Consider the following 57,244-nt stretch of genomic DNA (forward strand, 5'->3'; position numbering starts at 1 on the left):
TGGATCTGCTCCGTACACAATTGGTCACTCCTAATTTTCACAATGCATGACATCTGCATCTTATCCAGAAACTCAAGTTGCTGCTCTAACCTGCAATCAAAGCAGTCGAACGTCCCCAATCAGCGGCAGCAATTAGCCTTGAACTCATCACAATTGCTTTCAACTGTCCGCTGCATTGGGATTGTTAGCTTGTGTTGTGTGCTGCCGTAGCCACTCCACAAATGCTTCACGCCCTAGCTCACCTGATACGATCGCCAAGACTATATGTTCTTGTTCATCCACAGAGGCATTAATTTCCAACCCATTCAGAACAAGAAAAGTTTCTGTTGCAGCATGACCTGTACGCTTATTTCCGTCTACAAATGGATGATTCATGATGATCGAAAAGCCTAATGCTGCTGCTTTCTTTAGCAAACTTGGGTACAGGTCTTCTCCACCAAACGTCATTCGAGGCTGGGCAATCGCTGATTCCAACAAACCCACAAACCTATATCTCGAATACCCAATGCTCCACCAGATTGTTCAAGAATTCTGCGATGTAGCTCTAATACCTCAATTAGCGTCAAATAGCGGATCATGCCAAACGCCGATATAGTTCAGCGTTTTTTGCGAGCACATAATCGGCTGCATCAACAAAATCACCTTTCTGTAGATTTAGCCAATCCTCAAGGCTTGCCTTCAAAAGCATTTCAGTTGCAATGCCATACACCCTTGCTAGATTCTGTAGCTTTTGGAATTGGCTGTCCGAAAGATCAATTGTGATAGAAGCCACAGCAATTCTTCTCCTAGTATTTCTAAGCCAAGTTTAAAATTCACTCCTAATGATACCCTTGCTGTACCATCTCAGCGCAAGAAACAAAGCCAGTTAACAATTTATTGTACAAAGTTTAGCTGTAGATCCACCCTTTCTATAGTGAATAAACAAACTCTTTGCTGTAGATTTACCCCAGATGGCTGGATCTACAGCAGGGCTGCTGTGTATCTGCCTTAATTAAGGTGGATCTACATTACAGTTCCGTATATTCGCTCAGGTCGTATCAGTAAAATGACTAGAATAAAAGATATATTTTATACAAAAAGGCAAAAGTGTCTGATGTTAGAATCTCGTCCTCGGAAACTGCTCGACCAAGTACGTGATGCAATTCGAGTCAAGCATTACTCAGCACACAGAAAACCTATGATTACTGGATTCGCCGTATTCTATTTCACAACAAACACCATCCCAACGAGATGAGTACAGCCGAGGTAACGCAATTCTTAAGGCATTTAGCAGTAAATGAACAAGTCACGACAACCTCTCAGAACCAAGCACTCAATACCAATCGTTTTCCTTCACTGAGTTGTCTTGCAATAATTAGTAAGTATTGACGCAGTTCGAGCGGGCGCGATCGCGCTACTTGCCTACTATATTAACTCCTAATGGAAACGTGTCATTTCTCACGTATACGGTGTATGTAAGCTTGTGGTTCAACTAATGCTCTACCCTCAAAACGAGACGATTGATTTAAATATTATTTGGCAGGCAGTCACGGACGACTTAATACCTCTTGGTGAGGAAATGTAATAGGTATTTCTCTAAAAATAATAAGTAGCACAAGGATGATTTTATTTAAAGATGTAAATTAATAAATATTATCATATTTCTCTATAGTGAACTATACAAATTAAAGAAGTACACAGACATTTTCATTAAATGTTTTAGAGTTGTTATAAATGTAAAATAAAAATGAGTTAGATCAAAATAATAGTTAAAAATGAAACTCATCGATTATCTTCTAGGAAGTCGTTTTTGGGCATTATGTGTTAAAGAAGTCAATCAGATATTAAGAAATAAACAACTACTTTTTTTACTCTTGTTTCCACCAACAATCCAACTTTTAATCTTTGGCTTCGCACTTAATGCCGATGTGCATAACCTGAAACTAGGAGTTGTAGACTATGCTAATACTTATGAAAGCCGCGAGTTAGTTGCTGCTTTAACAGAAAATCAAATCTTTGTTGCGCAAAATTATAGTTTTAGCGAAGAAGAAATTGCTCAGCAAGTACGCCTAGGACAAGTTACCGCTGGACTAGTGATTCCTCCAGAATTTAATCGCGATTTGGCACAAAATAAAACTGCGGAAGTACAAGTAATCATTGATGGCGTTGATGCAAATACTGCTGGAATTGCTAGCGGTTATGCTACTCAGATCGTCAATCAGTATAGTCGCAGTTTAAATGAAAACCCCACACCACCTTTAGTACAACCACAAAGCGTTTTCTTCTACAATCCTGGTTTATTAAGTAGTTGGTTTTTAGTACCTGGAGTATTAGGAACTGTCATTACACTCACGAGTACGCTTGTTTCCTCTACAACATTAGTACGTGAAAAAGATTCTGGAACGTTAGAACAATTGTTGATGACTCCCGCAGATGCTTGGGAAATTCTTTTAGCAAAAATTGCCCCACTATTTGTACTTTTGATGGGAGATATATTACTAGCATTAAGCGTAGCTCGGATAGTGTTTAGAGTACCACTACAAGGAAGTTTGTTGTTATTTTTGACGCTTGGGGGACTTTACTTATTTGTGGGAATTGGTTTTGGCTTGATGTTGGCGACTTTAGCAAAAAACCAGCAACAAGTCGTTTTGACTTCATTTTTTATCAATTTACCATTGATTCAACTTTCAGGTGCGATCGCACCGATTGAAAGTATGCCAGTTTTCTTCCAATACCTTTCACTACTCAATCCCCTACGCCACTTCGTCGCTATCTCTCGTGGAATTCTCCTCAAAGGCGTTGGTATCGATATTTTATTCCCGCACGTTTTAGCACTTTTCACTTTTGTTGTTGTTTTGTTGACAGTGAGTATTAATCGCTTTCGGAGTCAGTTGAGTTAAGGATAAGTGATGAGTGGCTAGTCGTTAGTGGCTAGAAACGATTCTACTTCGGCTGCGGTGGGTTGCGAGGCGATCGCACCTGGTTTTGTTGTCGTCAAAGCCCCTGCGGCGTTTGCATACTTCACAACCGATCGAGCAACGTCGGGATCTTGCAAGCTACTGATACCTTGTTGATTTAATTGGTGAACAAATGCAGCGAGGAAGCTATCTCCTGCACCTGTGGTATCGACAACTTTGACAGGGAAACTAGGAACTTTGCCTTCATTTTCTCCCAAACAGTAAGCGCAGCCATGTTCGCCGTCGGTGATTAGTACGCCTTCAATCGATTCCAATCGATAGTTGATTGCGCCTGGATCGGTCGTATCAAATAACCATTCGGCTTCTTCTTGAGAAAGTTTGAGAAAATCGATGCGGTTGTAGAGTTTGGGAATAATTTCTCTTGCAGTCGCTTCGCTATCCCAAAATACCGGACGCCAGTTGACATCTAAGACAACTTTCACATCATACTGCTCGGCTAAATCTAAAGCGCGAAATACCGCAGCGCGGCTATCAGGATAAGCAAGTTCTAAAGTTCCTAGCACGAGAAAGTCAGCGCTTTCAAATAATTGCACGGGTAACTTGTCAGCTTGCAAGTACCTATCTGCAAATTCCTCGGTTTTAAACTCGCCAAACCCTGCAAACGTGCGATCGCCGGTTTCTGAACGTACCACATAAACTTGTCGCGTCGGCGCGGTGGGATGGCGTTGTACTCCGGTTATATCAACACCGACATCTTGCAATAGCTGTACGAGGGCGTTTCCTGGTTCATCTTCACCAACACATCCTACAAATCCAGAGGGTGTTCCTAGCTTGACTAAAGCACATGCAACGTTCGCTGGCGCGCCTCCTGGGTATGGCGTCCAAGATTCGACTTGTTCAAGCGATCGCCCGATTTGATCGGCAAGGCAATCAAATAAAATTTCTCCTAGGCACAACACGCGCGGATTCGTCATCGGTCACGGCTATCAATCGACTATACCAGCATAGGAGAAATCGGACATTTGCGCGCGATCGCAACTGAAATTTACCGCATATGAATAGTAGCTAGCTGTTTCTCTGCTTCAGATACCGGTATTTTATTTGAATTATAAACGTTGGACTGGAGTTATTAATTGTTCGTTGCTTTAGCCATTATTGATTAGTCCTGTTGATATAAATTATCCGTTGCTCTTATAAAATAATTTGAGTTAATTTAAATTATTACTTAGACTTTTTTAGCAATCTGTCTTAAAACGATAGAGATTTCTCTATTAACAAGATTTAATATTCCTTTAATAATTAGTGACTTAGACTGAACTAAATCTGCATTAAAAGCTGTATTCTATATGTTTGATGTACTGCTTGAGTATATTCCTCTATTCCTTAAGGAGCATATCACTATTTTTTTAATAGCGCATTTTTGAAAACTGGTGAAAGCATTATGTTGCTTCTCATTTCTTCTTCGAGCCCAGGCAACTATTTATACATATCAATATGCGTAAATAGTGCATGAGATCTTATACATTTCTTGTCTGGTTTTGTTTGCATAGAGAGACTTTGATTCATTCATAACGATAGCCTAAGAATGCAATTAACTAATCGTATCCATTTTCGTAACCTGCGCGGTGATTTATTTGGTGGAATCACTGCTGCAATTGTGTCGTTACCTCTCGCACTAGCCTTCGGTGTTGCCTCTGGTGCAGGTGCGGTAGCAGGTCTTTACGGTGCTGTTTGCGTCGGTTTTTTCGCAGCACTCTTCGGGGGTACGCCCACACTCATTTCTGAGCCAACCGGACCAATGACCGTAGTCTTTACTGGGATTATCGCCAGTTTGACTGCAAGCAACCCAGAAAATGGCTTAGCAATGGCGTTTACAGTCGTCATGCTCGCGGGGCTATTTCAAATCATCTTTGGCGTATTCAAGCTCGGAAAATACATCACGTTGATGCCCTACAGCGTGATTTCAGGCTTTATGTCTGGGATTGGAGTCATCCTCATTATTTTGCAGATTGCTCCTTTTTTAGGACAACCAACTCCCAAGGGCGGCGTTCTCGGTACGGTGCAAAACCTACCGCAGTTGTTGGCAAATATTAATCCGGCTGAGGCTATTTTAGGCGCGCTGAGTTTGGTAATTTTGTTTTTCATGCCACGCAAATTCAAGCGCATCGTTCCACCGCAACTTGTTGCCTTAATTGTTGGCACAATAGTATCTCTTATCTTCTTTCAAGGTGTCGAGATTCGCCGCATCGGCGAGATTCCTACCGGATTGCCACAGATGCAGATGCCCGTCTTCAGTGCTGGAGAAATAACCAGGATGGTCATCGATGGTATCGTGTTAGGAATGCTGGGATGTATTGATACCCTACTCACTGCCGTTATTGCCGATAGCATCACGCGGACGCAGCACAATTCTGACAAAGAACTGGTTGGTCAAGGTATTGCTAATATCGTTTCGGGATTATTTGGGGGATTACCTGGCGCAGGCGCAACAATGGGTACGGTGGTTAACATCCAAACCGGTGCGCGAACAGCACTATCAGGACTAACTCGCGCCATTATTTTACTCGTTGTCTTGTTAGGGGCAGCAAGTTTAACGCAACCAATTCCGATGGCAGTACTCGCGGGGATTGCGCTGAAGGTGGGGATTGATATTCTTGACTGGAGTTTCCTCAAGCGCGCGCATCGAGTTTCGCTCAAGGGAACGCTGATCATGTACGGCGTGCTATTGCTTACTGTCTTTGTTGACTTGATTGTGGCAGTGGGAGTTGGCGTATTTATCGCAAATATCCTGACAATCGAACGGTTATCGCAGCATCAAGCGCAAGACGTTAAAGTTATCAGTGATACCGATGATGACATTATCCTTACTCAAGAAGAAAAGCAGCTTCTGGAGCAAGCAAACAATCGCGTGTTGCTATTCTACCTCAGCGGACCAATGATTTTTGGATTGTCGAAGGCGATCGCCCGCGAACATACCGCGATGGAAGACCACGACGTTCTCATTTTAGATTTAAGCGACGTGCCCATCCTTGGTGTCACAGCTTCGCTAGCAATTGAGAATGCCATCAAAGATGCCGTTGACCAAGGACGTCAAGTCTTTATCGTTGGTGCAACAGAAAAAATCAAGCGTCGATTAGAACGTTTGGGAATTTTCAATCTTCTCCCGCCGCAGAATATCACGATGGATCGTGTTGAAGCTTTGAGACAAGCCGTTGACTACGTTTATCGTTCAGGAAAAATTACTTCAACTAGCGATATTTTAGTCGTGGGTCCAAGCACTGCGGAAGCATATTCCAGTGATGCGCCTGATATGCCGTTACCACAGTAGTACGTCATTTATACTACCAGCCAGCAATTGCTTTCATTAGGCTGTCTTGTGAAAAAAGCTCTTGGGAGTCTTGCCGTGTTTCGACCCCAAGAGCCTTTTTGTTCGTATTACTCCTCACACAACTTGAAGTGTACATCGGTTCTCGCTAAATTCTGAGGAGGATGAATGACACTTTGCAAATTGTCATAACAATTTTGAGCAAAAATCTGAGCCAGTGGCTCGATTTCAGCGAGATTGTTTATAAATGAGCTTATATCGCGTTGCTGTGTGGAGTTATACCGTTTCACTAAAGTTTTTACAAATAGGTAGCTTCGGGTGCTTATGGTGCTAAGAAATCTATGAGTTCTCGATGTTGTGGAGTGAAAAAACCTTTCTTTAATTCAAACCGCAAAACTTTTCCCTATTCCCCTAGCTTCTAGCTGCTGAGGAATGTCACAATGCATAGCGTAACTTTTTTGTAGCTGTGTCGGATAAATCATGACAATGCATCCTGAAATGCAGCGCGCTTTTGAACAAAGACGCGTCCTCAAAATCATCAGTGGTTTGAATAACTTTGATGCAGATCGAGTCGCTGCTACGGTCATTGCAGCCGATCGCGGTGGTGCTACTTTCGTTGATATTGCGGCTGAGCCTGAACTCGTAAAACTGGCTAAAAGCTTGACAAATCTACCAATTTGTGTATCAGCAGTAGAGCCGGAAAAATTTGTTGCGGCGCAAGCAGCTGGGGCTGATTTAATTGAAATTGGTAACTTTGATAGTTTCTACGCGCAAGGGCGGCGATTTGAAGCGGCAGAAGTGCTGGAGTTAACACAAGCTACGCGATCGCTTTTACCCAACATTACGCTATCAGTCACTGTTCCGCATATTCTGGAACTCGACCAGCAAGTGCAGCTAGCAGAAGAACTCGTCAAAGCTGGCGCTGACATTATCCAAACCGAAGGCGGAACGAGCAGTCAACCCGCGCATTCAGGAACGCTAGGACTGATTGAAAAAGCCGCACCTACTTTAGCCGCTGCTTACGAAATCTCTCGCGCTGTATCGGTTCCGGTACTGTGTGCTTCGGGAATTTCTAACGTCACGGCACCACTGGCGATCGCCGCTGGGGCTGCAGGTGTTGGCGTTGGTTCGGCAATTAATCAGCTAAACAGCGAAGTCGCGATGATTGCTGCAGTGCGTAGTCTAGTTGATGCTTTAGCAACTCGAAAGCACACTTGGGTGTAATTATTGGTGATAGGTAATAGGTAATTGGAATTGTATAGTCCTGAGCGATTACCGATTACCTATTACCGCTTTAGCTTAGACAATCTTTGAGCGTATAGATTACGTGGTCTTGCTGCTCGATTGTCATCTCTGGAAACATTGGTAGAGAGAGAACTTCGCGGCTAGCTTGTTCTGAAACTGGTAAGCTACCTGGTTGATAACCAAGATTTTCATAAACTGGTTGTAAATGCAGAGCAAGCGGATAGTACACCATTGAACTTACACCGCGTTCTTGCAGCATTTGACGGATGCGATCGCGATAGTTGCTGTCATTTTTTGTCAGCCGAATTGTATACTGATTCCAAACACCAATACCACCTGTCAGTTCTTGCGGAATCGCAACGTTGGGAATGTGCGCCAAAAATTCGTGATAGCGTTGGGCGATCGCCCGTCGCTGTTCGTTCCATTGGTCAAGATAGCGAAGTTTAATTTGTAAAATCGCGGCTTGAATCGCATCTAATCGGCTATTTACGCCGATTTCTTCATGTATATAGCGCGTTTTACTACCGTGTTCGCGGAGCATGCGGATTTTCGCCGCGATCGCTGCATCATTTGTTGTCATCGCCCCGCCATCGCCACACGCCCCTAAATTTTTTGTCGGGTAAAAACTAAAACAGCCAATGTGTCCGATACTACCGACTTTCTGCCCTGCCCACGTTGCCCCTGTAGATTGGGCGCAGTCTTCAATAACATATAAATTGCGTGCTTGCGCAATTTCCATCACCGCCGTCATATCGACAGGTTGCCCAAACAAGTGAACGGGCATAATTGCTTTAGTTTTGGGCGTAATTGCACTTGCTAACTTCTTTGCATCGAGATTAAACGTCGCTGCGTCAATATCCACAAAAACAGGCGTTGCACCGACCGCCGTAATCACCTCAGTCGTCGCAAAGAAGGTAAACGGCGAGGTAATTACTTCATCACCTGCACCAATTCCTACGGCTTTGAGTGCCAAAAATAACGCATCCGTACCTGAATTACACGCAACGCATTCGGCAACATCTGTATAAGCAGCAAACTGCTGTTCAAAGTCTTTGACAACAGGACCGCCAATATAACCACCAGAAGCCAAAACTTTTAAAACAGCATGGCTGACTTCTGCTTCAATCGTTGTATACTGCCGCACTAAATCTAAAGGAGGGATATTCACGCTGAGACCCATGAGTATTTATTCTTGAAAATATCAAATCAAATGTCGTGCTACAAGAAAATCCGGTTTCGGCTTCTTTTAAGCATTTAGAATGAGAAATTCAGCAAGTTGTTTCGCCAATGAGAGGTCAGAGGTTGCAGGTCAGAAATTAAGGTTTCTCTGGTCACCCACCTCTCACTTCTATTCAAGAAAACTATGGAATCAACAGGTTTAATTAGCTTAGATTTCCTCGATTTAGTGCTTGCGGTGGGATTAATTGCGATCGCCATCGGGTTATCAGCGTGGGAACGGTTAGGACTTGAAATCAATTTAGCGATCGCCGCAGGCAGAACAATTCTACAACTTTTGGTAGTTGGATATGTTTTAGCGTTTGTCTTTGCGCTAGATAATCCTTGGGCAGTTTTGGCGATTTTAGCAGTGATGCTCACGATCGCGGCAGTTGTAGCGCGCAATCGCATTAGTAAAAAAATTCCTTTTGTTTTACCGTTAGTGTGGGGAGCAATCTTTCTGAGCACGGCGGTGACGCTTGCCTACACAAACTTGCTGATTATTCAACCGGTGCGGTGGTACGACCCACAATACCTCATTCCACTTGCAGGAATTGTTTTTGGCAGTGCAATTAACGGCGCAGCGATCGCCGGAGAACGCCTTGTCAGTACAATTAATGCAAGTCAGCTAGAAATCGAAACGCATTTAAGTTTAGGGGCAACTCCCCGACAAGCCGTCGCGCAGTATCGCAGAGATGCCATCAAAGCAGGACTTATTCCGATTCTCAACCAAATGACTGTTGTAGGGATTGTAACGCTTCCAGGAATTATCACAGGTCAACTTTTAAGTGGTGTCGATCCACTTGATGCAGCATCGTACCAAATATTAATTTTGTTTATTCTGGCGTTTGCCAACTTAATTACGGCAATTTTAGTGACGCAAGGGTTGTGTCGCCAGTTTTTTAATGCTGCTGCACAGTTAATCAGGTAGAGCAAAAATCTCTCCTGAGTTGATATTGTTGCATCTTAAATTAGAAGACAATTATGAAATAAATAAGCAACATCAATATGTCTTCTTTATCGGAACAAGTAATACTCATTACTGGAGCTTCCACAGGCATTGGTGCGGCGCTGGCAAAAACTTTATCCGAGCGCTACATGGGTATTCGCTTAGCAATCGCTGCCCGCAATGTCGAAAAACTTGAAGCTGTGGCTGATTTTTGCCGCAAAGCTGGAGCCGAAGTTTTAACAGTACCTACAGATTTAGAAAACCTTGAGCAAGTCGAGGCACTTGCCCAAAGCGCGATCGCGCATTTTGGTCGCATTGATGCTTTAGTCAATAACGCAGGTTACGGACAAATGGGACCTGTGGAGTTGATTCCCATACAAGCCATTCAAAAGCAATTTCAAGTCAACTTAATTGCGCCGCTAGTGCTGATCCGCGCGGTTGTACCGCAAATGCGCAGTCAAGGTGGTGGCAGAATTATTAACATTAGTTCCTTAGGAGGAAGATTAGCGTTCCCCTTCGGAGGTTTATATAGTTCGTCAAAATTTGCTTTAGAAGGGTTGAGCGATGCTTTGCGGATGGAACTTGCTCCATTCAATATTAAAGTTAGTGTTATAGAACCAGGACCTGTCAGCACTAACTTCTTTGCCGCATCAGCCCAAGCAGTCGAGGAAAATGTGACTGCACCTGAAACAAGTCCTTATCGTGCGGCGTTTGCCAAGCTGAAAAACTTAGAAAAACAAACGAGTAACCAAGCTTGGACATCTGAACGCGTTGCTGAAGTGATTATTAAAGCCTTAGTGGCACGTAACCCCCGTCCGCGCTATGTAGCGGCAACAGGTGGCAGAATTTTACTATTTATGATGACTAAAGTTTTACCAACCAAAATAGTAGACGCTTTTTGGCAGAAATTTTATGGTATAGATCTGGTAGCAAAAGACTGGCAAAATAGTCAAGCAGCGAGGAAGTAGAAAGTTGTGTAGCTTATCTCGGTAGAAATTGCTTTGCGTAATTGGTTATCAGCTACTACTACAAAGAGGCTACAGGCGATACATTAAAGGATGAATCAGTTCAAAAAGGGGTTAGCATCTGTGCAGAGCCTTGATTCAAATTCCCCGAACCCCAAACTCTGACCTCTCTCAAAGCTAAACATGGATTTATTAGAGTACCAAGCAAAGGAATGGTTTCGGGAGATGGGCATACCCGTCTTACCGTCGCAACGCATCGATCGCCCAAGCGATATCAAACGACTCAAAATTCCTTATCCTGTGGTACTCAAGTCGCAAGTACGCGTTGGTGGTAGAGGAAGAGCAGGCGGAGTGCGATTTGTGACGAATACAATTGATGCGATCGCCGCTGCGCAAACAATTTTTCACTTATCAATTTTGGGTGAATTACCTGAAGTCTTGCTAGCAGAAGCAAAATACGACGCGGACCGAGAATTTTATTTAGCAATCGTTTTAGATGCAGCGGCGCATCGTCCACTGCTTTTAGGTTCTCCCCAGGGGGGGATTGACGTTGAATCCGCACCTGAACTCTTACAGCAAGTCGTCGTCGATCAAGAATTTTCGCCATTTTATGCGCGACGCTTGACGATCAAAATGGGTTTGCAAGGAGCGCTGATTCAATCAGTTAGCGGGATCGTCGAGAAAATGTATCAGTTGTTCGTGCAGAAAGACTTGGACTTAATAGAAATTAATCCTCTGGGTGTAAGTTCAACAGGAGAACTGATGGCACTCGATGGCAAAGTCAGCGTCAACGATTGCGCGATCGCTCGCCATCCTGATGTTGCTGCGATGGCGGAAAAAATGCTACAGCGCGAGCCAGGACGCAAGTATTCGCTAGAATTAGGAACTTGGGATGAAGTCGATCCCACAAGCCATATCGCGGTTTTGGGAAATGGCGCGGGATTAGTGATGGCAACGATGGATTTACTCGCCGATGCCGGATGTAAGCCTGCAATTTGTCTCAATATAGGACATGGCAGAAGTTGGAATGCAACAACACCCAGCTTTAGCGATCGCCTACAGCAAGGACTCGAATTCTTGAGCGAACAAAAAAATATTCAAATCGTGCTAGTTAATATCCTCGGTACAGTACCCACCCCCGCTGAGTTAGCACAAGTGATTGTGAATTTTGTGCAACGTCGAGAACGAATGACGACGAGCAGATCGCGCGCGCAAACATACTCGCCACGCGTGATTGTGCGGTTTGCAGGTGCAGAGATAGACGCCGCAAAAGAACAACTTGCCGCCGTACAAGTTTCCCTCTTTGAAAGTCTAGATGAAGCAGCAGCACAAGTATCGCGTTTTGCCAAGTCCTCTGGAAGAAGAAAATGAACCTCACCCCAGAAAGTAAAGTTGTCATCCAAGGCATTTGCGAACCACTCATGGCAACGCACGCCGCCCGCATGAAAGCCTATGGCACAAATGTGATTGCGGCAATTAGTCCAGGACAAAGTGGGCAAACGCTTGACGATATACCTGTGTTTGATTTAGTCGAACAAGTAGTCGCCGAGTATGGGGCGATCGACACTACGATTATCTTAGTGCCTCCGTATCAAGCACTCGATGCAGCGTTAGAAGCGATCGCGGCTGGAATTCGCCAAATTGCGATTATCCCTGCGGGAGTTCCACCGATTGATATGGTGCATCTGTTGCGCAAAGCTGAAGCGACAGAAACTTTAATCGTTGGACCAAATAGCCCTGGAATCATTGTCCCAGGCAAAATTCTCTTAGGAACTCATGCTAGTGAATTTTACACTCCTGGACCTGTAGGAATCGTTAGTCGTAGTAGTACGCTCACTTATGAAATTGCTTTAGAGTTAACCAAAGCAGGTATAGGGCAATCAATCGGAGTCAGCATTGGTAGCGATGCCATTACAGGGTCTTCTTTCCTGCAATGGTTGCAAATTTTAGATGAAGACGAAAATACCCAAGCGATCGTCTTAGTCGGAGAACCTGGCGGAAATAGCGAAGAAGCAGCCGCCCGCTACATTGCAGAAACAATCGATAAACCTGTAATTGCCTATATTGCTGGGAGAAACGCCCCCCCAGGTAAACATTGGGGACACACAGGAACTCTCGCTGCGGTTGTCGGACGCGGTGTGAATATTGGGACAACCCAAAGTAAACTGACCGCATTTAAAGAAGCCAAAGTCCCCGTTGCCGATCGCCCTTCTCAGATTCCAAGCTTAGTAAAAAAGGCATTGAAGTAACGGTAGTTTAATACTGTTTCGCTTTGAAGTTGCGACAAATAGAGAGCATCAGAGGCATTGCCTTGTTAATGTGCTTACCTTCAAATACCTCCGCACGGGGGTTTTTGTTGCTTCACTTAGCTTTTGACGCTGACCCCTCCCCGACCCCTGCTATGTAACCTGGTAATTGACTCGCTTGCGGTTTTCGACACAGAATGAGGGCTTCATTAACTGCTTTTGTAAATTCCTCGTCGGTGTCCTCAAATGATATGTGTTGGCGAAAGTAATTACCCCACATAAATTCTTGAAAGGGAACGTTCGATTCTTGATACCCGCCTGCTTCTAAAACAGCCCAAGCTAAACTGCGATACTTGTCATCTTGCAATAGAGCTAAGTTAGCAGGAATTTCATCGGGTTCGATCGGATTTCCATCCTTGTCATACAAGTAAACCCACGCATTCTCCTGCATCATTTGCCAAAACTCTGCTTCTGTTGAGTCTTTACAGTTTTCTAAAACTTTGATGTACACGGTTTCTCTTAGCCCTGTTAGCTGGATAGCACGAGCGCGATGATGATGATCCACGACATAAGGAACTCCATCAGGTGCGATCGCTACCGGAAGAAAGTGTTCGCGCAGATAAGTATCTAACTCTTTGCTACTCATGGCTTTGAATTGTTGAACGCGATAGTTCACCTCGCGATAACCTAACGCTGGCTGGGCTGGATGCAGCAAAGAAACTTCAATCTCACTGAGTGTACCAACTGGTAGTTCACTCGTGTACGTTGGTATTGTTGCCATGTTGAAAAATCCAAATCCTGCAATAAAGATGTAGGCAAGTATCAACACAACAAATGTAACGCGGTTAAATTGGGTCACGACAAGTTACAGAAACTATAGCAGAGGTCAGAGGTTAAGGATCGGGGTTAAACTCCCCTTAGGGAGACCATTATAAGCTTCTGCAATATCCTAACTTTACTGACTAGGGCTATACGTGGTTTGAGCTTGAGTATCTATTCAGAATAGCTGTAAAACTTGATGTGTTGGCACGCAGTCAAATCACAAAGCGATCGCACTTGATACAATAACCTATGACTTTTGCTCCTTTGTTGTATTTTGCTACCGATGCTCGCAATATTCGGTTGGTAGCTACAGATATGGATGGCACGCTCACGCAAAATGGTAAATTCACAACAGAGCTTCTACAAGCATTAGCAGATTTAGCGTCCGCAGGCATTGATGTGTTGATTGTTACAGGACGCTCGGCAGGTTGGGTAAGTGGTTTAACGAATTATTTACCCATCGCAGGGGCGATCGCCGAAAATGGCGGTTTGTTCTATGACTCTGGTTGCGAAACCCCTGCAGCCTTAACAGCGATTCCCGATAAAACTCGCCACCGTACAAAACTCGCACAATGCTTTCAACAACTCCAAACTGAAGTTCCTCAAATTCGCGAATCGAGTGATAATTGTTTTCGCATCACCGATTGGACATTCGATGTCTCTGGGCTAAATACAGTGCAATTGCAAAGACTTGCAGAACTTTGTCAGATTCAAGGCTGGGGCTTTACCTATAGCAATGTGCAATGTCACATCAAACCACTAGGGCAAGATAAAGCTATTGGATTATTGCAAGTATTACACCAATACTATCCGCACTTGACTTTAGAGCAAGTTGTCACTGTAGGCGATAGCCCAAATGACGAAAGTCTATTTGATGCGAGTAAATTTCCGCTTTCTGTAGGCGTTGCCAATGTATTGCATTATACGGAACAACTCGCTCATCAACCAATGTATATTACTGATGCTGCTGAGGGTAAAGGCTTTTGTGAATTGGCTCAATTTTTAATCCAAGCCTCACAGCAAATTTAGTGTAAGACTTACACAGCAGTCATTGGGATTAAATTATTACTTATTCTCAATCTTTTGTAACTACAATGTAAGTCTTATTGATTGGTCTACTGCCAGCTTATAAATGCTTAACTTATTATCTTTAAGTATATCCAACATTTATTATGGAAGAAATAAATTGAGCATTACTTCTTCTAGCACGTTCATAATTACTAATTACTCTATTTTGTATAGCTCTTTCGGCACCATATATAATTAATACTCCTAACAGCACATCAGGTTCAACAATCGGTAAATCGCTGTTAAGATAATTATTTGTTGTTACCTGCAAAACACTTTCATTCTGATAAATAATCACTGGTGGCTCAATTGAGTATGGGTTGTAAGGGCTGTGCAATCCATGGGTTCCGCCATACATGCTGTGAGGATTTCTGATACTTGCTAGTCCGTAGTTACTACCGTGTAAACCTTGAGAATTACAAATCGAAAGTGGGTGGTCGAAATCGCTCGAAACTAAACCAAGAAATTCGCCATCAGGTGCATACAAAGAACTGCGTCCATCAATTGCTAATAGGAAATCTACAAGTTGCATTGTCAATAAATATAAACGGTTACTCCTAAAATAAACTTGTGGAATTAGAGACTAACACAGAGTATTTACTGAAATTTGCTAGCATCTATTTGCGAGTGAATTTGTAACTAAATAAGTAGAATTTACTTACATAAAACTACTTAAAGATTATTGACTACGTTTATGCGATCGCCAACTTCATTTGAGCAAACTTGAAGGGAATCGTAGAGCCTTTGTGATTCATGCAAGAAGACTACTGACGCGATCGCTTCTGTTTTAACCTCACAAATTTATCATTATTATTCCATAAGATGAGGTAAACATTATAAAAGGTATTCTTATTACTTTTCTTCTTTTCTCTTTCCCCCTCCAAATAGTAGGGAAATAAGACCTAATACAATCAGTCCGCCGCCTTTAGTATAGAGAAAAATACTAATAATGTTTTCCCACCACGTACATCCCCACCGACTACTACAAACCTCTAAAAAAAATAGTTGGTTGAGAATCATTAAAAATTTCTCCTATTTTATATACAATTCTTGCTCTGCGAAGCAAGTAACATATTCATTGCAATTATATCTTTATCAAAGTAGCAATCAATACTGAGTATTTACGGAAAAATAACAGGACAAACTAAGTCGCAAACTTAGGTAGGTTTACGAGTAATAACTCAAGAAGCATCAGCTAGAGTAGATACACAGAAAATTGCGATCGTCAAATCACCTCAAGTTTCTTAAAGTACAACAAATCTTCTCTATATTTTTTTTGATAAGAGTTTCACTAATTTTTGGTATCAATTACTAATTCTTTTTCTTTTACAGATAAGTTGCGTGGTGTAAATAATGCTTTAGATGCAGATTCACCCGCTTTTTTAATGTCATTTAGCATCGATAAAGTACATAAACCTAAAATCAGCCATTGCACAAAAATTGCTAGTAAAATACTACCTTGAGCTGATTTGATAGCTTCCCAAGCATAAGGAGTAAATAACCACAGTAAATTTTCACCTGCAAAATAACGAGAAACTAAATTAAATATTACGGGCCACATAAATATAGCAATAAACAATCCAGCAATCCATAGTACTGTTTTTTGAGTTATTCTTAGGACAATGATTTGTGTAATAATAGTACAAAACAGCATGAAGTTGCAGTAAACTAGTAAACTTAATAGACCTATTACTCGGTCTGACATTGCTAAATTGAGAAATAACCAATTAATTAAGAAAATTGATGCGATCGCTAAATTCAATAATATCGCTAATACCGCAGGACTCTTCTCCTTCCACATCAAATCTTTAATAAGTGAAAACTGCCAAAGTTGTTTACTCGGAAATAATTGTCTATATCTTGCCCAATCTTGTACCGCTTGACGCGACGGTGTTATCGACGCAATCAAGGCTAAAAACATTATTAAATTGAAATCTAGAAGAAATTGAAAGTCATACCACGATCCCTCATGCGTAGGAATACCTTTTGTTGAAAATGTTGCAAAACCTAAGATGGTAATTTGGAAGCAGAATATTAAAAAATAACTTTGTCGTTTACTTAATAAAGTCTGACGGGGATTTGGAAATCGTCGCTGTAAAGCTTGCCAGACCCAATATGTCCACAAACTGTAATTTAATATAATAGCACCAGCTAAGCTCAGAACATTGGCTCCTATTGGTAAAGAAAACCACCGCCATGCATTTAAAGCTGGCATAGATAAACCAGGATAAAAACTTAAACGAGTCGCTACACTTAGATAAGGAATTATTTGATTAGGTGAAAATAAAAATAGCCAATCAATAAGCGTACCTGTAGGAGAAGAAAAATAAGTCATCCACAAAAAAAATAAAACTCCACCGATAGCTAACCAAGCTGACATAGCGAAGGAAGAATTGATTAAGCTGAATAATAAAGCAGCACTGTAAAAGAAACCACATCCAGCAATCAAAATGGCATAAAAAATTAAAATAAGGTGTAAAGGAATTTGAGCAGCTAGACCGGCTTTTAAATGCAAAGGAATTGCTAAAATAGCTATAAAATAAAGTAAACTTGGTACTCCTAATAATTTACCAATTAAAATAGTTTTTGGCGACTGAGGACTGAGCAGAAGAAAATTTATTGTGCCTCGATGCTGTTCGGTATATAAATCATGTATTAATAGATATGTTCCTCCTACTAATAAAGCAAAAGTGCCAACAAGAGTTAGACTTATAAATAAGTTTAGCCACCAAAATTGCCAACTTATAAGAAGATCGCCAAAATTACTTACAATACATACGCGTAGCCCTTCATAAACTCTGTCTCCTGTACAATTTCTATGAAAAACCACTGCTTTATTTGAGGGAATTGGCAATTGAAATTGCAACATCATATAAAGTAAAGTTTGACCAAGTATGGATATTGCTCCTGCAATAAATACATTACTCCGCGTGACTTTACTTTTAAGTTCGCGCAGTAGTTGAGGATTCCAATCTCCTGGCGCATCAATTAGATTGAGTTTCATAGATAGTAGTTATTCAATAAGAATTAAATACCAAGGTAATGAGTTAAATAGTATTCTTATTTGAGTTGCGTTTTTTGAACTAAATAGAAAGAATATTAAAAATACAGTAGGAATAAATATTTACTTGTTAAATCACGATACTTGTTTATGACCCAAACTTAGAAAAATTGTTTCTAAATCCTCTTGAGTACATTGAAAATTAGTTAAAAGAATATTTGCTTGAATAAGCGATCGCAGTAATTCTGCACAATCTTTCTCATTACCATCAAAATCTATGCTTACTTGCTTTGGGGCGATAACTTCCCACGCTTTGACTAAAGGATGGTTATTCAATTGTATTTGCAGATCTTGTAAATCACCTAAAGTTGATAACAATATTTGACGATGACTTAAGCGCCGATACAAATCTTCTAACCGCGCACTTTCGACAAGATAGCCTAACTCCATAATCCCTACTGAAGTACATAATTCAGCTAAGTCACTCAAAATGTGTGAGGAAATGAGAATTGTCATTCCGGCTTCTTGAAGTACCTTAATAATCTCGCGAAATTGCCTTCTGGCGATTGGGTCAAGTCCCGAAACTGGTTCATCGAGTAGAAGTAAAATTGGTTCGTGTAGAATTGTTCGTGCTAAACTTAGGCGCTGTTTCATCCCTCGCGAAAGCGTGGAAATCAAACTTTTACGCTTGTATTGCAGTTGCACAAGTTCTAAAACTTCATGGAGTCGTTGCGTGCGACGCGGTTCTCGTAAGTAATATAACCGTGCAAAATAATCGAGGTAATCCCAAACTGTGAGATTGTCGTACAGCGGAAAATTATCAGGAAGATAGCCCAAGCGGCGTTTGAGCGTAACATGACTTTGGTCTAATAATAAGCGATCGCCATGAAGATAAATCTCGCCCTTTGTTGGTTCTTCCGCTGTTGCTAACATCCGAATTAATGTTGTTTTACCCGCGCCGTTTGGTCCAATTAACCCATAAACTTCACCCGTTGCGATTTGTAAATCAACGTCATTGACAGCAACATGACGGTCAAATTGCTTCGTCAAACCGCAAGTCCGAACCGCGAGTTCTCTTGCCATAAATGCTTAGTAACATATTTGACACTAGCGTAACTCTTTTTTGGGCGACACACTATCCATTCCCAAAACTGTAACGCCCCTCACCCCTCCTTTGCTGTATGATCAATGACTTGCAAGCGTTGCCAGAAAAACTATGACTACTCAGTACCGCATTACCCTCTTACCAGGCGATGGCATTGGTCCAGAAATCATGTTAGTCGCGGTAGATGTACTGAAGGTAGTGGGTAAACAGCTAGATATCCGTTTTGAATTTCAAGAAGCCTTGATTGGAGGTGCAGCGATTGATGCGACAGGAGAACCGCTACCACCCACGACACTAGAAATGTGTAAAAACAGCGATGCTGTTTTGCTTGCGGCGATCGGTGGTTACAAGTGGGACAATCTACCGCGTCATCTCCGCCCAGAAACCGGATTACTTGCACTGCGTGCGGGTTTGGGACTATTTGCTAACTTGCGCCCAGCTAAAATTTTGCCACAACTAATCGATGCCTCTAGCTTGAAGCCGGAAGTTGTTGCTGGCGTAGATATCATGGTGGTACGCGAACTGACTGGCGGAGTTTATTTTGGTCAACCCAAAGGCATTTTCACCACCGAAACCGGAGAAAAACGCGGTGTGAATACAATGGCGTACACCGAAGCCGAAATCGATCGCATCGGGCGCGTCGCGTTTGAAACCGCACGAAAACGCCAAAGAAAACTTTGTTCAGTCGATAAAGCAAATGTGTTAGAAGTTTCGCAGTTGTGGCGCGATCGCATGACGCAATTAGCCACCGAATACCCGGACGTCGAACTTTCGCATATGTACGTCGATAACGCCGCGATGCAGTTGGTGCGCTATCCCAAGCAATTTGACACGATTGTGACAGGTAATCTCTTCGGTGACATCCTTTCGGATGCAGCGGCGATGTTGACAGGAAGTATCGGAATGTTACCTTCTGCCAGTTTAGGCGCTTCTGGTCCTGGAGTGTTTGAACCTGTTCATGGTTCCGCCCCCGACATTGCAGGACAAGATAAAGCGAATCCTTTAGCGCAAGTTCTAAGTGCGGCGATGATGCTGCGCTATGGATTAAATCAACCTGTAGCCGCCGATCGCATCGAAAATGCGGTGTTGCAAGTTTTAGATCGCGGCGATCGCACTGGCGATATTATGTCTCCAGGAATGAATCTCTTAGGCTGTCGGGCAATGGGTGAAGCTTTGATTGAAGTTTTGAGAAATGAGGGGTGAGTTAACCTCATTAAAACTCATAACAGGGTGCAACAAAGATCGGTAGTGCATATAAAATCTAAACGAACTTAATTGACCTACTAGAATTGAGTGACCCTATACTACTAAGAGCGGCTCGTCAAATCTATCTCACCTATCGAGAATTGCGACCAGACACCGCCAAACAACCAACAGGTGTGGTAATCAATCGCTTAACCTATCGTGGGAGGTTACTTTTTTCCAAAAAACCAATTCTTCTACCTTTAGAGGAATTCATTCCCATCGGTGAAATTGAAAACAACGAAGACGAATCTGATTTTTGATCGCTGATGGCGAGTGCTTCTAAACAAAGTAGGGAAACATAATGAAGGAAAAAGCCCTACACTATAGTTCCTCTTAATGATCGACTTTCTATTTACGAGCTTCGCTACTGTCATTGTATTTGCCTTAGGCGCATCCATTGGTAGCTTTATCAATGTCGTTGTTTACCGCTTACCCGCTGGATTATCTATTGTTTCGCCACCTTCGCGCTGTCCGCGTTGCTTGCATCGGTTAGGGAAAGGAGAAAATATTCCCGTTCTAGGTTGGTTACGGTTAAAAGGGCGCTGTCGTCACTGTCGTGCAGCGATCGCCGTTCGCTATCCGCTGGTAGAAGCTGCGACAGGATTGATATTTTTACTGATTTTTTGGCGATTTGGTGTTTCGATGCAAACAATCGGATCTTGGATATTTTGCAGTTGGCTATTGGCATTATCACTGATCGACCTTGATACAATGACGCTACCAGATCGCTTGACAAAATCAGGATTAGTTGTCGGTTTGCTCTTTGGCGTCATCGCCAGTTTAATCGTACAAGCCCCTGTCGAGGGGGTCGCGTATCAGTTCATGTCGCGTGTCGTTGGCGCAGTGTTAGGAATCTGGATGTTTGATGCGATCGCGCTATTCGGTTCGCTAGCACTAGGACAAGCAGCAATGGGCGCAGGAGATGCTAAATTAGCTGCAATGTTGGGCGCATGGTTAGGGTGGAAATATCTCTTGTTAGCGGGGTTTCTAGCGTGTGCTATTGGCGCATTTATAGGTGGCGGGGCGATCGCCTTAGGTATCCTCTCTAGACGGCAGAAAATGCCTTTTGGTCCCTTTCTCGCGCTAGGTGCAGTCATTGCCCTCTTCAGTGGCGATGCGATTCTCGCTGCCTATTTCCGGTTAATCTTTCCGGCAATTTAATTTATTCTCCTCTGCGTCCTGTACTCTCTCCGACTGCCTCAGTTCTGCTAAAATCTCTGTGTGTCATGGATCACGCTAAGAACCACAAGCAGGCGCTGGGAAGCTGAGTTAATGTGTCAATTGTTAACGGCGCACGATATTCCTGCGCGGGTAGTTGACTTGGGAATAGCGTCATATTTTGGCAGCGGTAGCCCAGCTGCGTTACAAGTCCACGCTCAAGATCGATGGGCAGCGCTACTTTTACTCAGCCCGATTGAAGCCGAGGACGATGATACATCGTCTAGCGAATAGTTGGAATACCAAGATTTTTGGGGTTAGGCAATTATCTGAGTTTTCACCCTCTGCCTTCTTGCTTCCTACCCCTCGCCACACCATCCAAAACTAAAAATTATAGGAGTTTATTTCCAAGCGGCTCCTGACTTGATTAATATAAATATTGCTACTCAAAATATGGCAAAGTTTAATGTCTCTGTTTGATTGGTTTGCAAATCGGCGAAAGTCTGGTCCTATTAGCCAGGAACGCCAAGAGCGTGACATTGCTGATGGGTTGTGGAGTAAATGTGCGGCTTGTGGAGTTTTGGCGTATACCAAAGACCTGCGAGCTAATCAAATGGTCTGCCCAGAGTGTGGACATCACGTACGGGTAGATAGCAACGAACGCATCCGACAATTGATCGACGCGAATACCTGGCAACCACTCGATGAGTCGATCGGCCCAACCGATCCGCTACAATTTCGCGATCGCAAAGCGTATAGCGATCGCCTCCGCGAAACGCAGGAAAAAACTGGGTTAGTCGATGCTGTCCAAACAGGTTTCGGGCAACTCGATAAATTGCCTGTCGCTTTGGCAGTGATGGACTTCCGATTTATGGGCGGTAGTATGGGTTCGGTTGTCGGCGAAAAAATTACGCGCTTAATCGAACGCGCCACCCAAAAGCGCTATCCCGTAATTATTGTTTGTGCATCGGGTGGAGCAAGAATGCAAGAGGGAATGCTCAGCCTCATGCAAATGGCAAAAATTTCCGCTGCCTTAGAATGCCATCGCGAAGCTCGACTTTTATACATTCCTGTTTTGACAAATCCAACAACCGGTGGAGTCACTGCCAGCTTTGCCATGTTGGGCGATATCATCATCGCCGAACCCAAAGCAACGATCGGATTTGCTGGTCGCCGCGTTATCGAACAAACGTTACGCGAAAAGTTACCAGAAGAGTTTCAAACTGCAGAAGATTTATTGCAGCACGGCTTTGTCGATGCGATCGTGCCGAGAACTCAACTGAAAAAAACGCTAGCACAGCTAATCGACCTGCACCAACCCGTCGCCCCTACGCATCACCAGATATTGCAACTAGAAGCAATTGCGTTAACGGCGAGAGAAGGATGAGTGGCTAGTGATGAGTGATGAGTTATGTTCGCGTAGCGTGCCAAAGGCATTTATTAAAAGAATCTTAATAACTCAACACGCCTCGGCTTCCCTGCTGGAAAAACTCAGATTCTTATCAAAAGTAAACAAATTGCTCAGTGACATGATATTGATATTAGAGCAGCTTAATCTCTAACAGTCACTTAACAATCATTCATTATGGGTTTTGCAGATGTGTCCATTGCAGAATTAGCAGCGGACTACAACCTCACAGTAGAAGAAGTGTTTTCTTTGTGCGAGCAACTGGGTATTGCTTACAAGTCGTCTAAGACTCGTCTGCCCTTAGAAGATGCCAAAGCAATTATCTCCCACATTAAGGAGAAAGAGACAGATTCTCAAACAGAGACTTCTACATGATATTGCGTCAGAACTTCCTTGTACGAGTGTCGCGTATCTTCAGGTGCAAAGCCCGTAACTGGCAAGCGCCATCACAACTCAAATGAAATGTGATGAGGAAGAGATTAAGCTATCGCTTATAAAGCTGTGTTGAGGTCGAAATTTTTAAGAGGAAACAATGTTTAAAAGATTGATCGGGCTTGCGGTGGCTACTATATTGCTGACATTTGGTGTCATTGTCGGCAAGGCAGCCGCAGTGGAACTAAGCGAAGCTGTGCGAACAGTACCGCTGAATGACCAAGGCGATACCATGGTGCTGAGCCTCAAACAAGTCCAAGAAGGGAAACGCTTATTTAACTTTGCTTGCGCGCAGTGTCACGTTGGAGGTGTCACTAAGACAAACCAAAACGTAGGGCTAGACCCCGAAACACTTGCTTTGGCAACCCCACCCCGCAATAATATTGAGGGACTTGTGGATTACATGCACAACCCCACTACCTATGACGGTGAAGAAGAAATTGCAGAGTTACACCCTAGCACCAAGAGTGCGGATATTTACCCAGCAATGCGGAATCTTACCGAGGATGACTTAGTGGCGATCGCAGGTCATATTCTGCTCCAGCCCAAAATTGTCGGCGATCGCTGGGGCGGCGGCAAGATTTACTACTAAACTCTTGTCAACAAGCGATTAGCTTTTAGCCATTAGCTAACCAAAGCAAAGCTAAGAGCTAATTGCTTTTCTGTTATTTAGATTAACTGCAATTTTTCTCACGAGTATCTCAATTTCTAGCCATTCACCCTACCGTAATCGCGTTTCAATTTAAATAAATGTTAAGTACAAGCTGCGTGCGCCGTGTAATTATAATTTGGTCTATCGTTGTCGTTCTATTCCTACAGATTACTTCTCCCGCTCTTGCTGCTGTTGACCCTTATCTCGCGCGCTATTTGCGTCTTACTGAACCAATTGCCTTAGAAGTTGACGAACAAGGCACTACCCGCGAGTTTTCCCTCGAAGAAATATCACAAGGCAAAGTACTTTTTGAGAACAACTGCCTAAACTGTCACGTAGGCGGCGCAACACTCCCAGATCCCCAAACCTCACTAGCACTGAATAAGCTAAAAGGAGCCAACCCTCCCAGAGATAATGTGAATAATCTTGTCGCCTTTCTCCGACAGCCAATGACCTACGATGGCTCGGAAGAAACATACTGGTGTCGCCAAGTACCTGAATCCTGGATGTCACAAGAGGAAATAGAAAGCTTAGCCGCGTTTGTTCTTACAGCAGCACAAAAGGCTAAAGGATGGGGTGCAGAAGAGTTCTAAGGCATTTTTGTGTCACATCCAGTGCGTTTTTTGATTTTTTATAAGAAAAAATGTATCTATGACAACTTGTCGTACTTGGTGTTTGTTTTTATTTAAAATTAAATAGCGACGATAAACCTCTTTGGAGAAAACTATGAAATTTATTGCTGCAACTTTGCGGCGCTTCGGTACAGTTGTATTAGCACTCGTACTCGTTGTCGGTAGCTTTGCGTTCTTTGCTCCTACAGCAGCGGCCGAAACTTACCAAGTTAAACTAGGTTCAGATAAAGGAATGTTAGTTTTCGATCCAGCAAAACTAACAATTAAACCTGGTGACACAATTGAATGGATAAACAACAAAGTACCTCCCCATAACGTTGTCTTCGATGCAGCCAAGAATCCCACTAAGAGTGCAGATTTAGCAAAAAGTCTGTCTCACAAGCAGTTGCTCATGACACCAGGTCAACAAGTTAAAACCACCTTCCCAGAAGATGCACCTGCAGGCGATTACACCTACTACTGCGAACCCCACCGCGGTGCTGGTATGATTGGCACCATCACTGTTGAAGGCTAATCGTGCTACTTGCGAGTTGCGTGGTATAAATTAATTTCGCACGAGATAACTTCATATCAATGCCTCAAGAGCCACAACATCAACTCTTGGGGCATTTTGATTGTTGAATAGCATAGAGTGGCTCTTCTCCCAGTTTTGGGCTACCGCGTACGTATCCCCTAAATACACCCTAGTGCGCCTTTGGCAGTATTATCCCGTGGTAGCAACTGGCGTGGATTTAAGAGGCTGAAGTTGGTATAGTTACTCAGCAATAACACTCTTTCAATACACTTTCACACCAACTCGTTGCTAAATCCATCCACTAGTTAGAAGATATAAAGTTAAAAATTGGTTATTGTGGTTGCCAGTTTCGCACAACAAAACGCATGGTTCCTATTCGAGATAATAATCCCACGTCAATTACGCCTTACGTTACCTACGGGCTAATTGCGGCTAACGTTCTAGCCTTCTTATATGAAGCAAGTCTATCACCACAGCAACTTGATGCCTTTTTCCATTTAGCGGCAATTGTCCCGCGCGAACTATCTGCTAGCTTTGCCGGAATTCCCGTAAATCAACCTGTACCAGAGTGGGCGACTTTAATCACATCGCAATTCCTCCACGGTGGGCTTTTGCATCTAGGAGGAAATATGCTGTTTTTGTGGATTTTTGGCAATAATGTCGAAGACCGTTTGGGACATTTTAAGTTTTTGTTCTTCTACCTAACTTGCGGCGTTTTAGCAGGCTTAGCGCAGTGGTTCTTCTCGCAAGGTTCGTCAATTCCTTCGTTGGGTGCAAGTGGCGCGATCGCAGGCGTGATGGGTGCATACATTATTCGCTTCCCCACGGCTGAGGTGTTAACGCTCATTCCCTTAGGATTTTACTTTCCGGCAGTGCGACTTCCCGCGTTTTACTTTCTCGGTTTTTGGTTTCTCCAGCAAGCTGCGTATGGCTTTGCGAGCTTAGAAGCTCGTACTAATATTGGTATGGAAAGCGGTGGAATTGCCTACTGGGCGCACGCTGGTGGTTTCGTCTTCGGTGCGATTTTAGGTCCACTCTTAGGCTTATTTAAAGACGATTCGCAGCAAGAATATCTCTAAGCACAGAATGTAAAGGGAAAACACTTTCCTTTTACTTCTGCATCAAATGGGGCAAAAAATATAGATTTAAAACTTAGCCTTTATTACCGTTCATTTCAAGAAAAAACACGCTGGTAACTGCTTAAAGATTGCATGCCAGCAATAAAGGATTTAGCTTTTAGCTATCATGAATAATTAGTGGTGGTAAAGCAGCAGACGATACATTAGCATTTGTATTTGATGAATAGGAAGCAAATCTGTGGTACCACTGCGAGATAATAACCCAACATCGATCACTCCCTATGTAACCTATGCGCTAGTTGGCGCAAATATATTCATTTTCTTATATCAAGCTACGCTGTCACCGCAAGAACTACAAGCATTTTTCAATCGCGCAGCAGTTGTACCGTGTCAACTCTCATCAACCTGTCCTGTTCCTGTCGATCAGGGCATTCCCGAATGGTTGACGCTCATTACATCGCAATTTTTGCACGGCGGTCTGCTGCATTTAGGCGGCAATATGCTCTTTTTGTGGGTGTTTGGTAACAATATTGAAGATCGTTTAGGTCATATCAAATATCTGATTTTCTACCTCAGTTGTGGTGTTTTAGCGGCATTAGCACAGTGGTTTTTTTCCCAAAATTCTACGACTCCGATGGTAGGTGCGAGTGGCGCGATCGCTGGAGTCATGGGCGCATACATTCTCCGCTATCCTAAAGCTCAAGTATTAACTCTCGTTCCTATCGGGTTTTTCATCACAACATTCCGCATTCCGGCGTATTTCTTTTTAGGATTTTGGTTCGTTCAGCAAGCATTCTACGGTATAGCAAGCTTACCTGCACGCACTAACATAGGAATGGAAGGCGGCGGTGTTGCCTACTGGGCGCACGCTGGTGGTTTCGTATTTGGCGCAATTTTAGGTCCGATGTTGGGTTTAATGCGGCGCGATTAGGTAAAGGGGTAAGGGATGTGCCTTACCCTGCTAACCATTCACGACAGGAAATCCTTTGCAATTGCCTTCAGATAATACGAGCAAATGAACGCAAATCGCACACAGCAAATTGCCAGCATTGTCGAAAAACGCCGTCCTTTGGCAGATAAAATTGCAACAACAGCAGCAAATTTAGCAACGCTTTCGCAAGCACTACGAAATCTCGAAGCGCATCGCCAACACATTCTCGCGCAAGTAGATGATGAGAGTAGCTACGGACGGTTGCAAGAAATTGATTTAGCGTCAATACAGAATAACATTGCCATAGAATTGCGATCGCTAGCGCAACTTCAGCAACGTTTTGCGCGCAATACACTCAATATTGGCGTAGTAGGACGCGCCCGCCAAGGAAAAAGTCGATTCCTGCAAAGTTTAACAGGATTGACCGCCGCTGAGATTCCGGATGGCGATCGCCAACATTGTACAGGAGTACGCAGTACAATTCATCACAATCCGAGTAGCGATATTTACGGAGAAGTGTGGTTTCATTCAGAGCGCTCGTTTTTGGAGGAAGTCATCGCGCCTTATTACGAACAGCTACGTTTAGGCGCAAAACCAATTACACTTACAGAGTTTACAAGTAAACCGCTACCACCATTACCGCGCGAACTACCTGGATATGCTGAACCAGGGGCAATGTACGAACATTTAGGCAGGTATCACGCCAATATCGACAAATACCGTCACTTACTGCGATCGCCTTCGCCGCGTAAAATACCCAGAGAAGAAATTCGCGAATACGTCGCGCAAGATACAACCGATGGTCAGCGCGTGTTTTTCAACTATCTTGCAGTTCGGGAAGTGAAAATCGTCTGTAGCTTTCCGCACGCAGATGTTGGACAAATTGCCTTAGTTGATATGCCAGGATTAGGCGATACTGGCGTTGGCGATGCAGAAAGACTTGTCAAAACCTTAGGAAACGATGTCGATGTGGTATTGTTTGTACGGATGCCAAAATCCTCCGGTGACTACTGGGCGGATGTTGATGTCCGGTTGTATGATACTGCACGCGCGGCATTAGTTGACTTACCACTCGAATTGTGGTCGTTTATGGTGCTAAATCGCACCGCTGCTGACTCGAAAAACGGCGATAACTTCAACAACTGCAAAGACTTAGCCGACACATTAGCCGAAAAACACATCAAAGTAGTCGATTGTGCGATCGCAAATTGTGCCGATCCTGCGGCGGCAAACCAAGTTTTAGACCAAATTCTCGACTATCTGGCAACGCATATTACAACTTTAGATGAGAAGTATGCGACCTCTTGCCAAGAGCGATTACTGCAACTTCAGAATACAGTAAATATAGAGCTAGAAAAAGCCAACAAAGCTTTAGCCCTAGCAGTCGGTGAGAATTGGTTTCCTTTATTCGTCGAATTGTTTGAGCAATTATGGAATGAACTAACAAGTGGTTTAGAAGCACTGCTACGACATCTCAAAGCACAACGCAACGAACAAAATAGCGATTTTAAACAACAAGTCGCCACCGCAATTGCTGCGTGTCGTCAGGATACCGGAATTCCGAGTATCGAGCAAATTGAAAAACGACGCGATCGCACCGGTGGTTATCCGAATGCTTACTACCAGTATATGCACGAAATTCGCGCGCATCTATCGCAGCATTTTTTAGCTTTGGATGTTGGTTTACAGCGATCGCTAACGCGAGTAAAGTCACAAGTTGCTGATGTGTTAATCCATCAAGCGCGGTTAGGCGGTATAACTTCGGCAACAGGTGTGGAATTTTTACAAGAAATTGCGCAGCAACTACCCGATACTTTACCAACGTTGAAACTGGGATTTGAAATCTTAGCAGAGTTTGAGATTTCCTATCGCGGGTTGATTCAACATCGAATTCGCAAGCATTTGGATGGATTAACACCCGATGAAACAACGTTGCAACTTTCTAAATCGCCTTCGGCAAAAGAAATTTTATCTAACCTAAAAACACTTCATGCAGAAGCGGTGTATGGCTGCGAGACGGCGTTAGAAGACTTACTCAGCGAACCTAGTTTAGCAGCGTTTGCAATCGTGGAAGAGTTTGTCGATCGCATTCTTCGCGCAGAAGGGGCAAAATCAGAATGGCGGATCTTTTTAGAAGAAGCAAGGGCGGAAGTTTGGCAAGCGGAGTTTATGGCTTTAGGCGATCGCACGCGACTGCGACGGGAATGGTTTGATGCGATCGCGCGCGCTACGGCGGCGAATCAATCGAATGCGATGCAGTTTTTGGGTTAGATTCGGGGCGGATAGAGGGCACGATGTTGCGATTATTGGGTGTAGGTATATAGAGGAAAGATGAGGGTTGATGCACGAAATTAAAATTACGATGTTGGGTCCTAGTGGGGTGGGTAAGACGACTTTACTGACCGCAATTTATGAGCAATTCGAAAGTAATATTGGGAAAACGAATTTACAACTTACACCTGATGAAGAGAGTTCGGCGATTCTACAAGAAAGGTTAGTGGAACTAAAAACTTTACTCGACGATTTTGAAGCAACTGGGGGAATTCAAGGAACCGAAGGCGAACCGGAAGAGTTGCGATCGTTTATCTTTGGTTTAGGGCAAAAAGGTCAAAAACCTTCTTTACAATTACATTTTCAAGATTATCCTGGTGGCTATCATGCAGCAAAAGCCACACCAGAAAAAAGACAATTTGTCAAGAGTTTACTGACTGATTGTGTCGCGGTTCTCATTGCAATTGATGCACCAGCATTGATGGAACAAAACGGTAAATGGCATGAATTTATTAATCGTCCACAGCAAATGACAGATTTATTCAAAACAGCGTATCAAGATTTAGATTCACCGCGATTAGTCATCTTTGCGCCCGTAAAATGTGAAAAATATCTCCAAAGCGAAGCGTCCGCTAAAGAACTTTTGCAACGCGTCAGAGAAGGATATAGCAAACTTATCGACTTATTTAACTCAGCCAATCTACTTCCTAAAGTTGCTGCGGTGGTGACTCCGGTACAAACAGTCGGTAGCGTCGTTTTTTCCAGAATTGATACAAACAATAGTACACCACATTTTCGCTTTCGTAAAATTAGCCACGACGCCGTGTATAATCCACAAAATAGCGAACAACCACTAAGATACTTATTGCGGTTTATCTTAAAGTTGCATATCGACACGCGATCGCGTAGTTGGGGAATATTTAGTTTCCTCCGCGATTGGCTAGGAAGAGACTATCATCTCAAGCAAGCCGTTAGTCAATTTGCCAGTGAGTGTAAAACAAACAATGGCTTCGCCTTACTTCAAGGAGAAGACTTATTAAAAATTAGCTAAAACCTCCAAAATCTCTCCCTATCTCTTATCCTTTGTGTCTTTGTGGTTCGTTGGTTCGTTTCAACAAGATTACTATTTACACATTAAATATTATGAACTATGAATATCTACATCCAAAGTCGCGGTGTTCCTCCAGACGATGATTATTGCTGGCAACCCGAAGTACCAAATATTCTCAAAAAAAATCGTATCAATGACTTAATTCAAAGCGAATCACCGTCAGTAATTTTAGCGCGGTTTGATAGCACACTCCTCCTACTCATCACCAGCTTAGAATCAAGCGAAAGAAAAGATTTTCAAGGACGTACAATCCGAAATTCTGTGGCTTGGGTAGGAGAAGATACAGAAGCAAATGAAAAAAAACTACGCGCGATCGCAGCGTGTGCTTTACGCGATGAACTGCGAGAAAATTTAAGAGCAGAAATTGACAATGCCGTAACTTTTGGTAGTAACAACGGTTTTCAAGTCAACTTCGATGCCTTAAGTCATTTAGCAATTGAAGAAGTTATTAGCGTACGCAACTTTCCCGCCAATTTAGATAAAAAACTTGGCAAAAATTCAAAACAGCAACGCGACGAACTTGCTTACGAACTCGAACAACACAATTTACCAAAAGAAAATGCGCCCTTACTTGTTGTCACAGGTATTAAATCCGAATCAACTTTAATGGCAGCCGGAGTGTGGCGGGGGTTATCTAATCTCGTACAAACAGGAGGATGGAAAGACCCTTATAAAAAAAGTTCCACGTCCGAAAAAACAATTACGAGCAGTCACTCGAAAAATCAGAAAAACAATCACTTAGTTTTACTCATTTTATTACTCGCAGGCATCGCGATCGCAATTCTACTTTTATTTGTCATTGCCGAAACTAACCTCCAGTCGCAACCAGAACTCAAACCAACTTCGCAATCAATTTTTCCGCTGCGTCTAGTTAAGTTCGTTCACTCTTTATAGGCGCATACCTCACCAACCAACGATGTAACCCCAACACGACAACAGCCAGCGGAATCATCAATACAGGAATAATTTCTAACCCAGCTTGATTTGCAATCCAACCAACAAGCGTTGGCACCGTTGCTGCACCTAAACTAGCAACGCTAGTGACAAATCCGATCGCCGCTGGCACCATATGAGAAGAAACGCGCTGCGGCATCAACCAGATCGTTGCGGGAAAAATGGGGGCAAGTGCAAAACCAATGACAGGTAAACTAAATAACTGATTTGGCAACAACCACCAAGCAATTAAACCAATCGTTAGCAACGCGATCGCTAAATCCAGCGTGCGAATTGCACCCCAGCGCGCGACGAAACGCCCCATAATCAAGCGTCCAATTGTTAGCCCTAACCAATACGCCGTAACGCTGTAACCGGCAATAACTTCAGGAGTTCCGCGACTTAAACTTTGAACGGTATACGCCCAGTTACCTAAAGAGGCTTCTGTACCAACGTAAACGAGTAACAAGACCCCTGCAACTAAGACGGCGGGTGTTCTCAATGCTAATTTAAGACTTGTCCTCGCATCAGTATCTTGTGTGATGACACGCTTAGCCATCGGTTTATAGTTAGAGACGACCGCCCACAACATCCCAATTACAGTAACGCCGACAATCGCAGCGATGTGCAAATAGATGCGTCGCCAGTTCATTCCGAAAGCAAGAAGAGTTGTCGCTAAGGCAGGACCTAGTAATGCACCAACACCGTAGAATGCGTGTAACACGCCCATAATATTTGCGTTACGCTGATTGGCAATGTAGGTGTTGAGTCCAGCATCGATCAGTCCAACTCCTAACCCTAAAAACGTTCCCGCCGCAACCATAATATGCCAACGCGGGGCGATCGCATAAACGACTAACGTACTCGTCAGCGTCAGCGACGCCATCAGCAACATCCGCGCCAATCCGATGCGGCTAACCAATAAACTACTAGAAAATGCCGCAACCATGTAACCGCTGACTTGGCTGAGAAACAAAAAAGTTACCGTTGCTGGAGTAAGATTATAAGCAGTCAAGATGGAAGGTAATAAGACTCCGAGACCTCCCTCTGCAATCCCAATGGCAATAAAAGCGTAAAATGCAAGCGCAATACCGATCCACCCTGGAGCACGCATAAAATAAATTTAACTTGTAACCTTGACAGGATAACAGGATATACAAGTCAAGTAGTGAGCGGTATTTGCTGCTGACACAAAGTGCAATCTTCTGGAGACATTGCATCCATACCCTGTAGTGAAATTAAAACTTCAGTGCGACAAGATAAATCAACATTAAATAACCCTTTAGTTGCAACAAGTCCCACACCTACAGGTTCCGCACCCGCTTGACGCGCGATCGCAAGCAATTGTTTTGCAGTACCTCCGGTTGTCGTGATGTCATCAACGACTAAAACCCGCGCCCCAACAGGAAAAGTAAAACCTTCAATCAACGCATAAGTCCCAGATTTTTCGCGGGCGATCGCAACTTCTACTCCTAAATGCTTCGCGACTTCAAAAGCTAAAATACTCCCAGCTTCGTTTGCACCTAAAACATAATCAATGTTCTCATTCGCAAACCGGCGAGCGATTTCTGCAAAAATAATCTCAGCGGCTTGGGGATAGCGCAGCAGTTTGATGCAACGAAAAAATCGAGACGCATGAAGTCCACTTGCTAGCTGAAAATGTCCACTTTGCAGTGCTTCTGTTTTTTCAATAAGTTGGGCGATTGCGTGTTCTGACATTGGGGTTGGAAAATTAACAAGACGCTTGGCGACTGAAGTCGCAGCTAAAAAACTAAGTCCAACTTCGTGGACTCATCAAATTAGAGTTGTATAAACTTGGCACTTTCTCCTGTATTGTACCTGCAACGAGATTGCCAGATTTGAAGACAGCTAATCGTGTTGCTTGATGTAAAATTGCTTCGGGAATTGAGTAAGCATCGAAGACAACTAAATCGGCTGCATGACCAGGTTCAATTCCATAGGATAACCGTAACATCTTGGCGGCGTTTTCTGAAATTGTCTGCCAAAGTCTTTCTAAATCTCGGTTTGCCATGTAGCCTGTTAACTGTGCCAGCAATAATACAGCCTTCAGTAAATCTGCGTCGCCATAACGCACAAACGGATCGCGTAAATTATCAGTACCGCAAACAACATTCACATTGGCTTCAAGAAGTTCGGCAACTCGCGTTAACTTAATTCGTGTTGGTAACACAGTGACTGAAATTTCAGCGTTTTTCACCAGTTCAATCGCCGCTTGGGCTTGACTAGGGGAAACATACGCCAGCGAAGCAATATGTGAAACTGCGACTCGCCCTTGATAATTATGTTCAATCGTTTTCTGCGCGACATACGGTAGTGTAAATGCTTCCGCGCCATCCCAGTTATCCAGATGCAAATCGAGGTCGCAGTCGTAGCGCAGTGCTAAATCAAATAACGCATCAACTTGCGCTTCTGGATTTGACGACCATAAACCTTGATTGACATTACCGCCAATCACTTTTATACCACGTTGTAGTGCTTGTTCAATGTATGGCGCTGCACCCGATTCTAGTGTGTCTGGAACTGCAAACCATCCCTCTTGCGGAAACGCAACTAATTGAATATCGATTTGATGCGCCAGCGATCGCTGCACATTTAATAATCCTTCTACCGCGCGCAACTCGACAAATCTATCCGCTTCCACATGCGTGCGAATTGTTGTTGTTCCTGCGGCTATACTCCACTGCAAAGCTTGCGAGGCGCGTTGTTCGACATCTGCAACTGTAAAACGTGACTTTAACTGTCGTACGGCTTGAATTGCTGAGGCTAGTCCGTTTTGAGCAAAAACATCGCCTACAAACTCGGCGGTTAATGCTTTATCCAGGTGCGCGTGTGCATCAACTAAACCCGCAGTTAAAACTTTACCATCGAGATTCCACACCGTTTGCGCAGCGAGAAAATCACCTTCAATAACTGTCGCAATCTTACCCTCTACTACACCAATACACCACCGCCCTGCACGATCTGGCAAAGTCGCGTTCGTCAACGCACAATCTAGATTCACGCTTATATCCTCAAATTGTCCGCTGTTCTTTAGGCGGCAAAAAGCTATCATTAAACACGTCTTCGGGTGTGGGAACCTCAGCTAACCCAAAGCCTTTTGCAACTTGTTCTAGCGTCGTTTGCAATCGCGCGCGATCGACACCACCCAAGCCGTTTTGCTCAACTTCAGGGCTAACATAGAGCGAATCTAACGCAATTTGGAGTCTTTCTCGTTCTTGCGCTTGATCCATCAATCCGTCTTCACTCAGTTCCATGACAGCAGCTAAACCCTCATCAGGATTTCTAATCGTGTCTTGCAAGCCGCGTAAATACGCACTGACAAATCCCCGCACTACTTCTGGATTTTGTTCTAAGAAAGATTCGCGGACAATCAACGCGTTACCGTAAAGGTCTAAACCATGATCTGCATAAAGAAAAGTATTCAGGCGATCGGGACCGTAACCTAACTTGTTGAGTGGTGGCAAACTCGAAATATTAAAGCCAGAAATTGCATCAAATTCTCCTTGTACAAGCAGCGCCTCGCGCAATCTTGGTTCGACGTTATTCCAAGTCACAGAATCAGGATTTACCCCTGTTACTTGCGCAAAAACAGGCCAAAGTCGCCTTGCTGCATCACCTGCGGGGGCGGCTAACCGCTTACCTTCAAGTTGTTGAGGAGAAGAAATTCCAGCCCTATCAAGAGCCATAATCGCAAATGGCGAACGATTATACTTAATAGCAACGGCAACTAATTTATCGTTGGGGTTCTTTTGGTTAAACTCGACCATCGAGTACATATCGCCTTCGCCAATATCATAGACACCACTGGCAATTTTATTAATCGAGTCTGCCGAACCGTATCCGCGATCGAATCTGACGGCAATTCCTTCTTCGGCGAAGTATCCTTTTTGAATTGCGATCGCAAGTGGTGCATCCACCGCTTGCAATAACCAAGATAAGGTAAAGCGCACCTCGCGTAACTCGCGATTTGGATTATTGACGGCTGTTTGTGCTGTTGTTGGAGGCTGAGACGTTGTTTGATTAGCACAGCTACCGAGATATACTGCTGATCCGGCAACTAATGCAAGTGCAATAAATTTTGTCCAAACCTTCGGCATGATTGTCTTGCTCATAACTATATCTGTCTTTGGGATTCGACGGCAGGAAATCTTTCAACGCGATCGCAGCAACGATTTGTAACCAAGCCACATGAAATAAAACTGGCGTATTTGCCCTAGAATTGGGAAACAAGGTTAAGGTCAAAAGGTGTGTCCACAGGACTAGGAAGTGGACTTCATTCAACTGCGTAACACTTCATAACGATGTCAATGAATTTATTGTTTAAATCGTGACTAGAAACAATCGATCGTATATGATATATAAAACCTAGGCGTTCGCAATTTAACTGTAAGCATCGCTACAAAAACTGCGCCCAAAGGAGCGAACCTTGACCGCAAAGCTGCAATTTCCAGCCGTTACAGGACTTTCACGCACGACGCAAGCAAGTGTTACAGATTATTTACGAAAAGCAATTCTTTCAGGAGAGTTACCTGCGGGTACTCGTCTTGTACAAGCAGAATTATCGCAAGCACTCAACGTGAGTGTTACTCCCATCCGCGAAGCACTCCGCGAACTAAGTACGCAAGGTTTAGTTGACTTAGATGCCTTTCGCGGTGCTGTAGTCCACACGCCAACGCTGGCAGAATTAGAAGAAATTTTTGAGATTCGGGCGGCGTTACTGCCGTTGAGTATTCAAAGAGGAGTATATGCGATTACCGAGCGAGAACTTCAGCAGGCAGAATTGCTGTTAATGCAAATGGAAGTTGAAAGCGATCGCCCCCGCTGGGTAGAACTGAATCGCCAATTTCACGATTTGCTGTATCAAGCAGACCGCAGTTTGCATTTAAAAACTTTACTACAACGCTTATCAGATATTGCAGCGATTTATATCAACTTATCGTTTGCCGAAAGACCATTACAAAAAGAATCAGCCGATAAAGAACACCGCGAACTTTTAGCAGCATATCGTAGTAAAGATGCAGTGCGGGCAACAAATATATCTCTCAACCACATCAATTCAACGCTAGAAGCCGCCAGAAAAGTCTTACAAAGTCATTAGTAAATAGATTATGAGTACTTCAACTTCGCAACAGTGGATTGATGTTGGCGTCTTTCGCTTACCAATGTCTGCACCAGAGGATGTAAGTGGTTTACAACATCTTTTAGAAACACAGCAAATTCAAGCCGAAGATATTGTCGCGATTATTGCCCAAACCGAAGGCACAGGATACGTACGCGGCTATGCATCTTTGTGTATGCAACTATTGCTGTCGCAGTATTTGCAAATTTCTGTAGAAGACGTTTTTCGTCGCATTCCGATGATGATGATTGGGTTATGTGGCGGCTTGATGAGTCCGCACTATACGATATTTACACGTAAGGCAGTTGCTGCACCCGCAACACCTCCTCCAGAAAAACGATTAGCTGTAGGAATTGCCGATACTCGCGTGTTGCTACCCGAAGAATACGGCACCATGACGCAAGTCAAGTTAGTAGCCGAAGCCGTAGAAGCCGCGATCGCGCAAGCTGGAATAAGTTCCTTAGACGACGTTCATTGCGTTGAAATCAAATGTCCCGCAATGACTCCAGCGCGGCTGCAAGATGCCGAAAGGCGTGGGGTGAAGGTTGTGAGTACTCATCTCAATCAAGCAAGTTCGATGGCGAAGGGTGCGTGTGCGTTGGGTATTGGTTTGGCTTTAAAAGAAATACCTCAAGAAAAGCTAGACGATCGCGCGATTAACTCGAATCACGCACTTTACACAAATCGCGGTTCAGTGTCTGCTGGCGGAGAACAATCAGCGTGTCGCGTTTTAGTAATGGGTAACTCTGCGTTGTCGGTAAGTCGCTATCGCGTCGGAAGTGGAGTCATGCAAGATCAGTTGGATACAACTGGGGTGTACGTAGCCTTGAAATCCGCAGGGTTAGATTGTCAGATTCCACTCACAACCGATCGACAAAATAAGATTGCGCAAGTCTTTGTCAACTGTGGTGCAGATGCCGTCACTGCGGTGGGCAATCGCCGTCACACAATGCACAGTGATTTTTTAGCAGGCTATGCCGGAATTATGGCAAAAGCGGTAGCAAATGCGATCGTGGCTTCGGTAGTCGGCGATACGATGATTCTGGCGTCGGCAGGAAATGAACATCAAGGTGCGCGAGGAAGTAATTTGGTGGCGGCGATCGTTGATGTGGGAAATTAGCAGGGTTTCATAGCGCCCGCTTCCTCGATTCTAGAGGAGAAAATGTCGTTGAGGGGCAAATTGAGGATTTTTAGACAACAGCCATTTGACAAGGAAGTAAAAATATGTATTTGCGTCAAACGCGAGAGTTAACTCACCAAGGGGCGATGGTAGTGTTGCAAGGGGCGATCGCCAAAGCTGAAGAAATGGGCGTACCGCAGTGTATTGCGATTGTGGATACTGGGGGAAATTTATTGGCGTTTGTGCGGATGGATGGCGCGAAAATTTTGAGTCAAATTTCGGCAACGCAAAAAGCCGTGACGGCGGTTTCTTCGCGAGTACCAACAGGAGGAGTTGCGCAAGATGTCGAAATCAAACTGGCATTGGCAACGGGGGGACAATTAACGAATTTAAAAGGTGGAGTTCCGATTACGATTGATGACCAAATCGTCGGGGCGATCGGTGTGGGGTCGGGGACTGGACAACAAGATGTCGAAGTCGCTTTAGCTGGAATCGCTGCGTTACAGGCAGTTATGTAATACTTATGAAAGTAGAAGTTCACAAAATACCGCAAAATAGCCCTGATGACTTATCGCAATTCGACGCCCTGATTCATAGCGGCAAGATCGATCCGCATAAAATTGTGGCAATTCTTGGTAAAACGGAGGGTAACGGTTGCGTTAATGACTTTACGCGCGGGTTCGCAGTGCAAACGTTGAAAACATACCTGCGCGAAAAAGCGAATCTTGAAGTTGCACAACGAATTATTTATGTGATGTCAGGCGGTACGGAAGGAGTTTTAAGTCCGCACCTAAATATTTTTACGCGAGACGAGGAAGAAGGAGCACAACGCTGGGGCTTAGCGATTGGAATTAGCCGGACGCGGGACTTTTTACCAACCGAGATTGGTACGCTCGCAATGGTTGAAGAAGTAGCTGTGGGGGTAGAAGCTGCGATCGCTGACGCGAAGTTAAATAAAACGGATGTTCATTTTGTGCAAATTAAATGCCCGTTAATCGTTTCTACGCAACAGGTAAAAGCGAGTAACAGCTATCAATCGATGGCGTATTCGCGCGGGGCGTCTGCATTAGGTGTGGCTGTGGCGTTGGGAGAGATTAGTTTTGAGCAAATAACAGCAACAGATATTTGTGCAAACTATACGTTGTATTCTCAAGTTGCTTCGACTTCAGCAGGAGTGGAGTTGCGTAACTGTGAAATTATCGTACTGGGTAACTCGCCGCATTCCACAAGTAACTTTGTTATCGGACACAGTGTCATGCAACACGCGTTGGATCGCGAGGCAATTTGTCAAGCAGTGCGCAGTACCAATCAACCCTTAGAACGCGTTGTCAATATCTTTGCCAAAGCTGAAGCCGATCCTTCGGGATTTATTTTAGGACGCCGACACACGATGTTAGATGACTCGGATATCAATCATACACGCATGGCAAGAGCCGTTGTTGGGGCGATCGCGGCTTCTGTCGTGCAAGACCCAATGGTGTATGTTTCCGGTGGTAGCGAACATCAAGGTCCTCCTGGCGGCGGTCCTGTCGCGGCGATCGCCTACTTGCCAACACAATGAGTAAACTACCCGCCGCTAAGCACCGATAAACCCGCTCGTTACTATAGTGGAGGCTTTTTGTAGCCCTAGAACCACACGTTCCAAGGAACAATATAGTTCCGAACCTCTAGGCTGGTTTACTAATACAGCCCCAAGTTTTTTAATATTAACTGCACCATTTTATGTCTTATTAAATTCTAAATAACAACAACAACAACAGCGTAGCTGATATGAAGTTTTATCACTACGCTGTTTTCATGTCTATACAAATTCCTCTTTTAACTCTACAATGTAAACAACGATATTGAGGGTAGGCGAGGATGAAAGTCCAAAAAGGTATCCTCCCAGACAGTGACTATCCGGTTTGGATGGTACTGGATGATGATTATTTACCTATCGAGCCAATCCAGAAATACCTGCATTACTTAGACAGCGTAGGGCGTTCTCCAAATACGATTCAGACTTATGCCCACAACCTCAAACTATTCTGGGAGTTTTTACGGGATTCAAAGTTAAACTGGCTCGAAATTGATTTGGAGCAGCTATCAAACTTTATTCACTGGTTGAGAAACCCTAATAAATACAAGTATGGTGGATGGGTAACGTTGTAGAAAATGAAAACAACGTAGAATGTTTACCCAGCAAACGCTGTAGACGTTGTAAACGACATAAACCATTGTAGTCAGCATCTCCAGTCCAATTGCAAACAGCATTAATACACTTAAAGGACTTGCCGTTACGTTCTCCAATTACATTGCAACAATGGCAGGTTTTTGATGTGTATCGTGGGTCAACTAATACTATTTCAACTCCCGCAGCCAAGCTTTTATAAGTTATAAATTGTCTCAGTTCAAAAAACGACCAAGAGTTAGACAATCTTCGTTCTTTCTTGCTGCGAGGTAGCTGATTTGTTCTTTCCCTGATCCCTTCTAAATTCTCTAACGCAATTACAGAATTAGATGCGAGAGCTTGCTGAACTAGGATTTTGCTGACGACATGGTTGGCGTGTTTCTGAAAACGTCGCTCTTTGCCCGATAACCGTTTCAGGAGTTGCCGACATCTACGCCGACTACTCCTTGTGCCTTTAGACGCTTTTTGTTGCAACGACGCTCTCAGTCTTGAATGATGGTTTCTAATTTTAGTTATTTGTTTTCCACTTGCTCTAAACCCATTTGTTGTTACGCATATGTCCGTCCTTCCTAAATCGACACCCAAAACGTCTTTCGATTCAATTGGTTGGGGCGCTTCATCTTTAACTTGAATGTTGATGAAGTATTCCCCCTTTTTTGTTTTAACCAACGTAGCAGAGGTAGGCTTTTTCCCTTTAAGCTTACCGATTTGATAGCTACCTAAAGATAATTTAAACTTCTCTCTACCACCTACCAACTTTAAACTTACTGTTTGATTCTTCTCGTTATAGGCAAATATTCGAGCATCGTAATCAACACTAGTCGGTTTAAAGTCTTTAACAGACTTGCCCTTTTGTTTAGCCGTCTTACGATTTCCTGCTACTCGATTAATGGCTCGAATGGCTAGGTTTGCAGATAGGTCGAACTGTTGCCTTACCTGCTCGTAAACCAAAGACTGAATCCGAACGTTGTTGGTTAGCTTGGAATCTACTGACTGATTTATCCAGTTGCAAGCAGCAGCAAAATTAACCAGCGTCGCATCTAGTTTGGCAACCTGGTCACCCTGGGTTATTAACTTGCAACTTATAGTCAGTATTGTTTCCATGCACTCAGTATATCACTACAATGATAAAAGTAGTGTAAAGCCTTGCACTACTTTTAATTGATATATTGGTTGCAATTCCTCCCACCACCAAACTTCGTTATGGTGGGGGCATCCTTGCGATACCTAGGTGAAAAGTCAGCAGAAAACGGTTGCAATTGTGGCAGAAACAGCAATACCAGTAGTGTTTCAATACTCGGTGGTTTACCCTGTTCTGTGTTTATTTGCTTGATATACGCGCGTACAGCTGACAGTACGCTTTTCTTTTTTTAACTACAGTCGGTGTAGATTTAGTTCTTCATGTGGCTACAGTAAGTGAGACGCAAAGCCCTATAATCCTGAAGGATACAATGGGTTTATTCGCGTCATAAATTAGCGGCTTTATTTAAAGCACGCGGCGCAGTAGAATAACGGCGATTGAATAATAAAATCAAGGTAACAAACGCTGTATGTAGTGATTGAATGCTTCAATGCAGGCGCGTCAGCTGATATCTATCGTCGCGATCGCGGTCGTCAATTACTCTAGATGCTTTCAACTCATGCGTACTAACGGTCCATCATTATTTGATATCTGGATTCAAGCTTGGCGCGATCTCAGTCATTTTGAGATTAATCCCCGTACGCACTTCAGCAGAAGTCGCTTAAGCATATCGCAGTTCAGCTTTAGCAACGCGGCAGTAATTTACAATGCGATCGCTCTTGGTAAAATTGCCTTTGATAACATTGCGTGAACGCCTTTTTGGGGCAAATTGACCACTTGCGTAATGCGAAAATTGACGGCTAAACTGCACAATACATAAGCTTCTTCGGCACTCAATCCTACAAAGCGCTTGAGTAGCTCAATCATATGCTGTAATGCAGATTCAAACGCTGCGTCTAAAGTCTGCCCAAAGCCCATTGTAATAATGTCGGTGGGCGTTTCAGCAATGGGAGTTGTGAGCTTGAGATCTTTACGCAGTGTTATCTTAATTCTGCCATTCATTGATGTTTCAATCGCAGTCAAATCAACTTCACCATCGCCTTGCGCTGAGTGTCCGTCACCAATGGAAAATAACGCGCCAGGAACAAAAACGGGTAGAAATATTCGCGAACCTGCTTGCAGTTCTTTGTTGTCAATATTTCCGCCATAATTACCAGGCGGAACCGAGGAACGATTTTCTGCGGTCGCAACACCAAGAATCCCAAAAAAAGGCTTGAGGGGAATTTTTATCCCACTTCCTAACGGAAACTCCGCAATTTGTTTGTCTAAATCTAATGGAATAAATTGTATCTTTTGTTCTGAAAAGTATTTAGGTAATGCACCTTTATTCGGGTAGATTGCATTAAAACCAACGGGTAATCGTGGATAAATTGCTTCTAAATTGACTTCCAAGACATCTCCAGGTTGAGCATCAGCGATCCAAATTGGTCCTGTGAGCAAGTGAGGTCCTAAATCAACTTTACGCTTGCTAGGAAGATGGTGACAAATCTCTTGCAATTCCGGCGTTAGAAATTCTGGCGGGGCTTTGTCGTAAACATAGAAGCCGGTGTATGTTTCAATGTCAATACTATCGCCTGAATGAATCGTTAAAACAGGTTTTAATTGAGGAGAAAAACCGCCTAGGTGTACCGTTTCACGACTAGCTTTAAGAATATGATGCGCCATGCGATCGCAAGATAGTCAAAAATTTTATTCTGTCGAGTTTATTTCAGTATTTTACTATCTTTATGTAATCAATTTAACAGAAAAATATTAAAAATTATGCTGGGAAAGATAGTGGAGTACAGTACGAGTTTGAAGCAACGTATTTCTACCTGATAAGAAACAACATCGCGCTTGTTCCCGCATTTTATATCATTGGCAATCCCAAAAATTTTAGCGATAACCCAACAGTCTATGTTGGTAACTTACGCGCCCAGTTTAGCTTTTAGTTGTTAGCCCTAGAAATTGTACCCTTCACTAAAGGAAAATTACGACATAATTTAAGTTCTCCTCATTTAAAGTAAAACAGTCACGTGTCGAATGACTTCTGCAACTGACCAAGCTTGGGCGATCGCACCTCTGGGAGTATGCGGCGCGTCACCGTCAAAAATTTCAGAAATTGAGCCAATACAAGCTTGCGCGTGAAAGTGTTCGAGTAAAGGTTGCCAATCGAAGGGAACAGGTTCTTCCAAGTTGTAACGTTGCCAAGCACGGATAAACGAACCAATCAGCCAACTCCATACCGTACCTTGATGATAAGCGCGATCGCGGTGTTCCGCATCTCCGATACATTTACCAACGTATTGTACGTCTTCTGGTGCTAAACTCCGCAATCCATAAGGCGTGAGCAGTTTTGCCCTAGCAACTTCTAAAATTTGCCGTCCTTGGTGTGAGGGAAATGCAGAATGATGAAATGACAGTGCTAAAACCGCATTTGGGCGAATTTGCGGATTGCGGCGATCGTCCGGTTCAATCGTGTCGTATAAGTAGCCTTTTGTCGGATTCCAAAACTTCTGCATCGAGTCTTTGACTTGTTCGGCTTGTTGTTGATAGCGTCGTGCTTGATTTAATAAACGGGCTTGTTCAAATCCATCCTCTTGACTTAAACGTTCTGCCCAAGTACTCGCCCAACACAAAGCAGAGTACCATAAAGCATTAATTTCGACAGGCTTACCGCGACGCGGCGTGACAGGTTGTCCGCGAACAATAGCATCCATCCACGTCAGCGCGACACCTGGTGCGTCCCAACTCACAAGTCCATCCGCAGCATCGACTTGGATATTAAACTTTGTCCCCGTCATAAAGGCTTTATAAATTTGCTGTACGACGGCGTACTCCTCGACTAAAAAATCCCAATCTTGAGTAGCTTCGAAATACAACCCTAAAGTTTCAATCCAAAGTAAAGCCGCATCAATACTGTTGTAAGACGGTTCAGCACCAATATCAGGAAACGTATTCGGAATCAAACCATGACGACAATAACGACCGAAAGTTTGTAATAGTCCTTTTGCTAAATCAAAGCGCTGCGTTGTCAGTGCTAATCCTGGTAACGCAATTAATGTATCGCGTCCCCAATCATTAAACCAGTGATAACCGGCAATAACTGTAGGTCCAGCAATCGAAGCGCGGTACACGACAAATTGGTCGCCTGCACGGAGTAATTGTCGCAGTTGTGTAGAAGTTGAAGAGTCAAAATTGAACGTTTGGGCAAGTCGTTGCTGTTCTAGTTGTACAGCATCAGTAAAATCGGTGTTTTGCAGTGCGGGTAAAGCGCTATTTGGAAATCCTACCCGTGCTTCTATGGTAAGACAACTTTCTGTGTCTAAGTGAATTGTAAGATAACCAGGACTATACAAGTCTTCGCGATCGCTTAACCCTCGATTTGTTTCTTCAGGCAAACGATAATTCCAGTACCATACGGGGTCGTGTTGATATTCACCCGCTGTCCAACGTAACTGCCAAGGTGTTCCTACCCATCCAGGGCGTAATGCCTGCAAAAATACCTGCTGTTGCCCCAAAAGTTGCGAAAATTGTAGATTTGGATCGGCTTGCTGCTGATGATGAAAATCGCGATCGGCAATCATGAACCGCAAGCGTAAAGTTGCTGGTAACTCTCCTTTGTAGCAATACTGAATCAGAACGCGATTTGTGTTGCTTTGTGAGGGTACAGTACCTACATGCGGCATAATAATTTGTCTCGTTAGCTGCCAATGATCTTCTTGCCATATCCAGGTAGGAACTGGGTCAATTTCAAAGCGATGCAGCAACTGAAAGCCTTTCGGCTCAATCACGTTGTTACCCCAATAATTTGTTCCCAAGGCAATAACTTTGCCTGCTACTTCTAAACTTGCTTCGATGTGCGACAGTAGTAACGTGCGCTGACTTGGTGGGTTTAATGCTGCAATTAACCAACCATGATACGTCCGCGTGCGCGCGTCAGTCACTGTACCACTCGCAAAACTTCCTAATCCATTCGTCAGCAGCCACTCGCGATCGTCTAAATTCTTCATTTGCTACTCAAAATCGTTATGAGTATGATATAGTTGTAACAGTTCGACATAATCAAGATTCGCGTGCATGAGTTAGTTGTATCAAACTTGCTCATAGTCACCTGATGAAAGTAGACGCATCAAGGAGAAATAGTTTAATGCCTCTAAGTTACGCAGCAGATGGATGCCTCAGAGTTGGTCAAACTGCTCCCGATTTTACAGCTACCGCTGTTGTCGATCAGGAGTTTAAGACAATCAAACTCTCTGACTATCGGGGCAAGTATGTAATCCTATTTTTCTATCCTCTCGACTTTACCTTTGTTTGCCCAACTGAGATTACCGCATTTAGCGATCGCTTTGATGAGTTTAAGGCAATCAATACAGAAATTTTAGGCGTTTCTGTTGATAGTGAATTTTCACACTTAGCTTGGATTCAAACAGATCGTAAATCTGGTGGTGTAGGCGATCTCAACTATCCGCTTGTTTCGGACATCAAGAAAGAAATTAGTGCTGCTTACAACGTTCTCGATCCAGAAGCAGGTGTTGCGCTGCGTGGTTTGTTTATCATCGATAAAGACGGAATTATCCAGCACTCGACAATCAATAACCTGTCCTTTGGTCGCAACGTAGACGAAACACTACGCACGCTCAAAGCGATTCAGTACGTACAAGATCACCCAGATGAGGTATGTCCTGCTGGTTGGCAGCCTGGTGATAAGACAATGACACCAGACCCTGTTAAAGCTAAAGTTTATTTTGCTTCGGTGTAAACCTCAAGAAGACACTAACAAGATAGAAGCTTACAACCCAACACAACTTGAAACGAGTAGCAATGTGTTGGGTTTTTCATCAAGGTAAAAGTGTTAATATTAGACAGTTTTCTCAGACAAAATAGCTAAATTTAGCATAGTATTTCTCATTTTCCTCAAAGTTGATAAAGAAAAGATTATGCTAACTTCAACAGATTTTAGTGGTTTATTAAACGAACGTTTTTTTCGGAATTTGTTGCCGATTCCTGCCGAAGATGCGTTAAGTTTAGGCAAAACTACACCAAATTTTACGCTACCCGATATTACGAATGGTCGGCTAGTCAAGTTATCAGATTATCTAGGCAAGCCAGTTTTATTAGCTTTTACGCGGATTTTTACAGAAAAGCAATATTGTCCCTTCTGCTACCCTCATATCATCGATTTGAACGAAAACTACGATCGCTTTACAAGTCGCGGTATTGAAGTTTTGATGATTACCAGTACCGATGAACGTCAAAGTCAAATCGTTATCAAAGATTTGGGGCTAAAACTTCCCTTACTCAGCGATCCGAGTTGTAGTACATTCCGTAACTATAAAGTAGGACAAGCATTAGGCGCGCCTTTACCCGCACAGTTCGTTCTAGACGCCCAAGGTAAACTGCAATACAGACATCTGTTTTCTTTCTTCTCACACAATGCCAGTATCGAAACTTTATTAGCGCAGTTTGAGAAATAGAATAAAAATCGCCTGGCGAATAAATTCGCGGCTGAAAAACTAAGTCCACCTGCGTGGACTACTAACAAGAGACGATTTGTAGAAACCTGTAGACAGGTTTTGTTTGAATAGCTGCGGTTGCAACCGAGCTATTACAGTTTCACCTGCTGCAAGTGACTGCGAGGATTGTAAGTCCGGTTGTCGCGAATTTTTTCGTAGTACTCGCGTTCAATTGGGGTGAGTTCTTTTGGGGATGCGATCGCAATTTTCACCAGTTGATCGCCGCGTCCACCTTTTGGTAATGTCCAACCTTTACCGCGCAATCGTAGCGTTTGACCCGAACGAATTCCCGCAGGTATATTCATTTTTACGGTGCCATCAGGTGTAGGAACTTCAATTACCGCACCAAGTACCGCCTCATCAGGAGTAATTGGCACTTCACACACTAAATTATCTCCCTCAAATTGGAAGAAAGAATGCGGTAACAATTCGACTTTCAAATAGAGATCGCCACGATGCTGATGGTAAGGGCTAGTTTTGCCTTTGCCACGTACGCGAATTTTACTACCAGGTTTTGCGCCTGGTGGAATTCGGACTTCGATCGCTTCGTTACCTAAACTAATTCGCTTCTGCACGCCATTGAACGCTTCTGCAAAACTCAGCTTGATGGAGGCTTCAGTATCCAAAGACGCACTAGAAGTTGCAGCAGTATCAAAATTCGAGAAATCGCCAAAGCCATCAAAGCCGCTAAAACCGCTTGAGCGCGGAGTCGTGCGATAAGTATAAGTTTGGCTACCAGTAGTACCACTACGACTCGCCCCAGCTCGACCAAATCCGCCTAAAAGGTCATTGAGAAACTCATCAAACGAGCTGTATTTACCAAAGTCAAATTCTTCAAAGCCGACACCGGTACCACCGCCCGATGGCCATCCCTGTCCAGCTTGTTTCCAGTATTGCCCAAACGAGTCGTACTTTCTGCGCTTTTCGGCATCCGAGAGAACTTCGTAAGCTTCGTTGACTTCTTTAAATTTTGCTTCAGCTTGTTTGTTCCCAGGGTTAACATCTGGGTGATATTTTCGCGCTAGTCGGCGAAACGCTTGTTTAATTTCGTCATTCGTGGCAGTCTTACTAACTCCCAAAATACTGTAATAATCTTTGAAGTCGGTCGCAGCCATCCACTAGCCTCCTCAAGATAAATTTACTTTATTATTTTATGTAGGTTTTTTCTGAACAACTGACCGCCTTTGTGCGTTGAACGCTCTTCTACTAGAGTTAAACAAGACGCGTACCATTCGCGGCAACAGCGATCGCAGCCCCATACCACAAAAGAGAATACCCTTCTTAAATTAGAGCAATTTTGAGATGTTGTATTTTAGAAATGCATCAGCACGTTAAAACGATTTCGAGCCAATTGAAAAATAATTTTCCTCTGCACCCCTGCGTATCAACTCTCAAGCAAAACGACATAACCTCCGTACCCTCAGCTTAGCTTCAGAGTGTGACAAGTGCCAACGCAGTTACGTTCGGTTGTTTGTCAAAGTGGCTGCGTGATATCCGTACTTTAAATCAGAAAAGTCGCTAGGTTATTACTCTAATTCCCTGACCTCTTGTTCGGCGAATCAAGCGGTCGAAGCCTTCTGCTAGTGTTGGTGGTGCATCGCGTAGTTGACGATGCATTCGCAGCACGACTTCTTCGGGTACGATGCGTTCTCGTCTTTTATTACGTGCCAAGCACAACCAAACGGGAGTATCAATCCATAATCCCGTAATGTCATTAAAGCCAGTACTGCGAGCAAGGGCAATGACTTCACGGCGATGGCGGCGTTGGGCATTTGTAGCATCATAAATTGCTTCAGTCGCAATTCCTTGAGAAATTTGTAAAATTGCTTGCTGAAATTGAATCTGTATTTGACGCCAAATTAATAACCAAGGTCCTTGAATACTTTCACTGCCAAACAACTGTTGACGCAGCATATCGGTAGAAATCAGCCGCCGACGGGGATCTTCCATCAGCAGCTGTCGCGCGCGAGTTGATTTACCACTACCTGGTAATCCAATAAGTAAAATCAAGGGGCAAGTTGTCACCGAGCTAGAATGTTGATGTTCCATCTTACCCCTCACCCCTAAATCACTGTACCATCAGGAATGACAGCGTTTTTGAGAACAACCGTAATGCCACTACGAATGTAAAACCCTTGGTCTTCACGTTCTGCCTCTTCGATACGATCTTTGTTAATGATGCGAACATCGCAACCAATCCGCGCATTTTTATCGATGATTGCCCGCCGGATCGTTGTGTTTGCACCAATTCCTAATGGAATATTGCCATCCTTGCAGTCTGATTGTCGTTCGGCAAACGGCTGATAAAAGTCTGCACCCATGATCAGCGAGTCTTCGATTGTGCAACCTGCTTCAATTCTGGCGCGTACACCCAAAATTGAATGGTGAATGCGACAATTTTTTAAAATGCAGCCATCACCGACAATCGATTCGGTAACTTGGCAGTCTAACAGCTTACTAGGAGGTAAGTAACGCGCCCGCGAGTAGATTGGTGCATTTTCATCATAGAAGCTAAACGCTGGCTGTGGCTGCCGCGTCAACGCCAAATTGGCCTCATAAAATGCTTCAATTGTTCCAATATCTTCCCAATAACCATCAAACAAGTAAGCTTGAACGTTATGGTCTTTCGCGGAAGCAGGGATAATTTCTTTACCAAAATCTGTTTGTTCTTGAGACTTTTTCAAAAGCTTAATAAGGACATCTTTTTTAAAGACATAGATTCCCATCGACGCAATGTACGGTTTTTGTCGCGCTTGCTCTTGTGTCAACCCTAAAATACTGGTATCAACTTGCATCTGACGCAACGCCTCACCTTTTGGTTTTTCGCTAAAGTCAACGACGCGCCCAGAATCATCAATTTTCATAAGTCCAAAATCCGATGCGCGGCGCTCGTCCATTGGTACGACCGAAAGCGTAATATCGGCATTAGTGTCGCGGTGTCTTTGGACAAATAGGCGATAATCCATGCGGTAAAGATGATCGCCGGATAAAATTAGGTATTCATCAACATCCCACTCTTCCAGTAGCCATATGTATTGGCGAACCGCGTCGGCGGTTCCTTGGAACCAGTTGGGGTTTTCTGGCGTTTGTTGGGCTGCTAGTACTTCGACAAAACCATCGGTAAAACCCGAAAAGCTGTACGCACGAGCAATATGACGATTGAGTGAAGCTGAATTGAATTGTGTCAGAACGTAGATTTTAAATATTTCTGAATTAATACAGTTACTTACAGGAATATCAATTAAGCGATACTTCCCTGCTAATGGTACTGCTGGCTTGGCACGTAGCTTCGTCAGTGGATAAAGCCGCGTACCTGCACCGCCCCCTAGAATAATCGCTAGTACTCTTTTCACAAAAAAATCCTCCCAACTGCCATTCGATTCCCAAGTACAGTGTAGGACTGTGCGGGACAACTGGTAAGGGGGAAAATCAGAAAATGGGTAACTGATAACAGGTAATTAAAAAGCTTTTAGTATTTGGCAATTGGCATTTAGCTCCACAGACACTAACCGAAGAGCGAAGAGCTCTATGAATAATCAATGACCGATTACCAAAAAATTGCTGTTTATTTCCATCTCTAGTTAGAACCGCCAAACTATTAATATCTGTACCTTGTCAATGAAGGACTAGGGAGTATTTATGCTGATTCAAACCCCAGATTGGGTCAAGCACGCTGTTTTTTATCAAATTTTTCCTGACCGTTTTGCTCAAAGTAAACTACCGCGCAAGCGATTATTGAAAAATGCCTCGTGGCAAGATTGGCATGAGATGCCGACACTCCAAGGTTACAAGGGTGGCGATTTATGGGGTGTCACCGAACAGCTAGACTACTTGCAGAATTTGGGGATTACCGCTATCTATTTTACCCCCATCTTTCAGTCGGCAAGCAATCACCGCTATCACACGCACGATTATTATCAAGTCGATCCATTGTTGGGAGGAAATAGCGCGTTTCGCGAATTACTTGATGCTTGTCACGATCGCAATATGAAAGTCGTTTTAGATGGAGTGTTTAACCACTCAAGTCGCGGCTTTTTCTTTTTCCACGATGTCTTAGAAAACGGTCAATATTCGCCTTGGGTAGATTGGTTTAAAATCTACGATTGGCCTTTACATCCTTATGACGATAATTTTCCGGCAAACTACGGTTGTTGGGCTGGGATTCGGGCGCTACCAGAGTTTAATCATGATAACCCAGAAGTGCGCGAGTACATCATGGAAATTGCAGAATATTGGATTAAGTTTGGTATCGACGGCTGGCGCTTAGATGTACCGTTTGAAGTGAAAACGCCTGGTTTTTGGCAAGAGTTTCGCGATCGCGTCAAAGCAATTAACCCCGACGCTTACATTGTCGGTGAAGTTTGGGGCGATTCGCGGCAGTGGCTTGATGGTACGCAGTTTGATGGCGTAATGAATTACTTGTTCGCAGGTCCTACGATTGCTTTTGCCGCCGGCGATCGCGTCGTTCCTGAACAAGTCCAAGGTCCTTCTTACGAGGCGTATCCGCCCCTATCTGCGCCTGAATATGCCAAGAAAATGCAAGAACTGCTGCAACTTTACCCGTGGGAAATTCAACTGACGCAGTTAAACTTACTGGCAAGTCACGATACGGCGCGATTAATGACAATTGCTGATGGCGATCTTTCCAGCATCAAATTAGCAACGCTACTGCTTTTAACGTTTCCTGGTGCGCCTAGTATTTATTATGGTGATGAAGTTGGCTTAGCTGGTGGTCTAGACCCTGATTCGCGTCGTGGTTTTCCGCTAGAAGCACACTGGGAACGCGATATCTTAGAATGCCATCGCCAACTGATTGCGTTGCGACACGCTTATCCTGCATTACGCACTGGGACGTATCGAGTTCTCTATGCAGATGCTGATATTTATGTTTTTGCGCGAATCTTAGACAAGGAAGAAATTATTGTTGCTGTTAATACAGGTAATGCATCAGCAAATGTCACTGTATTCGCAAATGATTTAAAGTCGCAACCGAATAAAGTGTTGTATGGAGAGGGTATCGTGCAATGGCACAACGCAGGTGAATCGATTCAAATCGAGTTAAGTTTATCTGCGCGTTCTGGGTGTATTGTTGGTGTAGGGTAGAGTCGGAGCCAAAAAAAAGGGTTTGGTAATGCCAAACCCTTACACGTACAGGTATAGAGATGATTCTTGAGCTTAGGAGATGGAGTTTCCGGCTTGGGTGAGCATTTGACCGAGTTGCTGTGCTTTTGTACCAGCTTCGCCACCAACACTTGCAGCAGCTTCAGTTGTTTTGCTGCCAACTTGCTTTAACGCTTGCGCAATACCAGAAGCATTGCCACTTGCCAATTGGCTTTTCAGTTCGCCCAAAGCGCTAGCAATTTCAGGGGCTGCGTCTTTTAGTTGCTCTTGCCAGCTTTCAATATTAGCTAAAGCTGCTTCCGCAGGAATAGATGTTAAACCACCTTGCAAAGCGGCAATGGTGGTATCTAAGTCTGCTTGTGCCATGATGTTCTCCTAGGAGAGTGTTTCCTTAATTTATTGTAAAGATATATTCACTTTTGTAAAGAGAGATTAAATTAAATTAAGTTTAAGTAAAGATAATGAGTTCTAATTGTCCAGAAGCAATGCTCTTGCTCGCAGATTAATAAGAAAAAGTTGCAACAAGCAGAAACTAATTTGTGAGAGTGACGTTATGCTAGAGAAAATTTACACAATACAGAGGCGATCGCACTTTCTAAGTGTAATCGTATCTAACATTTGCCACTTTCGGATGTTTGCCGGAACACAATCTCCATAAAACGAATTTGTGCTACTCAGCAGCGACTAAACCTGGTACGAGTACTGCGTCAATCACATGAATTACGCCGTTATCTGCCAAAATATCCGACTGCAAAATATTAGCATTATTAACTTTAAGGTTGCCAGATGAAGATTCAACCGCGACAACTGAGCCTTCGACGGTTTCGGCTTCCTCAATTTGCATTAAATCTTCAGCTCTAACATCTCCAAAGGCGACATGATACGTTAGTATCCGCTTGAGCTTGTGATTGTCTTGCAGCAACGCATCAAGGGTCACGCCTTCTGGCAGCTTATTAAATGCTTCGTCTGTTGGTGCAAAGACCGTGTACGGACCAGGACTTTTCAGGATATCAATTAAGTCAGTGGCTTTGATTGCTTCTACTAAGGTGTTGAAAGTTCCAGCGTTAACTGCAGTTTCGATAAGATCAGCCATGAGGTTTCAAAGAGCCGTTCAAGTAGTATTAAAAATCATTAATAAAATGAAAATAGCGGCTTAGCATCTATCAACAGAGAGGTTGTAGCTAATAGCAAATTGAAACGTATTGATAAACTAAGAGAGATCCCCAGTACAAAAGACTATGCTCAAGCGTTCTAAGTTCGAAACAACCCAAACTCAAATTATGCATCGGGCAGAAGAATTAATCGGTGCAGCTTCTAACCGGTACCGGATCACGGTTCAAGTGGCTAACCGCGCGAAGCGTCGTCGTTATGAAGATTTTGACAATATAGACGATCCGATGATGAAGCCAGTGATTCGGGCAATCATTGAAATGTCTGATGAATTAACGCAACCGGAAATTATCGGGGAGTAACAATCGATTGTGAGACGCAAGCGATCGCTGAGCTTATTCATCACTGCAATTGGAGTCGCGTGTTTAGTTATTTTAGGTTCAGGAAAACATAACTTCCTGCAATTGGGCTTTTTGCAACAACCGCCAGCGATCGCCCAAAGCGTAAGAATTAGCGATGCTTGGCAACAAGTTTATCAACAGCTACCAGATTTACCGCTCGAAAACCAGTACGTTAACCGACAAACGGGAAAAGTCGACCCAGAAAACACTTTAGTACGACGCTTGATTAGCTACCATACCTACGTTAAAGGACGTCCGCCGAATTATCGACTCGACTGGAAATTGACTTTAGCAGATTATCTTGGTGCAAACGAATGGATTCGCGAAGAAAGCTATCCAGGACACGATACACTGCGACAAAATCCCCTAGAAGGCGATCGCGCTGCGATTGAACGCCTCAGCCGCAATCAGCGAAACGCATTAGTGCAAGCGTTGGTAAACGTTTTTAGTGGTGTTTCAAAAGACAACTCCTAACACGCCACCAGAGACACAACAAAATCAATAATCAAGTTATAGTAACGGTCAATATGGTTATGACATTATCTAGGTTCAGAACCATTAAGCAAGTTAAAATTTTACCTCTGACCCCTGACCGCTGACCTTTGCTGTCATATGAATCGTGTTGTTAAAAGTGGTAAAGGTTGGCGCGTTGGTTGGAATCCTCATGCGGCAAAGTATCAAGCTTTAATTGGTACAGATGACTGGGCGATCGAACTGACAAGTGCGGAATTTCATGATTTTTGTCGATTAGCTCTACAGTTAACAGAAGCGATCGCTCAAATGGCGCAGGAATTAATGGAAGAGGAGAAAATTAGTTGTGAAGCCGAAAGTGAATTAATGTGGATGGCAGTGACAGGATATCCCCATTGCTACAGTTTACGTTTTATTCTGCATACAGAAAGGGGCGTAGAAGGCAGTTGGACACCGCAAGCTGTTCCTCATTTAGTTCAAGCAGTGCAGATGATTCAGGTTTTCTAAGTCGAGGTTGGTAACTGGTCATTGGTAAATATCTTTCTCATTACCGATTATCTAAATCTTTTAATTCTCATGTAACTGTGTTAGCATAAATATTCTTGACGGGGCGTAGCGCAGCTTGGTAGCGCGCCACTTTGGGGTAGTGGAGGTCGTGGGTTCGAATCCCGCCGCTCCGATATGTAATAAAGTTAGTTGTTTACTGTGACTCTCGTTTAATTGCAAGTATCTGGAATCCCCTATTTAGGCTGAATAGGAGTAATCCCAAAACTAAGCCGATAGCAAGTAACGGAACAAAAATTGCGAGTCCGGATAACATAAATGCACCAATTGACTCAATTGTCGTGAGAATACTATTACCAAATCCTACAGTTAGTGCTGTTGAAGACAAGCGTGTAAATCCGGTTAAAGCTTGAATAATTCCTGCTGAACCACCGCCAGCAAGTACCGCCATTGTCCATTTAAGCAGAGGATCGGTGTTGGGAAATAACGCCGCAGCAATCCAAGTCCCAAAAGCGATCGCAGTCGGGGTAGCAACCGTATCTAATAAGTTGTCAACCCAGGGAATGTAATAAGCCGCAATTTCAATCGCTGTAGCAACACCAAACGCATAAAGCGCGGGATACGTTCCCATCCACTCAAATCCTGACGATAAGGGAGCTTGCCAAATCGCTGATAGCCTCGGTCAGCTAGACACAATTGCGACGGTACAAATGGCAGAAGACAGCGCTGGAGTAGCTTGAAGTCGTGCGTTTTCCCTTTCTCAACTGCCGTAGCGATAATCTTGCCAGTTTCAAATTCGACTAACCGTCGTTGCGTGCCGTCCCCAACTGGTGGCACTCTGAAACTGGCGCTCGTGATGCACGCCCCTACTTTCACGTCACAAGCAATTGGTCTTCAACGCTCAATTTGTTTTGTCCGCCACGACGACCTTGGCGCTCTACGTCAGGACGCAAGACCGCAACCATCTCGTCCAACAAAGCGCGACTGATTCCACATAATCGCTGGAACTCTGTGGTTGAAAGGTTTTGTCAATCAGTGTCAGACATGGCAGTGCCTCGATTTGTTGACTCTCACCATACTTTTACTCCTCTTTGCAACCCCCTGTTTCCAACTGCCACGCTTTTCTAGTCTTCTTGCAGCAGGTCTATTGTTTAATCTTAAAGGTGTTATCCCTGACCTCTGACCCCTTACTTTAGTTAGCGTGTTGCCGATACCAGTCAATCGTGTTTTTGAGTCCTTGTTTAAAATCAACTTGAGCCGTGAAACCGAATTTTTGCTTGGCTCGTTCTGTATCTAAACAACGACGTGGTTGACCGTTGGGTTTATCGGTTTCGTAAACAATTTCGCCGTCAAACTCCATCAGTTCGCAAATTAAGGTAATCAAGTCACGGATGGAGATTTCATCTCCTGTACCTAAGTTGACAGGTTCAGGCTCATTGTAAGCGACAGTTCCCATAACGATGCCCCGTGCTGCATCTTGGGAATAGAGAAACTCACGCGTAGGACTACCGTCACCCCACACGCGAATTTCTTTCTCACCATTTTGTTGCGCTTCGTAAACCTTACGAATCAACGCCGGAATCACATGAGAGCTTTTCGGATCGAAGTTATCTTCTGGACCGTACAAGTTTACTGGCAGCAAGTAAATACCATTGAAGTTGTATTGTTGCCTGTAGGCTTGCAGCTGGACTAACAGCGCTTTTTTCGCTATACCATAGGGTGCATTGGTTTCTTCTGGGTAGCCATTCCAGAGATCGTCTTCTTTGAAGGGTACTGGTGTAAATTTAGGATAAGCACAGATTGTGCCCACACAAACGAATTTTTCTACGCCAGCTTGATACGCAGCGTGAATCAACTGGGCGCCCATCATCAGATTATCGTAAAAAAGCTCTGCTGGTTTGGCTTGATTTAAACCAATACCACCAACGTGCGCCGCGAGGTGAATGACGATATCTTGCTGATCGACTGCGCGTTGGCAATTTTCTAAAGTACGTAAGTCACATTCTTGCGATCGCGGTACCGTGATTTTTTGCGGTTCGGCTCCTGCAAGATGCAATTGCTCAATGACTTGACGACCCAAGAACCCAGCCCCACCCGTGACAAGAATGCGTTTGTCTTTTAAATCTAAGGCTGTCATTTGTTTCATTCCTTGTCCGTTTTGCCTAAAAGTTAAAAGTGTAGACTACCCAACTCTTGACGAATCGTAGCGAGATCGTGAAGCACTTGCGCACCATTACCATTGGGTGACTCTTGACCTAATGCTTTTAAATCAGCTTCTACCATCAGTGCGACCAACTGCTCAAACGTAACCGACGGTTGCCAACCTAGTTTTTGTTTAGCTTTCGTCGGATCGCCAATCAATAATTCAACTTCTGCGGGTCGCAGATAACGCTCGTCAAATTCGACATAATCTTGCCAGTTGAGATTGACATAGCCAAATGCTAAATCAAGAAATTCGCGTACCGAGTGCGTTTCCCCTGTCGCAATCACATAATCGTCGGGTTCGGGTTGTTGTAGCATCATCCACATCGCGCGTACGTAGTCTTTCGCATAGCCCCAATCGCGCTTGGCATCGAGATTACCCATGTAGAGCTTTTTTTGTCTGCCTGCAACAATACGCGCTACTGCCCGTGTAATTTTACGCGTAACAAAAGTTTCTCCACGACGTGGCGATTCGTGGTTAAACAAAATGCCATTACACGCAAACAAACCATAGGATTCGCGGTAGTTGAGGGTTTGCCAGTGGGCGTAGACTTTCGCACACGCGTAAGGACTGCGCGGGTAAAATGGTGTCGTTTCTTTCTGGGGAACTTCTTGCACCAAACCAAACATTTCTGACGAACCGGCTTGGTAGAAGCGAACTTCGATTCCCGTACGCTGTTGATAATCGCGAATCGCTTCGAGTAGCCGCAGCGTACCCATCGCCACTGAGTCTACAGTATATTCAGGTGAGTCAAAGCTCACGCGCACGTGTGATTGTGCGCCGAGGTTATAGATTTCGGTTGGCTGAGTTTCTTCTAGAATTCGTCGCAGCGTTGTGCCATCAGTAAGATCGCCATAGTGTAAAAATAACTTGACTCCCTCTTTGTGCGGGTCTTCGTAGATATGATCGATGCGGTCGGTGTTGAATGTTGATGTCCGCCGGATAATACCGTGAACTTCATATCCTTGTTCGAGTAAAAACTCACTCAAATAGGAGCCATCTTGACCTGTAATCCCTGTAATTAGCGCTCGCTTGCGTTGCGTCATACTCGATTTCTAATAACCTTTTCTGAATTGGATACCGTAAAACTGCTACAACTTAGCATAAGAATCACAGATTCACCAGAAAAAAATTTGGTGTCGCTGTGGTAATGAACGACTGTTAAATTAAACTGTACGCGAACTCGCATCTGTTGCAAAGTATTCAGAAAAAATTCTGACTTTG

At 43.8% G+C, this 57,244-nt stretch carries 58 protein-coding genes, 1 tRNA gene and 2 pseudogenes; 37 read left to right on the top strand and 24 right to left on the bottom strand.

Annotated features, from left to right (window positions below; translation table 11 throughout):
• Positions 1 to 159: 159 nt before the first annotated feature.
• Positions 160 to 578: pseudogene (locus tag B1A85_RS21120) on the bottom strand (type II toxin-antitoxin system death-on-curing family toxin).
• Entirely contained in the window at positions 575 to 772 is a 198-nt protein-coding gene (locus tag B1A85_RS21125; protein ID WP_104548703.1) for a DNA-binding protein, read from the bottom strand. Before B1A85_RS21125 ends, B1A85_RS21120 begins: the two are co-directional and overlap by 4 nt.
• Positions 773 to 1,197: 425 nt before the next feature.
• Between B1A85_RS21125 and B1A85_RS26340 the strand changes: the two genes are divergently transcribed.
• Both B1A85_RS26340 and B1A85_RS21135 read left to right on the top strand, forming a co-directional pair.
• Entirely contained in the window at positions 1,198 to 1,368 is a 171-nt protein-coding gene (locus B1A85_RS26340) for a phage integrase N-terminal SAM-like domain-containing protein (protein WP_371681700.1), read from the top strand.
• Between the two features lie 386 nt (positions 1,369 to 1,754).
• Positions 1,755 to 2,879, top strand: a complete 1,125-nt coding sequence (locus B1A85_RS21135) for an ABC transporter permease (protein WP_104548704.1) — start codon at positions 1,755 to 1,757, stop codon at positions 2,877 to 2,879.
• A 17-nt stretch (positions 2,880 to 2,896) separates the two neighbouring features.
• Here B1A85_RS21135 and B1A85_RS21140 read toward each other — a convergent pair whose 3' ends face one another.
• A complete protein-coding gene (locus tag B1A85_RS21140) occupies positions 2,897 to 3,871 on the bottom strand; it encodes a carbohydrate kinase (RefSeq protein WP_104548705.1) in 975 nt (324 codons plus the stop codon).
• A 611-nt stretch (positions 3,872 to 4,482) separates the two neighbouring features.
• Here B1A85_RS21140 and B1A85_RS21145 point away from each other — a divergent pair.
• Both B1A85_RS21145 and B1A85_RS21150 read left to right on the top strand, forming a co-directional pair.
• A complete protein-coding gene (locus B1A85_RS21145) occupies positions 4,483 to 6,225 on the top strand; it encodes a SulP family inorganic anion transporter (protein ID WP_104548706.1) in 1,743 nt (580 codons plus the stop codon).
• 477 nt (positions 6,226 to 6,702) lie between these two features.
• Positions 6,703 to 7,446, top strand: a complete 744-nt coding sequence (locus B1A85_RS21150; RefSeq protein ID WP_104548707.1) for a DUF561 domain-containing protein — start codon at positions 6,703 to 6,705, stop codon at positions 7,444 to 7,446.
• A gap of 70 nt (positions 7,447 to 7,516) precedes the next feature.
• Here B1A85_RS21150 and B1A85_RS21155 read toward each other — a convergent pair whose 3' ends face one another.
• The gene (locus tag B1A85_RS21155) at positions 7,517 to 8,647 is read right to left on the bottom strand and encodes a DegT/DnrJ/EryC1/StrS aminotransferase family protein (RefSeq protein WP_104548708.1); all 1,131 of its coding nucleotides are present in this window, start codon (positions 8,645 to 8,647) and stop codon (positions 7,517 to 7,519) included.
• 183 nt (positions 8,648 to 8,830) lie between these two features.
• On the opposite strand from B1A85_RS21155, the gene fetB reads away from it, so the two are divergent.
• The 4 genes from fetB (at position 8,831) to B1A85_RS21175 (ending at position 12,845) form a co-directional block, all read left to right on the top strand.
• Positions 8,831 to 9,613 carry an iron export ABC transporter permease subunit FetB gene (fetB, locus tag B1A85_RS21160; RefSeq protein WP_104548709.1) on the top strand — a complete coding sequence of 261 codons (783 nt, stop codon included), beginning with the start codon at positions 8,831 to 8,833 and terminating at the stop codon, positions 9,611 to 9,613.
• A gap of 77 nt (positions 9,614 to 9,690) precedes the next feature.
• On the top strand, positions 9,691 to 10,599 hold the full coding sequence (locus B1A85_RS21165; protein ID WP_104548710.1) for an SDR family oxidoreductase: 909 nt from the start codon (positions 9,691 to 9,693) through the stop codon (positions 10,597 to 10,599).
• A 180-nt stretch (positions 10,600 to 10,779) separates the two neighbouring features.
• On the top strand, positions 10,780 to 11,967 hold the full coding sequence (locus tag B1A85_RS21170) for a succinate--CoA ligase subunit beta (protein ID WP_104548711.1): 1,188 nt from the start codon (positions 10,780 to 10,782) through the stop codon (positions 11,965 to 11,967).
• Entirely contained in the window at positions 11,964 to 12,845 is an 882-nt protein-coding gene (locus B1A85_RS21175) for a CoA-binding protein (protein WP_104548712.1), read from the top strand. The genes B1A85_RS21170 and B1A85_RS21175 overlap by 4 nt, the downstream gene beginning before the upstream one ends.
• 112 nt (positions 12,846 to 12,957) lie before the next feature.
• Here the strand turns inward: B1A85_RS21175 and B1A85_RS21180 are convergent, their stop codons facing one another.
• Positions 12,958 to 13,701, bottom strand: a complete 744-nt coding sequence (locus tag B1A85_RS21180) for a ParB-like protein (protein ID WP_210404644.1) — start codon at positions 13,699 to 13,701, stop codon at positions 12,958 to 12,960.
• Between the two features lie 212 nt (positions 13,702 to 13,913).
• Between B1A85_RS21180 and B1A85_RS21185 the strand changes: the two genes are divergently transcribed.
• A complete protein-coding gene (locus B1A85_RS21185; RefSeq protein WP_104548713.1) occupies positions 13,914 to 14,693 on the top strand; it encodes an HAD family hydrolase in 780 nt (259 codons plus the stop codon).
• Positions 14,694 to 14,814: 121 nt separating this feature from the next.
• Here B1A85_RS21185 and B1A85_RS21190 read toward each other — a convergent pair whose 3' ends face one another.
• The 3 genes from B1A85_RS21190 to B1A85_RS21200 all read right to left on the bottom strand — a co-directional run bounded on the left by B1A85_RS21190 (position 14,815) and on the right by B1A85_RS21200 (position 18,816).
• Positions 14,815 to 15,264 (bottom strand): hypothetical protein, encoded by a 450-nt coding sequence (locus B1A85_RS21190; protein ID WP_104548714.1) that lies wholly within the window; start codon positions 15,262 to 15,264, stop codon positions 14,815 to 14,817.
• Positions 15,265 to 16,023: 759 nt separating this feature from the next.
• A complete protein-coding gene (locus B1A85_RS21195) occupies positions 16,024 to 17,736 on the bottom strand; it encodes an ABC transporter permease subunit (protein ID WP_104548715.1) in 1,713 nt (570 codons plus the stop codon).
• 132 nt (positions 17,737 to 17,868) lie between these two features.
• On the bottom strand, positions 17,869 to 18,816 hold the full coding sequence (locus B1A85_RS21200) for an ABC transporter ATP-binding protein (RefSeq protein ID WP_104548716.1): 948 nt from the start codon (positions 18,814 to 18,816) through the stop codon (positions 17,869 to 17,871).
• Positions 18,817 to 18,949: 133 nt separating this feature from the next.
• Between B1A85_RS21200 and leuB the strand changes: the two genes are divergently transcribed.
• From leuB to B1A85_RS21270, 14 genes are all read left to right on the top strand, one after another.
• A complete protein-coding gene (leuB, locus tag B1A85_RS21205; protein ID WP_104548717.1) occupies positions 18,950 to 20,041 on the top strand; it encodes a 3-isopropylmalate dehydrogenase in 1,092 nt (363 codons plus the stop codon).
• An 86-nt stretch (positions 20,042 to 20,127) separates the two neighbouring features.
• Positions 20,128 to 20,343 (top strand): hypothetical protein, encoded by a 216-nt coding sequence (locus B1A85_RS21210; RefSeq protein WP_246841501.1) that lies wholly within the window; start codon positions 20,128 to 20,130, stop codon positions 20,341 to 20,343.
• Between the two features lie 76 nt (positions 20,344 to 20,419).
• Positions 20,420 to 21,244, top strand: coding sequence for an A24 family peptidase (locus B1A85_RS21215; RefSeq protein WP_104548719.1), 825 nt, complete (start codon positions 20,420 to 20,422; stop codon positions 21,242 to 21,244).
• A 60-nt stretch (positions 21,245 to 21,304) separates the two neighbouring features.
• Positions 21,305 to 21,535 carry a putative signal transducing protein gene (locus B1A85_RS21220; protein ID WP_104548720.1) on the top strand — a complete coding sequence of 77 codons (231 nt, stop codon included), beginning with the start codon at positions 21,305 to 21,307 and terminating at the stop codon, positions 21,533 to 21,535.
• Between the two features lie 172 nt (positions 21,536 to 21,707).
• On the top strand, positions 21,708 to 22,628 hold the full coding sequence (gene accD / locus B1A85_RS21225) for an acetyl-CoA carboxylase, carboxyltransferase subunit beta (protein ID WP_104548721.1): 921 nt from the start codon (positions 21,708 to 21,710) through the stop codon (positions 22,626 to 22,628).
• Between the two features lie 198 nt (positions 22,629 to 22,826).
• Complete coding sequence (locus tag B1A85_RS21230; RefSeq protein ID WP_104548722.1) at positions 22,827 to 23,024, top strand: translation initiation factor IF-2; 198 nt, start codon at positions 22,827 to 22,829, stop codon at positions 23,022 to 23,024.
• A gap of 157 nt (positions 23,025 to 23,181) precedes the next feature.
• Positions 23,182 to 23,673 (top strand): photosystem II cytochrome c-550, encoded by a 492-nt coding sequence (psbV, locus tag B1A85_RS21235; protein ID WP_104548723.1) that lies wholly within the window; start codon positions 23,182 to 23,184, stop codon positions 23,671 to 23,673.
• Between the two features lie 158 nt (positions 23,674 to 23,831).
• Positions 23,832 to 24,326, top strand: coding sequence for a photosystem II cytochrome PsbV2 (gene psbV2 / locus B1A85_RS21240; protein ID WP_104548724.1), 495 nt, complete (start codon positions 23,832 to 23,834; stop codon positions 24,324 to 24,326).
• A gap of 133 nt (positions 24,327 to 24,459) precedes the next feature.
• A complete protein-coding gene (gene petE, locus B1A85_RS21245; RefSeq protein ID WP_104548725.1) occupies positions 24,460 to 24,879 on the top strand; it encodes a plastocyanin in 420 nt (139 codons plus the stop codon).
• 365 nt (positions 24,880 to 25,244) lie between these two features.
• Complete coding sequence (locus tag B1A85_RS21250) at positions 25,245 to 25,958, top strand: rhomboid family intramembrane serine protease (RefSeq protein ID WP_104548726.1); 714 nt, start codon at positions 25,245 to 25,247, stop codon at positions 25,956 to 25,958.
• Between the two features lie 238 nt (positions 25,959 to 26,196).
• Positions 26,197 to 26,889 (top strand): rhomboid family intramembrane serine protease, encoded by a 693-nt coding sequence (locus B1A85_RS21255; protein WP_104548727.1) that lies wholly within the window; start codon positions 26,197 to 26,199, stop codon positions 26,887 to 26,889.
• An 84-nt stretch (positions 26,890 to 26,973) separates the two neighbouring features.
• Positions 26,974 to 29,160, top strand: a complete 2,187-nt coding sequence (locus B1A85_RS21260) for a hypothetical protein (protein ID WP_104548728.1) — start codon at positions 26,974 to 26,976, stop codon at positions 29,158 to 29,160.
• A 70-nt stretch (positions 29,161 to 29,230) separates the two neighbouring features.
• The gene (locus tag B1A85_RS21265) at positions 29,231 to 30,211 is read left to right on the top strand and encodes a Rab family GTPase (RefSeq protein WP_104548729.1); all 981 of its coding nucleotides are present in this window, start codon (positions 29,231 to 29,233) and stop codon (positions 30,209 to 30,211) included.
• 99 nt (positions 30,212 to 30,310) lie between these two features.
• The gene (locus B1A85_RS21270) at positions 30,311 to 31,165 is read left to right on the top strand and encodes a hypothetical protein (protein ID WP_104548730.1); all 855 of its coding nucleotides are present in this window, start codon (positions 30,311 to 30,313) and stop codon (positions 31,163 to 31,165) included.
• Here B1A85_RS21270 and B1A85_RS21275 read toward each other — a convergent pair.
• From B1A85_RS21275 to B1A85_RS21290, 4 genes are read right to left on the bottom strand one after another with little or no spacing between them, the layout of a single operon-like run.
• On the bottom strand, positions 31,143 to 32,318 hold the full coding sequence (locus tag B1A85_RS21275) for a sugar MFS transporter (RefSeq protein WP_104548731.1): 1,176 nt from the start codon (positions 32,316 to 32,318) through the stop codon (positions 31,143 to 31,145). The genes B1A85_RS21270 and B1A85_RS21275 overlap by 23 nt on opposite strands.
• Before the next feature lie 47 nt (positions 32,319 to 32,365).
• Positions 32,366 to 32,923: an orotate phosphoribosyltransferase gene (locus B1A85_RS21280; RefSeq protein ID WP_104548732.1), complete on the bottom strand. Its 558-nt coding sequence runs from the start codon at positions 32,921 to 32,923 to the stop codon at positions 32,366 to 32,368.
• A 52-nt stretch (positions 32,924 to 32,975) separates the two neighbouring features.
• The gene (locus B1A85_RS21285) at positions 32,976 to 34,226 is read right to left on the bottom strand and encodes an amidohydrolase family protein (protein WP_168192454.1); all 1,251 of its coding nucleotides are present in this window, start codon (positions 34,224 to 34,226) and stop codon (positions 32,976 to 32,978) included.
• A 10-nt stretch (positions 34,227 to 34,236) separates the two neighbouring features.
• Positions 34,237 to 35,337, bottom strand: coding sequence for an ABC transporter substrate-binding protein (locus tag B1A85_RS21290; RefSeq protein WP_210404645.1), 1,101 nt, complete (start codon positions 35,335 to 35,337; stop codon positions 34,237 to 34,239).
• A 314-nt stretch (positions 35,338 to 35,651) separates the two neighbouring features.
• Between B1A85_RS21290 and B1A85_RS21295 the strand changes: the two genes are divergently transcribed.
• From B1A85_RS21295 to B1A85_RS21315, 5 genes are all read left to right on the top strand, one after another.
• Positions 35,652 to 36,323, top strand: a complete 672-nt coding sequence (locus B1A85_RS21295; RefSeq protein ID WP_104548735.1) for a GntR family transcriptional regulator — start codon at positions 35,652 to 35,654, stop codon at positions 36,321 to 36,323.
• A 10-nt stretch (positions 36,324 to 36,333) separates the two neighbouring features.
• The gene (locus tag B1A85_RS21300; protein WP_104548736.1) at positions 36,334 to 37,464 is read left to right on the top strand and encodes a ring-opening amidohydrolase; all 1,131 of its coding nucleotides are present in this window, start codon (positions 36,334 to 36,336) and stop codon (positions 37,462 to 37,464) included.
• A 104-nt stretch (positions 37,465 to 37,568) separates the two neighbouring features.
• Positions 37,569 to 37,982 (top strand): heme-binding protein, encoded by a 414-nt coding sequence (locus B1A85_RS21305; protein WP_104548737.1) that lies wholly within the window; start codon positions 37,569 to 37,571, stop codon positions 37,980 to 37,982.
• A gap of 5 nt (positions 37,983 to 37,987) precedes the next feature.
• Positions 37,988 to 39,025: a ring-opening amidohydrolase gene (locus tag B1A85_RS21310; RefSeq protein WP_104548738.1), complete on the top strand. Its 1,038-nt coding sequence runs from the start codon at positions 37,988 to 37,990 to the stop codon at positions 39,023 to 39,025.
• A 299-nt stretch (positions 39,026 to 39,324) separates the two neighbouring features.
• Positions 39,325 to 39,615, top strand: coding sequence for a site-specific integrase (locus B1A85_RS21315; RefSeq protein ID WP_210404646.1), 291 nt, complete (start codon positions 39,325 to 39,327; stop codon positions 39,613 to 39,615).
• Here B1A85_RS21315 and B1A85_RS21320 read toward each other — a convergent pair.
• Positions 39,578 to 40,738: an RNA-guided endonuclease TnpB family protein gene (locus B1A85_RS21320; protein WP_104548739.1), complete on the bottom strand. Its 1,161-nt coding sequence runs from the start codon at positions 40,736 to 40,738 to the stop codon at positions 39,578 to 39,580. The two genes, B1A85_RS21315 and B1A85_RS21320, sit on opposite strands and share 38 nt — an antisense overlap.
• A gap of 467 nt (positions 40,739 to 41,205) precedes the next feature.
• Between B1A85_RS21320 and B1A85_RS21325 the strand changes: the two genes are divergently transcribed.
• Positions 41,206 to 41,466, top strand: coding sequence for a DUF3303 domain-containing protein (locus B1A85_RS21325; protein WP_210404647.1), 261 nt, complete (start codon positions 41,206 to 41,208; stop codon positions 41,464 to 41,466).
• On the opposite strand, the gene B1A85_RS21330 is transcribed toward B1A85_RS21325, so the two are convergent.
• Positions 41,418 to 42,380 carry an acetamidase/formamidase family protein gene (locus B1A85_RS21330; protein ID WP_104548740.1) on the bottom strand — a complete coding sequence of 321 codons (963 nt, stop codon included), beginning with the start codon at positions 42,378 to 42,380 and terminating at the stop codon, positions 41,418 to 41,420. The genes B1A85_RS21325 and B1A85_RS21330 overlap by 49 nt on opposite strands.
• A 101-nt stretch (positions 42,381 to 42,481) precedes the next feature.
• Here B1A85_RS21330 and B1A85_RS25730 point away from each other — a divergent pair.
• Positions 42,482 to 42,646, top strand: a pseudogene (locus B1A85_RS25730) (carbohydrate porin); the annotation flags it as partial.
• A 66-nt stretch (positions 42,647 to 42,712) separates the two neighbouring features.
• Here B1A85_RS25730 and B1A85_RS21335 read toward each other — a convergent pair.
• Positions 42,713 to 44,707 carry an amylo-alpha-1,6-glucosidase gene (locus B1A85_RS21335; RefSeq protein ID WP_104548741.1) on the bottom strand — a complete coding sequence of 665 codons (1,995 nt, stop codon included), beginning with the start codon at positions 44,705 to 44,707 and terminating at the stop codon, positions 42,713 to 42,715.
• A 137-nt stretch (positions 44,708 to 44,844) separates the two neighbouring features.
• On the opposite strand from B1A85_RS21335, the gene B1A85_RS21340 reads away from it, so the two are divergent.
• Positions 44,845 to 45,456 carry a peroxiredoxin gene (locus B1A85_RS21340; protein WP_104548742.1) on the top strand — a complete coding sequence of 204 codons (612 nt, stop codon included), beginning with the start codon at positions 44,845 to 44,847 and terminating at the stop codon, positions 45,454 to 45,456.
• 178 nt (positions 45,457 to 45,634) lie between these two features.
• The gene (locus B1A85_RS21345) at positions 45,635 to 46,171 is read left to right on the top strand and encodes a peroxiredoxin (protein ID WP_104548743.1); all 537 of its coding nucleotides are present in this window, start codon (positions 45,635 to 45,637) and stop codon (positions 46,169 to 46,171) included.
• A 131-nt stretch (positions 46,172 to 46,302) separates the two neighbouring features.
• Here B1A85_RS21345 and B1A85_RS25845 read toward each other — a convergent pair whose 3' ends face one another.
• The 3 genes from B1A85_RS25845 to B1A85_RS21360 form a co-directional block, all read right to left on the bottom strand.
• Positions 46,303 to 47,325: a DnaJ C-terminal domain-containing protein gene (locus tag B1A85_RS25845; protein ID WP_104548744.1), complete on the bottom strand. Its 1,023-nt coding sequence runs from the start codon at positions 47,323 to 47,325 to the stop codon at positions 46,303 to 46,305.
• Positions 47,326 to 47,728: 403 nt separating this feature from the next.
• Positions 47,729 to 48,259 carry an AAA family ATPase gene (locus tag B1A85_RS21355; protein WP_104548745.1) on the bottom strand — a complete coding sequence of 177 codons (531 nt, stop codon included), beginning with the start codon at positions 48,257 to 48,259 and terminating at the stop codon, positions 47,729 to 47,731.
• Between the two features lie 14 nt (positions 48,260 to 48,273).
• Entirely contained in the window at positions 48,274 to 49,563 is a 1,290-nt protein-coding gene (locus tag B1A85_RS21360) for a glucose-1-phosphate adenylyltransferase (protein WP_104548746.1), read from the bottom strand.
• A 286-nt stretch (positions 49,564 to 49,849) separates the two neighbouring features.
• Between B1A85_RS21360 and B1A85_RS21365 the strand changes: the two genes are divergently transcribed.
• On the top strand, positions 49,850 to 51,313 hold the full coding sequence (locus B1A85_RS21365; RefSeq protein ID WP_104548747.1) for a glycoside hydrolase family 13 protein: 1,464 nt from the start codon (positions 49,850 to 49,852) through the stop codon (positions 51,311 to 51,313).
• Positions 51,314 to 51,385: 72 nt separating this feature from the next.
• Here B1A85_RS21365 and B1A85_RS21370 read toward each other — a convergent pair whose 3' ends face one another.
• Together B1A85_RS21370 and B1A85_RS21375 are read right to left on the bottom strand one after the other, a co-directional pair.
• The gene (locus B1A85_RS21370; RefSeq protein WP_104548748.1) at positions 51,386 to 51,697 is read right to left on the bottom strand and encodes a hypothetical protein; all 312 of its coding nucleotides are present in this window, start codon (positions 51,695 to 51,697) and stop codon (positions 51,386 to 51,388) included.
• A gap of 304 nt (positions 51,698 to 52,001) precedes the next feature.
• Entirely contained in the window at positions 52,002 to 52,424 is a 423-nt protein-coding gene (locus tag B1A85_RS21375) for a fasciclin domain-containing protein (protein WP_104548749.1), read from the bottom strand.
• 145 nt (positions 52,425 to 52,569) lie between these two features.
• Here B1A85_RS21375 and B1A85_RS21380 point away from each other — a divergent pair, with 145 nt between their 5' ends.
• The 4 genes from B1A85_RS21380 to B1A85_RS21395 all read left to right on the top strand — a co-directional run bounded on the left by B1A85_RS21380 (position 52,570) and on the right by B1A85_RS21395 (position 53,993).
• Positions 52,570 to 52,803: a DNA-directed RNA polymerase subunit omega gene (locus tag B1A85_RS21380; protein ID WP_099702326.1), complete on the top strand. Its 234-nt coding sequence runs from the start codon at positions 52,570 to 52,572 to the stop codon at positions 52,801 to 52,803.
• Between the two features lie 9 nt (positions 52,804 to 52,812).
• Positions 52,813 to 53,316, top strand: coding sequence for a hypothetical protein (locus B1A85_RS21385; RefSeq protein ID WP_210404648.1), 504 nt, complete (start codon positions 52,813 to 52,815; stop codon positions 53,314 to 53,316).
• Between the two features lie 138 nt (positions 53,317 to 53,454).
• Positions 53,455 to 53,820: a DUF1818 family protein gene (locus B1A85_RS21390; RefSeq protein ID WP_104548751.1), complete on the top strand. Its 366-nt coding sequence runs from the start codon at positions 53,455 to 53,457 to the stop codon at positions 53,818 to 53,820.
• Between the two features lie 99 nt (positions 53,821 to 53,919).
• A tRNA-Pro gene (locus B1A85_RS21395) sits at positions 53,920 to 53,993 on the top strand.
• Positions 53,994 to 54,013: 20 nt separating this feature from the next.
• On the opposite strand, the gene B1A85_RS21400 is transcribed toward B1A85_RS21395, so the two are convergent.
• The 4 genes from B1A85_RS21400 to gmd form a co-directional block, all read right to left on the bottom strand.
• Positions 54,014 to 54,448: a DUF4126 domain-containing protein gene (locus tag B1A85_RS21400; RefSeq protein ID WP_210404649.1), complete on the bottom strand. Its 435-nt coding sequence runs from the start codon at positions 54,446 to 54,448 to the stop codon at positions 54,014 to 54,016.
• Positions 54,358 to 54,654: a transposase gene (locus tag B1A85_RS24950; protein WP_210404650.1), complete on the bottom strand. Its 297-nt coding sequence runs from the start codon at positions 54,652 to 54,654 to the stop codon at positions 54,358 to 54,360. The genes B1A85_RS21400 and B1A85_RS24950 overlap by 91 nt, the downstream gene beginning before the upstream one ends.
• 355 nt (positions 54,655 to 55,009) lie before the next feature.
• Positions 55,010 to 55,954 (bottom strand): GDP-L-fucose synthase, encoded by a 945-nt coding sequence (locus B1A85_RS21405; protein ID WP_104548800.1) that lies wholly within the window; start codon positions 55,952 to 55,954, stop codon positions 55,010 to 55,012.
• Positions 55,955 to 55,986: 32 nt separating this feature from the next.
• Positions 55,987 to 57,066: a GDP-mannose 4,6-dehydratase gene (gmd, locus tag B1A85_RS21410; protein ID WP_104548752.1), complete on the bottom strand. Its 1,080-nt coding sequence runs from the start codon at positions 57,064 to 57,066 to the stop codon at positions 55,987 to 55,989.
• Between the last annotated feature and the right edge of the window lie 178 nt (positions 57,067 to 57,244).

The sequence above is a fragment of the Chroococcidiopsis sp. TS-821 genome, assembly GCF_002939305.1.
Classification (GTDB): Bacteria; Cyanobacteriota; Cyanobacteriia; order Cyanobacteriales; family Chroococcidiopsidaceae; genus Chroogloeocystis.

Excerpts from the sequence above, each read along its gene's own strand:
- B1A85_RS21135 (WP_104548704.1), top strand. The coding sequence starts at position 1,755 with ATGAAACTCATCGATTATCTTCTAGGAAGTCGTTTTTGGGCATTATGT.
- B1A85_RS21140 (WP_104548705.1), bottom strand. The coding sequence starts at position 3,871 with ATGACGAATCCGCGCGTGTTGTGCCTAGGAGAAATTTTATTTGATTGC.
- B1A85_RS21145 (WP_104548706.1), top strand. The coding sequence starts at position 4,483 with ATGCAATTAACTAATCGTATCCATTTTCGTAACCTGCGCGGTGATTTA.
- B1A85_RS21150 (WP_104548707.1), top strand. The coding sequence starts at position 6,703 with ATGACAATGCATCCTGAAATGCAGCGCGCTTTTGAACAAAGACGCGTC.
- B1A85_RS21155 (WP_104548708.1), bottom strand. The coding sequence starts at position 8,647 with ATGGGTCTCAGCGTGAATATCCCTCCTTTAGATTTAGTGCGGCAGTAT.
- fetB (WP_104548709.1), top strand. The coding sequence starts at position 8,831 with ATGGAATCAACAGGTTTAATTAGCTTAGATTTCCTCGATTTAGTGCTT.
- B1A85_RS21165 (WP_104548710.1), top strand. The coding sequence starts at position 9,691 with ATGTCTTCTTTATCGGAACAAGTAATACTCATTACTGGAGCTTCCACA.
- B1A85_RS21170 (WP_104548711.1), top strand. The coding sequence starts at position 10,780 with ATGGATTTATTAGAGTACCAAGCAAAGGAATGGTTTCGGGAGATGGGC.
- B1A85_RS21175 (WP_104548712.1), top strand. The coding sequence starts at position 11,964 with ATGAACCTCACCCCAGAAAGTAAAGTTGTCATCCAAGGCATTTGCGAA.
- B1A85_RS21185 (WP_104548713.1), top strand. The coding sequence starts at position 13,914 with ATGACTTTTGCTCCTTTGTTGTATTTTGCTACCGATGCTCGCAATATT.
- B1A85_RS21190 (WP_104548714.1), bottom strand. The coding sequence starts at position 15,264 with ATGCAACTTGTAGATTTCCTATTAGCAATTGATGGACGCAGTTCTTTG.
- B1A85_RS21195 (WP_104548715.1), bottom strand. The coding sequence starts at position 17,736 with ATGAAACTCAATCTAATTGATGCGCCAGGAGATTGGAATCCTCAACTA.
- B1A85_RS21200 (WP_104548716.1), bottom strand. The coding sequence starts at position 18,816 with ATGGCAAGAGAACTCGCGGTTCGGACTTGCGGTTTGACGAAGCAATTT.
- leuB (WP_104548717.1), top strand. The coding sequence starts at position 18,950 with ATGACTACTCAGTACCGCATTACCCTCTTACCAGGCGATGGCATTGGT.
- B1A85_RS21215 (WP_104548719.1), top strand. The coding sequence starts at position 20,420 with ATGATCGACTTTCTATTTACGAGCTTCGCTACTGTCATTGTATTTGCC.
- accD (WP_104548721.1), top strand. The coding sequence starts at position 21,708 with ATGTCTCTGTTTGATTGGTTTGCAAATCGGCGAAAGTCTGGTCCTATT.
- B1A85_RS21230 (WP_104548722.1), top strand. The coding sequence starts at position 22,827 with ATGGGTTTTGCAGATGTGTCCATTGCAGAATTAGCAGCGGACTACAAC.
- psbV (WP_104548723.1), top strand. The coding sequence starts at position 23,182 with ATGTTTAAAAGATTGATCGGGCTTGCGGTGGCTACTATATTGCTGACA.
- psbV2 (WP_104548724.1), top strand. The coding sequence starts at position 23,832 with ATGTTAAGTACAAGCTGCGTGCGCCGTGTAATTATAATTTGGTCTATC.
- petE (WP_104548725.1), top strand. The coding sequence starts at position 24,460 with ATGAAATTTATTGCTGCAACTTTGCGGCGCTTCGGTACAGTTGTATTA.
- B1A85_RS21250 (WP_104548726.1), top strand. The coding sequence starts at position 25,245 with ATGGTTCCTATTCGAGATAATAATCCCACGTCAATTACGCCTTACGTT.
- B1A85_RS21260 (WP_104548728.1), top strand. The coding sequence starts at position 26,974 with ATGAACGCAAATCGCACACAGCAAATTGCCAGCATTGTCGAAAAACGC.
- B1A85_RS21265 (WP_104548729.1), top strand. The coding sequence starts at position 29,231 with ATGCACGAAATTAAAATTACGATGTTGGGTCCTAGTGGGGTGGGTAAG.
- B1A85_RS21270 (WP_104548730.1), top strand. The coding sequence starts at position 30,311 with ATGAATATCTACATCCAAAGTCGCGGTGTTCCTCCAGACGATGATTAT.
- B1A85_RS21275 (WP_104548731.1), bottom strand. The coding sequence starts at position 32,318 with ATGCGTGCTCCAGGGTGGATCGGTATTGCGCTTGCATTTTACGCTTTT.
- B1A85_RS21280 (WP_104548732.1), bottom strand. The coding sequence starts at position 32,923 with ATGTCAGAACACGCAATCGCCCAACTTATTGAAAAAACAGAAGCACTG.
- B1A85_RS21290 (WP_210404645.1), bottom strand. The coding sequence starts at position 35,337 with ATGAGCAAGACAATCATGCCGAAGGTTTGGACAAAATTTATTGCACTT.
- B1A85_RS21300 (WP_104548736.1), top strand. The coding sequence starts at position 36,334 with ATGAGTACTTCAACTTCGCAACAGTGGATTGATGTTGGCGTCTTTCGC.
- B1A85_RS21305 (WP_104548737.1), top strand. The coding sequence starts at position 37,569 with ATGTATTTGCGTCAAACGCGAGAGTTAACTCACCAAGGGGCGATGGTA.
- B1A85_RS21310 (WP_104548738.1), top strand. The coding sequence starts at position 37,988 with ATGAAAGTAGAAGTTCACAAAATACCGCAAAATAGCCCTGATGACTTA.
- B1A85_RS21315 (WP_210404646.1), top strand. The coding sequence starts at position 39,325 with ATGAAAGTCCAAAAAGGTATCCTCCCAGACAGTGACTATCCGGTTTGG.
- B1A85_RS21320 (WP_104548739.1), bottom strand. The coding sequence starts at position 40,738 with ATGGAAACAATACTGACTATAAGTTGCAAGTTAATAACCCAGGGTGAC.
- B1A85_RS21325 (WP_210404647.1), top strand. The coding sequence starts at position 41,206 with ATGCAGGCGCGTCAGCTGATATCTATCGTCGCGATCGCGGTCGTCAAT.
- B1A85_RS21330 (WP_104548740.1), bottom strand. The coding sequence starts at position 42,380 with ATGGCGCATCATATTCTTAAAGCTAGTCGTGAAACGGTACACCTAGGC.
- B1A85_RS21335 (WP_104548741.1), bottom strand. The coding sequence starts at position 44,707 with ATGAAGAATTTAGACGATCGCGAGTGGCTGCTGACGAATGGATTAGGA.
- B1A85_RS21340 (WP_104548742.1), top strand. The coding sequence starts at position 44,845 with ATGCCTCTAAGTTACGCAGCAGATGGATGCCTCAGAGTTGGTCAAACT.
- B1A85_RS21345 (WP_104548743.1), top strand. The coding sequence starts at position 45,635 with ATGCTAACTTCAACAGATTTTAGTGGTTTATTAAACGAACGTTTTTTT.
- B1A85_RS25845 (WP_104548744.1), bottom strand. The coding sequence starts at position 47,325 with ATGGCTGCGACCGACTTCAAAGATTATTACAGTATTTTGGGAGTTAGT.
- B1A85_RS21355 (WP_104548745.1), bottom strand. The coding sequence starts at position 48,259 with ATGGAACATCAACATTCTAGCTCGGTGACAACTTGCCCCTTGATTTTA.
- B1A85_RS21365 (WP_104548747.1), top strand. The coding sequence starts at position 49,850 with ATGCTGATTCAAACCCCAGATTGGGTCAAGCACGCTGTTTTTTATCAA.
- B1A85_RS21370 (WP_104548748.1), bottom strand. The coding sequence starts at position 51,697 with ATGGCACAAGCAGACTTAGATACCACCATTGCCGCTTTGCAAGGTGGT.
- B1A85_RS21375 (WP_104548749.1), bottom strand. The coding sequence starts at position 52,424 with ATGGCTGATCTTATCGAAACTGCAGTTAACGCTGGAACTTTCAACACC.
- B1A85_RS21380 (WP_099702326.1), top strand. The coding sequence starts at position 52,570 with ATGCTCAAGCGTTCTAAGTTCGAAACAACCCAAACTCAAATTATGCAT.
- B1A85_RS21390 (WP_104548751.1), top strand. The coding sequence starts at position 53,455 with ATGAATCGTGTTGTTAAAAGTGGTAAAGGTTGGCGCGTTGGTTGGAAT.
- B1A85_RS21400 (WP_210404649.1), bottom strand. The coding sequence starts at position 54,448 with ATGGGAACGTATCCCGCGCTTTATGCGTTTGGTGTTGCTACAGCGATT.
- B1A85_RS21405 (WP_104548800.1), bottom strand. The coding sequence starts at position 55,954 with ATGACAGCCTTAGATTTAAAAGACAAACGCATTCTTGTCACGGGTGGG.
- gmd (WP_104548752.1), bottom strand. The coding sequence starts at position 57,066 with ATGACGCAACGCAAGCGAGCGCTAATTACAGGGATTACAGGTCAAGAT.